We start from the raw sequence: 57,671 nt of genomic DNA, 5'->3' as shown, positions 1-57,671 counted from the left end.
GTTGCCGGATAGGGCTGGTGCCGGCAGACCAGACAGCGTTTGATAAACGCCAGGAGCGGCTCGGGGTTCCGCCGCCCCCGGCGAGCCCGGCCGAGTTCCTTGATGGACGTACGGATGAGCGACTCCAGCCGGTCCTTGACCGTTCCGGCGGGCGCCCGTGGATCATCGGCCATGTCGGCAATCGTCGCCAACAGGTAGCCGGCAGGGGTTTCCAGGACATAGCGGCACAGGCGCTGCTCCGTGAACCCGGCGTCCAGATAGAATTTTCGGGCCCCCACCTCACCGTCCAGGAAGATATGGCGCACGTCGGGGGCAAACGTGTGCCACAGCATCCAGACGCCGGCCAGCATGAATGTGCCGACGCCCCTGGCCGAGGTTTCGGTGTCGTCGTACTGCGGCGCCCGCCGGGCGATATACTTGATTTCAAAACGGTCGTTGATCGCGTGCCGATGGCGTTGGAGCTTGACCAGGCCCAGCAGCTGCCCACCAGCGATACACGCATAAATAAATGGAAAGGAGCCGTCGGCCCAGCTGTCGAGCAGGAAACGGACGCTGAAGAATTCGAAGCGCTGTCCGGCCACTTGCAGAAGCATCTGCCGGGTGAGGGGCAAAGGAACGAATTGGGCCGGCATCCCGGCCACCAGATGGCCGGAAAAATGGGGGCCCGGCGATTGGGCCGCGGGCAAGGCCACGGATGCCTCCAGGTTGGCCGGCCGGTTTTTCAGGCGTTGCAGTTCATAATCCACCTGCAGCTCGGCACCGGCCCGCCGAATATCACCGGCCAGCTGGTGAATATTTCCGGAAATCCAGGTGCCCACCCGAAGCTGCTTTTCGCGAAGTTCACCCCACTTGAAAACCAGGGACTGTTCGAGGGTGGCGATACCGTCGGCCACAAAAGCGGTTTTGGGAACGTCAACGCGTTCCCCCTCGAAATAGTAGAGAAACCCTTTCCCCTCCGAGTCTTCCGTCTGGCCGCCGGAATCGGGGGCGATACGGATGCGCTGGTCGTCGAAAAGGGCCTGGAGCCCGTATCCCGATTCCCGGTCAACGTGATGAATGGCATCGAGGGCCAGTTGGATATGCTCGCGTTTGATCATGTTTCAGCGTTCGCATCCGTTGCGCCGGCCACCACCGGTGACGCGCCCAGATCACAGGGCAGGAAAAGCCTGAAGGCGGTGCCGGCAGATGTGGTTTGCAGCAAAATTAGCGAACCGCCCAGGGCCTGGATGACATCCCGGGCAACAGGCAATCCCAGACCGGTGCCGTCGGACTTGGTGGTATAAAGCGGCTCGAAGATCTTCTCCCGCTCCGCCTCCGGAATTCCGGGACCGTTGTCGGCAATGGTCATGGCCACGCCCTTGTTCTCACGGGTCAAGGTAATTTGAATCACGCCATGTTGATTCACTGCATGGATCGCATTGATCAGCAGGTTCTGAATGGCATGCCGCAATTTTACCTCGTCGGACCGGATTTCGGGAAGATCGTTTTCCACCTCCCATTCCACACGGATACATCGAAGGGTCAGTTCCTGTTGTAACCAGGTGAGCAGTGTTTTGACAACGCTTTCAAGATTCACGGCGGTGATCATGGACGTCTGCTGGTCAAAAATGGAGAGAAACTGGTTGAGACGCTCCCGGCCCACGGTTGCCGATTCGCTGATCTGCCGGATGTCCTCGTTCACCGGCGGTGTCAGGTTGTCCGCCAGATGGGTTTCCAGCCACTGGGCCGCCACCGTGATGCTGGACAGTCGATCGATGATTTCCCGAAGCAGTCCGGTTCCCAGTTCCATGGCCGAGGTCATGAAGCTGCTCCGGCGAAGCTGCCGGTTCAGATGCCCGATCCGCTGTCGGGTGGCCTCCAGTCGGCTGACCAGGGCGTCGGCCGTGAGCAGAACGAAGCAGACAATCAAAAAGCCGCCGATCAAGAGCGCCCAAAGCGACAGAAGCCGCATTTCGACGGCCGGCGCATACACGGCGTCCTTTTCATAGTGCACCGCCAGTATCCACGGTGCCGCCTGAAGCCAGGTGGTCATGAGGATCGTGTCGCCGTCCGTGCGCGTCCGGATCCCGTCAAACCGATCCTGGGCACCGATGTCCGAAGGCCCCATGATCTGTCCACCGGACGGCGGAGGAATCTGGTACCGGCCATTCTGATTGACCAAAAAAACATTCGCTGAGAAAAAGGCCTTTTGCTCCGGATTCATTTGCCGGTGGATCTGCTTTGAATCGACGCTGGCCCGGATGATCAGGTCCTGGAGACGTCCCTGGCCGCGGACGGCAATACTGATGTGCGGAAGCTGCCGATTCCCCAGTTCCATGTCACTGATGCAGCTTCCTGCGTCCCGCGCCTTGCGGAACCACTCGCGCCCGCTGTAGTTGCCGGTCTGCCGGGCATAATGGCCCGTATAGGCCAGCTGGTTGCCATCCAGGTCGAAAATGGCCAGATCGTTCATCCAGGGCCGCTCGCGGATCAGGTCCCGGGCGTAGGCATCGAAACGCTCCTGGTCGGTGAGAATGGCGGAAGGGACGCGGGCCACCCATCCAAGTTCCAGAATGCGGTCTTGCAGGAACCGGTCAAGATGCCACTGTCTCAGGGTGGCATCCCGAACCAGCATTTCAAGGGTTCTGGTTTTGAAGATGGAGACCGCATAAATGGAGAAAATACCGCCAATGGTCACCAGCGGAATGAATGCCGCCCCCAGGAGTGCGGCCAGGACCCGATACCACAAGGTCCGAAAATGCGGATCGTCGTTTTTCATTTAATCGCTTTCCTCAATGGGTTCATCGCCCTGGGCATCGGCATTTTCCAGGTACACCAGAACATCCTTGAACCGGATCACGCCGAGCACCCGCCGATCGTTGTCAATCACCGGCAAGGTCTGATAGGTATTGTCGATCATGATCTGGGCCACTGTTTTCAGCGGCACATGAGGATCGACGGCGACCGTATCCCGTTTCATCACCTCGCCGACCGAGCGGTCCGGCAGCCACTGGGGATTGGCCGACAACTGCTCCCATGTCGTTGCCGGCGGTGCGGCCCCACCGGTGACACAGCCAAGAATTTCCTGTTTGCTCAAATGGCCGACAAGACGATCGCCATGATCGACGATAAACAGGGTTTCACCGGCCATCCGGGGCAAACGGTGATTGAGAATCGAAAAGGCCTCCAGCAGGGGATCGCTATCCATGATGCGCCGGAACGCTTCCAGAATCAGTTCGCCGGCCAGGGAGCGGGGCCAGAGGATGGGCCGGCGCCGAATTTGTTCCACCCGGCAGGCCACATCCAATTTGGCCACCAGGTCCTCGATGCCACAGGGTTTCATCAGGTAATCGAAGGCGCCCCGGCGGAGCGCTTCGATTCCCGTGTCCAACGATGCGTGACCGGTCAGCATGATCACCGCCGGTGACGGTGTTTTTGCCTTGATTTTCTCCAGCGCCGCCATCCCGTCCATCACCGGCATGCGAATATCCAGCACCACCGCGTCAAAGGGGTGGGTCTCGATGAGGGCAAGGGCGTCGCGCCCGTTACCGGCCGTCATCACCTGGAAATTGCGCGCTTCAAGCAGCCGGGCCATCTGGGTGACAAACCGCGCTTCATCGTCCGCCAGCAATATCCGCCGCTGGCGGGGAGGATTCTTCATCGGAGCCTTTTCCATGGCCTTGGCCTCCTTTGCAAACCGCCTCTTTTAAAAACGATTGTCTACTGGCATTGGACACCGGCGGGCAAAAGCGGAACCTGCCGACGACACAACGCCTCGCAAAAGGTCTCCGGGAACCGGTGACGTCCTGCCGGCCGGTCGTTCCCGAGGGTTGTTTTTGGTCGCCCGGGTAACGGATACGGCACCTGAATGCCCCCCGGACAACACCCGGTCACGGCAACCATTTTAAATGGCATCAGGATTGCTAATTATAGCTTCAAAGCCGTCGACCTTGTTACAACACTGCAAGCCGATGCACGAGGTGCCACATCGTCATCCAGTGAGGCAGATGCCATGCATACCCACCCACCCAACAGCATTCGCCAGATTCTGCTTCCTTTCACCAAGGATCTGTCCACCACCCCCTCGGTGATGCTCACCGATCCGATTACCACGGCCATCGAGGTCATGATCAAACACAACCGCAACACCATTGCGGTACTCTGGAACCATCGGCCAATCGGACGGATCCGGCTCAGGGACGCATGTACCAGTATTGGGATTGAAATCCCGTAAGGATCGCGGCAAAAAAGCTCTGCATCTCACTCTTGATCCCCCTGCCTCTATTCCAACTCATTGGGCCCCTTGTAATCATCCGTCACAATACCCGACTCCTTCATGAGGCGGTGCAGGTACTGCCGCTGGATACCCGCCTTCTGCGCGGCCCGGCTCACGTTGCCGTTGTTATCCCGCAACAGGGCGTCGATATACTGCCGGTGAAAGCTGGCGATCATCTGGTCCTTGGCCTCCTTGAAAGGCAGATGACGCCATGACCGGGAATCGTTCCCAGGCACATCGGGGGGTTCATTGTCGAGGAACAGGTCTTGGGTCGCCAGCGTTTCCGTTTGGCAGAAAATCACCCCCCGTTCAATGATGTTTTCCAGCTCACGGACATTGCCCGGATAATCCAGGGCCATGAGCCGTTGCATGGCCAGCGGGCAAATGGAAGTAATCGTTTTGCCGTTCACCGTGGCGTATTTTTTCAGGAAATGATGACTGAGCAGGGGGATATCCCCACGCCGTTCCGACAGGGGCGGAAGCTCGAAATTGATCACATTGAGGCGGTAATACAGATCTTCGCGGAAACGCCCGCGGGCAATTTCCTCCTTGAGCAGGCGGTTGGTGGCCGCGATGAACCGCAGGTCGGCCTTGCGGGTCGTGTTGCCGCCCACAGGCCGGTACTCGCCCTCCTGAAGCAAACGAAGCAGCTTGGTCTGCAGGATGGGGGGCAAATCGCCGATTTCGTCAAGGAAAAGGGTGCCCTCGTGGGCGTCTTCCACCAGCCCGCGCTTGTCCTTCCAGGCACCGGTAAACGCCCCTTTCACATGGCCGAACAGCTCGCTTTCCAGCACATTTTCGGGAATGGCGGTGCAGTTGAGGGTGACGAAGCGGCTTTTCTTCCGGCGGCTGTGGGTGTGCAGCGCCTTGGCGACCAGCTCCTTTCCCGTACCGCTGGGGCCGGTAATCAAAACGGTGCCCTGGGTCGGGGCCACCTGGCGAATGCGGTCGAAAATACCGCGCATCACCGGCGTGGTCCCCAGCAGTTGGGCAAACCCATTGGATTTGCCCAGCGCCTCCCGCAGGGCGTTGTTCTCCCGCGTGATGGACTGGAAGTTCATCACGTTTTCGATGGTCACCAGGATCCGTTCCCGCCGAAACGGTTTGGTGATGAAGTCGCAGGCCCCCTTGCGGGTCGCCTCCACCGCCGTTTCAATGGTGCCGAAGGCGGTGATCACCACCAACGAAACGGACGGGTCCACTGACTGGATTTTTTCCAGAAGGCTGATGCCGTCCATTTTCGGCATCTTCAGATCGGTAATCACCAGGTCGACACCACCCAATTGTACCCGTTCCAACGCCTTCTGAGGATCGTCGAACGTCTCCACCCGGTAGTCGGATTCTTCCGAAATGATGCGATCGAGCAGCAGCAGCATGTCCCGTTCATCGTCCACCACCACTATGCAACCACTCATATCCACCCCCCTATGACCGTTGCGGCAGCTTCACGATGAACGTGGTGCCGCTTCTCTCACCGGACTTTTCGGCAACCCGGCTTTGGCATTGAAGGCTGCCGCCAAAACTACTGATAATCCCATAACTCACAAACAATCCCAATCCCTACAGGGTCAGAATGCAGTTGGGTTTTTTAACCCACTGAAATGTAAGCAAATATATCGTTATATTCATTCATAATTGTATCGCTGTTCGATGATTATGACGGCACTAAAAAATGTAACCATTTGATATTATTAAACCCGAGGATTGACATGGGAGGGCTAAATTGATACGATTGTTTGAATAATTTACATTCAAACAAATAATTGTATCATGAGGCCATATGCTCTCACCTGAAGAATCCAAGACAGTACTTTGGAACTTTTTCAATAAGAAGTATATCGCAGATATTGGCCAGTTATATCATTTACTTCAAACGACGTCGCGAATGAGTGTTTTTCGAAGACTCAAACGCATGGGATATTTAACGAGTTTTACGGATGCCGGTCGTTATTATACGCTTCAGGATGTACCGATTTTTGATGAGTGGGGATTGTGGTTTCATAAGGGGATTGGTTTTTCACAATATGGCACGCTGAAAAACACCATCATCAAAATCGTCCATTCTTCAGATGCCGGCATGATGCCCAAAGAAATGCTGAATTTGTTGAAAATAAGAATTCCCAACACGTTGCATAATGCACTGCATGGGCTGGTTAAAAACAATCAGATCGGTCGCCGTCGGCTGGAACGTTTCTTTCTATATACAGATGCAAATCCTGAAAAAGCACAACTGCAGTTAAATACGCGCCGTTTTCTTTTGCAAAAGACAGCACCGGTTGTTGAACCACCATCAGCAGAATTAACCATCGCCGTGCTGATTGAAGCGTTTAAAACCGTAAAGATCAGGGTGTCTCCAACGTTGGTTGCTGAGCGCCTGGACGTACGAGGGATGTCGGTTACAGTCGAGCAAGTCAAACAGATTTTTACTCGACACGGGATCCCGACAGAAAAAAAAACGGCAAGCCTCCCTTAAACGTCCTGAGCGATTTGAGAGATGAGGCGCGTCGTTTGAATGACCGTTGTTGTAAACAGGCTTTCGGACTGACCGATGTTGTTGTTTCGGCCAAAGAGGAGCGTGGACGCTGTGAAATCTGTCATGGCCCAATGAAAGTTCAGAAAACATACCGCCATGAAGGCAGGACCCTTCGACATGGAGTATTCGAAGTATGTGAAACAGTGTATGTTTGTGCCGGCCGATGCCATCATCCCGTCGGCACCTTGGTGACCCAAAGATCTTTATCCGTGTCGCAAACTATTATGCCAAACTGCAATGCCGGCTATGATTTGATGGTTTTTGTCGGACGCCAGCGGTTGCTTGAACATCGGCAGCGAGAAGAGATCATGGCAGCGCTCAATGACGACTATGGCATTCGTATCTCAGCTGGTGAAGTCAGTGACTTGGCCATGCGGTTTTCACAATATTTTCTACGGCTTCATTATGCAAAAGCCGACCGCATAAGAAAAATATTGGAAAATGACGGTGGATGGCCGATGCACATCGATGCAAGCGGAGAAAACGGCCGAGGCACGCTTTTTGTTGTGATGGCCGGTTGGCGAAAATGGGTGCTTGGCGCATGGAAGATAGCCACTGAGAAAGCTGAACTTATTTTGCCATGTCTGCGCGACACCGTTGAAAGATTCGGCCCGCCTTGTGCGGGGATGCGAGATTTAGGGCGAGCGGTCACACCGGCGCTGAACGATTTGGTTTCCGAATTGGGATTGGAGATCCCTGTTTTGGCCTGCCATCAGCATTTTCTGGCGGATATCGGCAAAGATCTTTTAAATTCTGACCATTGTGCCCTTCGCGACCTTTTTCGCAGAACCAAGGTTCAGGCCGACATTAAGCGCCTGATTCGCGAGTTCGGCGGAAAGATTGGTTTACAGATCGATGATGCTCGGCAAACGGTTATTGCATGGCAAGAGATGGAAGACCATACATATCAATTGCCGCCGGGAAAAAATGGGATAGCGGTTGTCCGTGCGCTAAGCCAATGGGTGATCGACTATCATGCCGACGCCTCCGGGCTGGATTTTCCATTTGACCGACCCTATTTCGATTTTTTTAACCGCTGCATGATCGGATCAAAAGCGATTGATGCGTTTCTTCGTATCCCATCCGATGATCGAAAAGTAACGGGTGCACTCAAACGGCTTGGCCGGATTTTGACCAAAGTTGCATGTGAAGTTCCTTTTCGTCACATCATCAAGCGTCTTCAACGCCGTGCTGAGCTATTCGATGAATTGCGGGATCAACTGCGGACCGCGAAAAAACTGCCCGAAAATGAAACAGTGGCAGACATTGATTTGATGCGGAAACGATTTTACGATTGGACGGCATCGCTCAAAGAACGTCGTCCCAAAAGAGGCCCGGCCCAAGATATGCGTGATGCCATTGATATCATCTTGAAACATATCGATGTTCATGGCGAACACCTTTGGGGCCACGTTATTACGTTACCGGAGAACGCCCCTTCTCGAATGCGACTTGTGAGTCGTACAAACGAAATTATAGAAAATTTTTTCGGCACCATAAAACATGGCGAACGACGCAGGAGTGGGCGGAAAAACCTCACACATGATTTTGAACGATTACCGGCTGAGGCAGCGCTGGTGTATAATCTGAACCAACCCGATTATGTCAGTGCCGTTTGCGGATCCATTGATCGTCTTCCTCTTGCTTTTGCACAACTCGATAAAGAAGAAGCGCGGAGAAAAGAAAAAGGGTTACCGTCCCAAAAGATGTCAAATCTGGATAAAATACTTCAACTTTCCACTTCATCTTTATCTTCCGCTGATCGCCATGTTGTAAGAACGGAAAATATGAATCAACGCATCATCAAGGCAGCCAGAAGCCGCGCTCCGCACGTCGCGTGTTGAAAATAATGGAAAATCCAACCGCAAAATGACGCTTAAGCCCAATCCGGTTCCCTGGCCCTCGGGTTTGGTCGTGAAAAAAGGCTCGTAAATCCGATCCATGTCCGCCTCGGGGATGCCACAGCCGGTGTCCGACACCTTCACCGCGGCATGCCGGGATGGTTTTTCGAAAAATGCATCAATGGCCAGTTCGCCCCCATCGGGCATGGCACCCACGGCGTTATTCATCAAATTGAGAAAAACCTGCTGAAGCTGGCGACAGTCCCCACACACCGGAGGCATGCCCCTGGCAATGCTGACGGTGACGGTAACGCCCTGCCGTTCGATGCTGTGCCGGGCGACCTTGATGATCTCTTCCAGGCATTGGTTGAGGTCCGTTGACTCTTCGGATATCTTGCGGTCCCTGGCAAAACTGAGCAGATTGTCCACGATCTCCTTGCAGTGCAGCCCCTGGCGCTCGATTATTTTCAGGTCCTGATAGGCCTGGCTTTCTGGCGGTTGCTTGCGTACCAGCAGGTCGCAAAATCCCAAAATGACACCCAGGGGGTTGTTGATCTCATGGGCCACGCCGGCGGCCAGCGTTCCCAGCGCGGCCAGCTTTTCGGTGGTCACCAGGCGGTGCTGAAGGGTTTTGCTTTCCGTAATATCCCGGGCGATACAAAGCACCGTGGTAATTTCTCCCGCCTCATTCTTCAACGGCATGTAATTGGCGTTAAGCCACACCGCCGGATCCACCGAACGGATTTCGATCTCTTCCCGGACACTGCGCCGGGTGGCGTAAACCTGTTTGACGGCCTTGATGTTGCGCCGGGCCACATCCTCGGACAGAAGATCGGCCAGCGAACGGCCAATGAGATCATCGGCATCGCTCCCGAAAAAATGGGCCGTATAGCTGTTCACGGCGTTGAGACGCGCTTTGTCGTCAAGGGTGAAAATAAAATCTTCGGCGCTTTCGATGAGCAGGCGATACTTCTCCTCCGATCGTTTCAGTGCCTGGGTGCGGGCCGCGACCAGTTTCTCCAGCCGTCTGGAAAAACGGAGTTGGATTCCGATCAAGGCGGCCGCAGCAACCACCACCACCAGAAGCATCAGGCCCAGCGACACCAGTTCCCAGCGATGAATCTGCCCCACGGCACCGGCGATCTCCTGGGTGGGCGCAACCACGGCGACGCTCCAGAACCGGCGGGGGGTCGTCGATATGTAAATGGGGCAGAAAGCGATCAGTTTGTCCACCGGGCCGGTAATGCCCCGATGCCAGCCCGATTGATAGGATCCCGTACCTTCCCGTCCGGCCAGCATCTCCTCTTTCTGGATGCGATCGATCTGGACGAAATTCAGTTCGGGATAGGTTGCCTTGCGGACGTCGAACGCACTACGACCGATGAAATCGGTGTAGGGATGATATAAAAATCGTCCCTGATCGTCGATGATCCACACATAACCACTGATGCCGGAGCGGATGTCATTGACCAGAGGCGCCAGCAGCCAGGCCAGATTGACACGGAAGAAAATAAACCGCTGCTTCCCCGGGCCCAACGGCGTCATCATCACCATATCGAGCAGAGTGCCGCCCGATGGGGGGCGGGCCATCCGGATCTCTCCGGTCTCGGGCAAGGCGTCGGCATTGGCATGAAGGGGTACCGGTGATGATTCTTCGACGTAGCCGCCACGGGAAAAGACCCATGCCCGGCCGGCCATGCGGTCCCATACCCGGATTTGGGCAATACCGGAAGTGGTCATTCGTTCCAGTTCATGCTGCAAGCGGGCCTGCAGGCGTTCCGGTTCAACGATCGGTGTTGCGTTCTGCTCAGCGATCTGGAGCAATTCCTTCTCCAGGGCGTTAAGTGAATTTTCCACCAGTTTGCGGACACTGCGGGCGATGGCAATCTGCTCTTGGTTGAACTGATCACTCACCAGGGCAATCATACGCCGTGTGAACCGATGGTGGATGACGATGGCCGCCAGCAGAATCAGTATGGCAACACCGGCAATGGTCAATCGATGGGTAAAATGGCGATTGTTTCTTGAAACCGAGTCCATACTTCAGGAAACGTGAGCAAATCATATGCCATGCAAAAGGGATCGAAAAAACGGCGGCCCGCCGCTTCTTCGGATTGCCGGCAGCGGACTGGCCGCACCACCGTCTGTCAGTTTTTTTTACCCGTTGTAAAGGGGCGCACGGGACGGCGGGAAGAGGGGTGGCGGTTTCAAACGCAAAACAGGGCGATGAGAACGAAAGACCCACAGGCCAGACAGACGGTATAACTCACAGCACCTTTTTTGAGTGGATGAAAATGCGCGCTGGACTGGCGGTGGCCATGGGCACAGAGGTATTCGACCACGGTTTTTCCAGACCGTTTGGAAACCCGGCGAATGCGTTTTACCGATCCACCGCAAACATCGGTGGTGCCTTTTCCGCTCGCCGTGCAGGTCAGGCGGCTGCCAATGGCGAGGCTGGTCAGGTTGAATATCCAATTCCAGGACAGGGCGCCGATAAGAACCGAGAGCAACGTGATGATCACGTGGCGCTGGGTCACCCCCCACGTCGACAGGGCCATGCCGATTTTATCCGGGGTCAACGGACCCTCCACCGAACCGAAAAGTCCCAGGTAGTAAAGCATGAAGCTGGCGCCCATGACGATCATGGTCAGTCCGAAGCTGCGCAGCCGGTTTTGCGGCAATCCGGATCGGGATTGTCCGTGGGCATGGGGTATGGCGGGGTCGTTATATGCTTGATTCATTTTTCGGCATCTCCTGTGGGTTGTCGCTGACGTTGCCGAGGCCTTTAAATCCCGGACCCCGCCACGGGGGTCCGGGAAAGCGAATTTACGTCATTATCACCATCATCATCCGCCGGACAGTTTGGCAATGACGCCCGGGGCGATCTTCCAGAAACAGATGGCGGCAACCACCAGGCAGTAGGCGGGAACCACGATCTTCCACAACTTTTCCGGAAACACCCGGGTCATGTAGGGCGCTGCGATGGCCGAGAACATGGTGGCGATCATGAACGACGGCAGCAACAGATAGTCGATCTGCACGCCACTGGTCAAAAGGGCCAGCCAGACAATGATCGAGAAGGTGCTCACCGTGCCTTCGCAGATGGCCGTCACGGCCAGCATGCTTTTCACCGGAACGCCTGCCAGCAGGCCGCCGATGGTCACCACCGGTCCATAGCCGCCACCACCCACGCCTTTGTTGAATCCGGCCAGGGCGGCGAACCCGATCATGCGTTTGGGCCGGTAGGGTCTCTCCTTGCGGCCCTGAAAGAGAGAAGCCCCCCCCATGACCAGCAGCAGGGCGGCCACGTAAAGCTTGATCCAGACCTTGTCGACATGAAGGATCTTATAGATGCCGACAATGGAGACCGTTACAGCAAGGCAGCCCACCACCCCGATAATGAACCATAGCTTGACCGTCTCGGACATGGGTTTGAATTTCCACTCCACATTTTCGAATTCCCGGTGCAAAAAGGCGCCCACCAGGCCCGCGACGCCTTGCTGGATCATGACCACCGGCACGATCTGTTTGGGATCAAATCCCAGCACCAGCAGGATCGGTGTCAGGGCGGTGCCGAACCCCATGCCGGCCGACGCGTCCATGAACTCGAAAAAGGCGGCCAGGAGAACCACACTCCACACGATGTGCCAGGTATTGCCCTGAAGACCGTGGGCAACCGAATAAGGGGACTGAATCCTCACCGTGGGTTCGAATGGATTGCCCGCCAGCCAGCAGCCCAGCAGGAAAACGAGGAAAAAGACACCCACGCCGCCCAGGGCCGCCCTCATCTGACGCCACTCGGGAATCATGCGCTCCCAAACGGTTTTCTTCTTGCCTTCGAGATCTCTTGCGACCTCCCACCCAGCCAACTTTTGGTTGGTTGTATTTTCCATCCAGCCCTCCTTTATGAGTAAAAAGATTAATCCGTCCAGTCGTGCCAACGTCTTTGCAATCTGTTTTTTCTCCTTTCCTTGGGTTGACATGAACCAACCGACAAATCGATTCCGCGCTTTATGATTCAGTGTTTTCAATCACCATGCCAATCGAAGAAAAATGATATAACCATTATATCTCTTTGTTTTTTCAATGTTTTTTATTTATCGTGGAATGGCCGTTGATCGGAATGCATGGTTGCTGAACACTCCCGGTGGACAATGGCCGGAAGAACTGTCTTTTCCCTGTAGACATGAGAATTTTAGGGAGATCATTCAGGCAAGTGGTATGGGTCTAGCGGTGCAACGCCGTGGCGGGGACCATGGAAAAACAAAATGGGGCAAGGGGCCCGGATGAGGATGAATCGAACAACACAGACTGTCACCCCCATGAAGACGTCACTGAAAACAGGCAGGTGACAAACAGCTAAGGACCTGGGCGTGGGAAACCCGGTAACCGGAGGGCAGGCTCCCTGCCTTCCATTAGATCAGGAGCACCGCCACCCCTATTTTGCGGGTTTTGTCTCATGCCTTCATGGCCCGCTGCCGTTGCGCGATTATAATTCTTTTGATTGGCATATGGCTTGCTTTTTTCTACCGTCGAGTCGGGCAAATGCAATTGCGTTTTTTCGGCAAGTTCCAGGGCAGATGACAAAATGCTCCCTCCCCCAACTTCCTGAAAGGAGATTGAACCATGCTAATTCATTATATCCTGTTAGTCGTCGGGTTCGTGTTGCTTTATTATGGTGCGGAATGGCTCGTTAAGGGATCCTCGAATTTTGCCCGGAGTCTGGGGGTTACCCCGCTTGTCATCGGATTGACCGTGGTTGCCTTTGGGACTTCCGCCCCGGAGTTGGTGGTAAGTTTGGTTGCCTCCATCCAGAACAAAAGCATGATCGCCGTGGGGAATGTCGTGGGAAGCAATATCTGCAATATCGCCCTTGTGCTTGGCCTGGCCGCATTCCTGATGCCGATCACAAGCAACCAATCCGTTGTACGGCGCGACATTCCGCTGATGCTCGCCATATCGCTATTCCTGCTATTGATCTCCTGGAATTCGACCATCAGCCGATTCGAGGGGGTTATCCTTTTTTCAGGCGTAATTCTTTATACAATATACAACTATATGATATCAAAGAAAGAGAGTGCCCTCCTTGCCGAAGGATGCTTTTCAGACGCGGAAGCGGAACTGGAAGACATCGGATTTATCGAGTCAAGGACCAAGCAGATTACTCTGATCATTGTCGGAATTGCCGGCGTGGTCATCGGCGCCCAGGTACTCATCGATTCGGCGGTGATTGTCATGCGGCAATTCGGCGTCGGTGAAAAATTCATCGGGCTGACGATCGTGGCATTCGGCACCTCGTTGCCGGAATTGGCCACATCCGTTGTTGCGGCATTGAGAAAAGAGATGGACATCAGTATCGGGAACCTGATCGGAAGTAATGTCTTCAACATCCTGAGCGTCATCGGAGCGGCATCCATGGTGCGTCCGATCCCGATTCCCGGTGGATTTTTCGAAAGCGGCCTGATCATCGACTATTGCATGATGCTCGGCGTATCGATTCTGACGTGGGTGATGATGCGGAAAAGCTTCACGGTTTCCAGAACAGGCGGGTTTATCCTTTTATGCTCCTATATCGGATATCTTGCTTATCTGATTCCCAACGCATAATACGCCACCAAGGGCAGGCGCGGGGCCTGCCCTTGGTCTTTGATTGCGGGTTGATGATGCCCGGGTACCATTTATCATATTGGCCATTAAATGGTCCGCATGGTTAATGAGCACAAACCAGGTCGGCTTTTTCTTTTGGTTTGCCTATATGCTCCCACATTTCATATGGTATTGCTGTCTTTACTTCCTTTCCAAAAGATCCTCAAAGGGCCAACCTTCTTGCCCCTTTTCCAGAATCGACAGCCGTTCTTTCCGGTAACCTAAGGATCGGGGATGAAATTAATTAAAATTAATTTCATCCCCGATCCTAAGCTGTTCTATGAATTTCCCATGCTGAAGAAACGCTATTGGGGTCAACATTGAGCCCCTCGGGTAACCGCATGGGGTTACGTTCGCTTCGATCACACCGACTCGATGACCTCGTTGCAAAGCAAGTGTTGTCTGGCTATCACACAATAATCATGATAACGAGATTGATGGCTTTCTTGCCATATTTTCAGTTTACCGCCGAAATGATTTATCCTTGTTTATTATCATTTCACGTTGATAACCATCGTTGGATATGTCACAAACTCAACGAGGAAATAACAATGGGCGTTAACGATTCATTAAAATGTCCCGGCCTGGATCGACCACCAACAGTAATTCCCGATAAGCGGCATTGTCCTCAATGCGGTGAAATTGTTGAGATCTGGTCGGATCAAGTGAAACTGCGTTGCGCAAAGTGCGGCATGGTCGTCTACAATCCCGATCCTTTGATTGCGATACCGGATCCAAAAACGGATGAGTCGAATCAGGTTGCATTAAAAAGCCGCTTGGATGAACTCATCGATTTGGCCATACACCTGGGGGGTAGTGCGGCAACGGTTGTCGATGCCCGAGACATTCTGGTTGAAGACTATTTGGCGAATCTCTGCCGTGAAGCCAAATGCCCAAACTACGGGCTCTCTCCGACATGTCCGCCGCATGTGGAAGGGCCGCAATGGTTGCGAAGGTATATCAAAAAAACACCCTTTGCGCTTGTTCTTGAAATCGAGGGTTCTGAGGGGAATATGTATTCCGACCGCCGCAGGGAAATCGGCCAGCTTCTCCATTTCATTGTCGGTCAGCTGGAAATTACGGCAAGGGAAAAGGGCTTTCTCAAGGCCAGGGGCTTTGCGGGCGGCTCATGTAAGAATCTTTTCTGTTACGACCACGCCTATTGCCGGGTTTTGAGTGGAAACGGCACCTGTCGAAATCCGGGATTCTCTCGCCCCTCCGTCTCGGGCTATGGCATCAACATGAATCATCTCTTGAAAATTACCGGGTGGGCGCAAAGGAATAGCAATGCCGTCCATCTCACAAGTTCAAAATACGGGATTGTTTTTTTGGGATAATGGAATACCGCTTTGAGCACGGCCTTCATTTCCGGCAACCGAAGGGGCCCGTTTTACTGAACGCCGTACTTTTTTAATTTAGGCGATTTCTGTCAAAGAATATACCCGCCTGCTTGTCTTTTCATCCGTCTTCTGCGTTGGGCGTTTCTACACATAGCCCCACTATGCGTAAAAAAGCCCGCCTTGAATACGAATGAAAATCCTACGCAGCCTGGTATATTCTTTTCCGCCAATCGCCTTACTTTGCAGGGTGGTCGGCTTCATCCCCAGAATTTCAGCGGCACCGCCTTTCCCGTATATTTTTCCGCCGGTCATGGCCAACGCTTTTTTCAAATGGATGGTGACCATTTGATCGAAACTGATCGGGGACAAAGTGATCGTTCCGCCGCCTCAAAGTCATGAAGAAGCAAAAAACGCTCGGATCAATATGAGTGTTACGATTGGTGGTTTTGTTACCGTGATCTAAAATAGCATCATATAGCATTTAAGATAATATTTTTGGCAAGGCCAGAGGGAGGAAGCCGTATTGTCATACTGCGACGACCGATAACGCAGCCCAAAAACATTATCTTGAATGCTATACTGAAAATAATCAGGCAAACCCAAAACCCTACAACGTCACCGATTCAAGAAGGCCACTGCCAACCATAGCGAGCCTTAAAGAATCAAGCGACGTTGTAGGGTTCCAAACATATGCCACAATTATCCGACGGAAGCGGCAGTCGACTCGACCCAGGTTTCGATTTCTCCTTCGGCGTCGGTTGGGTCGCCATCAATCTTAAGACCGTCGTTTACCATCTTGCCGCCAAGATCGTTCATCTTATCTTCGAGCATATCCACCGATCCGCAAAAATGTTCGTAGGTGCTGTCTCCGGGGGCAAAGACGGCAAAAGGCTTTCCGTTGAGTTGGATACCGTTGAGTTTCTCATAAAACCCGGCGAAATCCTCCTGAAGCTCGATTTCATCGTCACCGTAGGCCGGGCACCCGAGCAGAAGCAGATCATGATCGGCGGTCAGGTCCGCAACAGCCGCCTGGGTCACCTCTTTTACTTCCACTTCGAAATCCGCCTGTTCAAACTCCGCCTTGACCATGCCGGCCATGTCTTCTGTGTTACCGGTGGTCGAGCCATAAATAATCAGTGCCTTTTTCATTGTGGTCTCCTTTTGTCGATAATGGGGCAGCACTAAATTTTCTTAGAGCCTGTTTGATAAATCCGTCTAAGGCCCGCTAACGGCGTTAGAAAGTGTCTCAAAATGCTCACATATTACCTATATGCTCCGCTTTCGACCCACTTTCCGCCTTGTTATCGAGCCTGATCCAGACTTCTCAAACAGGCTCTTACTATCTTGATGCTTTTCTTCGACGTCCCGGGTCGTTCAGCGATGGGTGCGCTTCCTTTGCGGCAGATCAGCACCCGGCTGCCGCTGGGAGCGATTGTAAAACCCTTTTTCCCCTTGAAGTAGAGCCAATCCTGTGGAATCTGCCGGTGGGCCATATGGGTGCGAAACAGATCGACACCATCACCGGCCACATGCCGGATCGCCTGGGTATTGACAAACACCCGCCCTGAGCCACCGTTTTGTTTGAGAATCTTAAGCAATTCCCAGGCACACATCCCGTTGAACTCTCCCCAAAGGTTGACATGCAGGTTTCCGGCACTGTGACGCAAAGCGATTTGGAAATTCGAATTCAATGATCTTCTCCTTGTGTTGATAAAAAAAGGCGCATGGGTGAACCGTTTCATCGGTTTCCACGCGCCTTCACTGCCAATCGCGAGCGATATTGCCCGATCGTCGTAAGACTTTAGCACTCCGTACTTTACGGAGCCTATACTTGATAGATACTTATAACTTTATTATATCTTTCTGTCAATCGTTTTTCTTCAGGCGGGAGAAATCACACCTGATATTGAATGCTGTAGTGGTCATTTGTCCCTGCTGTGCATGTGATCCATGTTGCGGCTGAAGTTATGGTTCCATGGGTTCGACCAGAATACGCTCCGCCTGTCCGGGCCGTAAGTGAAGGTGTAGACCATCATCGGTACTGATTACGACAGCTTCCTGGACGGCCATGTTGAAAATTTGCGCCGGCGCAACCGCTTCGAGGTTAATGGTGTGCCCCACTGCAATTCCCTTTTCTTCGAGGGCCTTTGTCGAACGTAATCCACCAAGGATCTTTTCCACGAAAAAAGGTTGCCCCTTGCCGGCGGAAACAAACTGCAGACGTCGCTCGCCGATGCGTCCCCAAATTTTGGCGGCCATGCCTTCCTGGATGCTTACGGCCCTACCACTCTTGCCGACAGCGACGGTATAATCCATGCTTGGCAGTTGGCGAAGATAGACGACTTCCTCATCTTCATTCAGCCCCAGTACATTCAAAGCCTCGGTCAAATTGGCGGAACAGGTGGTCCCCTCGATATGCCCACGCTGACCGGTACGCATATCCGTCAGCGGCATACGGCGGCCATCGTCCAAATGCACGATCACGCGGGTGGCCATGCCGCCGCCCAGAACAACTTCTCCTTTTTCGCCGCGCAAACGCACCGGGTGCAGAAGCACTTCTTCGTCTTCGCGAACAAACTTGTCACCCCGGAAAAGCCCCAGGCGTGACAGCAATGTCTCCACCCCGGCTTCGGTGATGTCGCTTATAATCAGTTGGCGGTCAAACGGCGCGTGGGTCAAAGAAATCTTCATTCAATTTTTATACATCATGAAAATAGAAGTTTCAAATAATTTTTTATCTATAAAACACATCGGACAACAACCATGTCAGGAGAATTTACGAAAAAGGATTTCCCTTCTTTCCGTCCCCTCGCTTCCGGCCGGCATCTGCTGAGGATCAAGGCCGCTGTCGCGCAGCGCATGAAGCTGCCGTAACATGGAAATATGCAGCACACAGGGGACCAGTACCCGATACGCCGGCCCCAAAACATCGAAAAGGGTCCACAACGCGGTGAGTCCCAAGCCCACGGCGCCGGCAAAGGCGGCGGACCAGCGGGCCAGTGAAGTGCCGGCCACAAAAGCAATCCCCCGTTCAAGGGAGGCCCGGGCCACGGCACCGGCCACGATCAGCGAAAGCCGGTAGGAAACGATACCGCCGCCGGCGATGATGGCGGCTTTCAAAAGCGCTGTGGGGAACTCCTTGGGCAAATCGTCGACACCCGTCTCGGGCATGATGCCCTCGATCAATGTCTTTTTTTCCTTGTCACTCATTTTCTCCCAGGATTTTTCCAGCACCTTCATCAGCAGTTTTTCTTCAATCCGGTCAATGGGCTCGTCCTTGGCGGTCTTGACCTTGAGGCGGGAGGCCACCTTCAAGACGATATCCCGGTAGGTCACCCCTACCCCGCCGCGGGCGATATTGAAAATCGTATTGCCCCCATACTTTTGGATTTCGGCGATAATCTCATCCGCATACTTGCTGTGGTCAGGACACCACTGGCGGTATGCCCTGGTGCTTTTCAATTGCGAGGAAACCCCGCCCTTTTGGGTAAGATAGCCAACCAGGTTATCCAGTTCCTCGCTGCTGCATTTCCTTAGAAGGGGAATAAGATCGGGATCCGGTTCCCTGAGTTTGATTTCCGACATGCGTTCCTCATTTCAATAAGGTTGCTATCCTGGTGGCCAAGGATGCACTGAATTTATCGCCCAATGCATTTTTGGCCGCAAACGATCCGGCAATCAGGGTTAAAAGGCCACGAACGCCCGTCACCAGGGCCTGCCCCACTTCCGGTGAGTCCAGTCCGATTTCGGCGGCCAGGTCAATACTATGATCCGCCCCCTTGACCAGGTTGGCGAATACGTCCCATTGCGCCTTGTTCAGAGATATTCCCTGGCGGCCCAAATCGTAGAAGACTTCATCCGGGTCCTTGATGAGCCCCACCACCAAATAGAGCTGAAAAAAAAATTGTTCCCGGGGATCGACACCAGCTTCCCATCGTTTGACCGAGGTGGCCGGCGCCCCGACCAGAGTGCCGAATTGCGCCAGCGATAGTCCATAGCGTGCTCTGATGTCGGCGATTTCCTTGCTCAGTACAAGTTCCATGCATACCTTTCCGCACAGCACAAAAATCTGACTCGTTCCTTGTTCGCTTTTTTAAACGATCGATCATGCCTTCTCGGTTTTCTTTTCGGTTTCCTTTTGTCCGGATTTTTTACCCGCTTTGTACAGCAGGTAACCGGAAGCGCCTAGGACAACCCACCCCAAAGGGCTAAAAAGCAGTGGTAAATGCATATCATCACCTCCTTTTTGTTTTTGGGTTCGCTCCACTGATATCGTTTTGCAGAGCGACCCGTCATTATATTCGCCGAAACGGTTAGGCGCTTTCCTTTACCTCCTCCTTCTTACTGGAAAACTCCTCACGCACGGCGGCAGCGGCTTTTTGGGTCGCCGACTTCACTTTGACGGCATTTTCACAAGCCGCATCCTTTAGCTTCGAGGCCTTGTCTGCGGCAACTGCCTTGAATTTTTTGGCACTTCCACTGTTGACCACTAATCCGCCAACGACAAAACCGGCCGTAAAACTCAAAATTGCTCTAATCATGGTATCACCTCCTAATCTGGCACTTTGTGCAATTAAAACCATACAGTGTTACGATTCCATGACACTTATATAAATACTTGCCACTTTAGCGTCAAGTATTTTTTTAATGGTCACGTAAAAAAAGTCAAAACTGCGGTTATCCTGTGAGAAAGACGATCGGCGCGTTAGAAATGGAGAATCGAACTTGAGATCAGAAACAGGAATGGGAGACGGGATGAAACAGAGAGGGGAAAATCGGTGAATGGTAAACAGTGATTGATGAACAGAAAAGCAGAAAGGCAAAAGCGCGTAAGTCGGGAGCGCACCCTATCCCCTGGCGGTCGAACGATTGCCCAAGGCGGCATATCCCAAAATGCTTACCGTACTCAGGTTGTGCAATAATGCCGAGGCAACCGGCGGGAGGAGACCCAAGGTCGCCAGCAACAAAACGATGGAGTTGAACCCAACGGCGGACTTGAAACAATTGTCGATTACCATCCGCGTGTGGGTCGCTACCTGACGGGCCTTCAGCAAGCCATCCAGATCGTCTTCCAGAAGGAGCACCATGGCCGCTTCCTTGGCCAGGTTCGATCCACCGGGCATGCAGATTCCCACCTGGGCGGTGATCATGGCCGGCGCGTCGTTGACACCATCACCCACGAAAGCCACCCCTCCGCCCTCATCCTTGAGGTCCTTGACGATCCGGGATTTGTCTTCCGGTTTCATCTCCCAGTGCAGTTCGCTGACATCGTTGAGCTGCCCGATGACCGCCTGGGCCGTGTCCCTGTGATCCCCGGTGATCACGATGATGCGACGAATACCGGTAGCCTTTAAACCACGAAGAACCGCGGGAGCTTCGGGCCGCAGATCGTCCCGGAATGCGATCACCCCCTCCAGAATTCCGGACCGGCTGACATATAACAGGTTACTGCCCTCACGACGCAACCGATCAGCCAGCTCACTGACACCGCTGCAATCCACATGTTCGTCATCCTGCAGAAAATGCAGGCTGCCCGCCAGCACCCGTTCATCGTCGACATAGGCGGATACGCCATGGGCCACGATATAGTCAACGTTGGACATGGCCGGCAGTTTCAGCCCGCGCTCCTCGGCGGCCCGCACCACCGCATGGGCCACCGGATGGGCGTAATGCTGCTCCGCGGCAGCCGTCAGGGCCAATAGTGCATCGGGTGTCAGTTTACCAGTGGGAATGACATCGGTTACATTCAGCACTCCATTGGTCAGGGTACCGGTTTTATCGAGTACGAGGGTGTCGACAGCGGCGAGGGCATCCAGCGCCTGGGCCCCCTTGACCAGCACCCCGCCACGGGCGGCATCATACATAGCCGTCTTCACGGCCACGGGATTGGCCAGCTTGATTGCGCATGAGTAATCGACGGTCAATACGGCGGTGGCCCGGGTCATATCCCCGGTGAGAAGAAAGATCGCCATACCCAGGGCCAGGGTGACCGGCACCAGGCGGTCGGCCAGCTCGGCGCTATGGGTCTGGGATGCGGATTTCATGCGCAGGGAATTTTCCATATAGCGCGTGATACGGGCCATGCTCGTCTCCGCCCCCACCCGCTCGGCCCTGATAATCATCCGTCCCTCTTCCACCACGGAACCGGAGAGGACCTCTTTTCCGGGATAAAGGTGCACGGAAACCGATTCGCCGGTTATGGAACTCTGGTTTACCGAGGCTTCGCCATCAGCGACCGTACCGTCCACCGGTATGATGTCACCAGGACCGCAGATGACCCGGTCGCCGACGACCACCTGGGTGATGGGCACGCGCACCTCTTCCCCGCCACGTTCCATCCAGACATGCTCAACCTGCGGTCGCAGCAGGCTTTTGAGTAGTTCTGTCGAACGGTTTTCCGAGCTGGCCTCCAGGTGTTCACCCAGGGTCAGCAAGGTAACGATGGAATTCGCGGTAAAGAAATCGCAGCGGGCCAGGGACAAACCGACGGCGGCGGCATCAAGGGTTTCCACCTTGATGCCTTGACTGAACAACGTGTCCAACCCTTTAAGAAGGATTGGCAACCCTAAAAGCAGGCTTAGTGGTGCCGATACTTCCAACGGCGTTTTCAGGCTCGCCAGGGTCAGGGCTCCCTTGAGGAATACATCGGCCAGCTCGGGTGCCATCGAACCATTGAGATCGGCATGGGCATAGGTTTCAGCGGGCAGATCACGCAGGGTGTCGAGAAGTTTATTGCGGCTTTCCGGAGAGCCATCATACTCGACGACAATGCTGCCACCCCGACGGTTGATCCTCGCCCGCACGATCCCCGGCAGGTTCTCGATCATCGCCTGAAGGTAGGCGGTGTCCAACAACGGGTCGAAAAGACGAGGGTAATGAATGCGTATTCTACGCGGCAACTCGTGGGCAATCCGCAGCGGTCGGTGGTTTTGGATTGATTCCGTCACAGCTCAGGGTCATCTCGACGGCGTTTTGGGTTGATAAAGCCGGTAGTGCCAATAGGAGAAACCGATCAATGCCAGGCCGGCTCCGATATGCAGGCGGCTGGCCTCCCGCCCCATGAACCCGGTAACCAGCAAGGCTCCCATGGACGTCACCATGCCGACCTTGGCCAATTCACGCTGGTCTTTGATCGGCAGGAAAGCTTCCGACTCAGGCGTATTCCGCTTGGGCATAGGTTAGTCCTTTTCGATAGAAAAATGGAGTGTCGGGCTATCAGGATTCGGCCATGCTTTTCTCAGCCTTAGCATCCCTGACCCGTTCCTTGACTTCCTCGATTCCTCCGACGACCGCCGACCAGGCCGCCACAGTGCCTTTGATCACGGCATTTTGGACCGGCGGGCTGGTGACCAGCAGGGTAACGCCGACACCCAGCAAAAGCCCCTTGATATAGCTGGAATTGGTGTAATCGAACCAGGACCCCAGGGCGGATGTCGGCGCCGCCGGTACCAGGCTCCGTTCCCGGATGGCCGCATCCGGCGTCCTGACGTAAGGCGCCTGGCCATCGTAGGCCGTCTGGTAATAGGCGTAATTGACCGGTTGCTGGGCCGTCGGATAAATCGGGGTTGGCTGGGTATAATATGCGCTAGACATCAGTCCTCCTTTTTCTCAGCGGTTTTGGTTTTTTCTGTCGGTTTGGCCTTGGATGCCGGCTTGGCAGCTTTTTTGAATGCCGGCGCTTTCTTCACCGCAGGCTCAGGCACGGCAACCATCGGTGCGGTCTGAGGTTCAAAGGCCGTGTCGTACAAATATTTGGTGGCCGTCGCCACGGTCAGGAGGCCGGCCACATTAAACAGGCCACCCAGCCTCAGTGCGCCGACCACCGCCGTGGCCGCCGCCGTGGCCGCGCCGGCACCGACGGAATCACGCACCACGTTTTTCAAGGCTTGCCCGCGTTCGATGTCACCGTTATTCAACCGCCGGATGTTGGCGGCCGCCGATCCGGCCGCACCGACGATCATGCCCAAACCGCCCATCTTCAGGGCCGATGACGTGGCCGGCACCTGTCGGGGCGGATTTATGGCGGTGGGATAAATGTATCGTGTGTTGTCCATTATTCTCTCCTTGAGATAAATCGTCTGGTATTCGCGAGGCTCAGGTTGCATCACCGGCCGGCTGATCACTCTTTTTGAACGCTCCCATGATGCCGCCCATGGTACCGGCGACCGCGGTTCTGACGGTTTCGCTGGTTAACAGAACCGAGAGCACCGCGCCGATCAGCGCCCCTTTCCAAAACTGGGCATCGAATCCGCTATACACGGCCGCGAGTTTATTTACGTCCGGCGGTTCACCGTTGGCCATGTCCTTGACCACTTCGGCGATGCGGCCGTATTGCTCAATCCCGCCGCCCGCACCGGACTGACCCGGCGGGGGTTGGATGCCGGGCTGCTCCGTGGGGCCGTAGCCGGGTATCGCCGGACCGTAGGCCGCGTCCATACCCCCGTAACCCATGCCCTGGGGCGGCGGCTGGACACCCGGTTGACCCGTGGGGGCGTAGCCGGGCATCGCCGGACCGTAGGCCGCGTCCATACCTCCGTAACCCATCCCCTGGGGCGGCGGCTGGACGCCCGGCTGACCCGTGGGAGCATAGCCGGACATCGCCGGACCGTAGGCCGCGTCCATACCTCCGTAACCCATCCCCTGGGGTGGCGGCTGGACGCCCGGCTGACCCGTGGGGCCGTAGCCGGGCATCGCCGGACCGTAGGCCATATTCATCGTGCCGGCCCCCATGGTCCCCGGCTCCGGTTGCCCATGGGAAAAATAAGCCGGGCCGGCAGAACCATCGCCCATGGACCGGCCGGCATCCCCGGCCGGCGCGCCCTGGATCCCGCCTGCCGAGGTGGGATCGTTGGGCGTTCCGGGACGTCCCTGAACATATCCTTGGGTATTGTAGCGGGGAATATCATAGGCGTTCATGGCTCCCGGCCCCTCGCCTGTCATGCCTGGAAATCCTGCCGGCGCCCCCTGCCGACCCGTTTCTTCCGTTCCCGGCGACACGGCTTCCTGACAGCCGCCTTCCTTATGGTCGCTCATGCTTACCTCCTGGAGTTAAAATAGGTCTCGATAAAAGCGGTTATAGCATTCAAGATAATGTTTTTGGGCGGCGTTATCGGTCGTCGCGGTATGGCTTATACAGCTTCCTCCCTTAAGGCCTTGCCAAAAACATTATCTTAAATACTATCGACAATCAGTTTCTTGGCAAACGGTCGACGAACGTCTCAGCCATGCGTCCCAAAATTGATCGCACGCGCCCGGCATCCCCGGTATGCATCAGCTCATCCAGCCATGCGGGCTGCCAGACGGCAGCATCGTATTCAACAACGACTGTCCGCCCCGGCAAATTCAGCCGCACATGCTTCAGGCCGGGCATCATTGTTGGATTCTCGAGGATGGCGCGGTGATCAATTTGCGGCCATGAATCGATACCGAAAAGCGTTGTCAGCCAATTCTCGGGATTTTTTTTCAGATCCTGTAAAACCGGATCATTGACAATTTTCGTGTCGAAGCGAAGGCGAATCCGTCCCGGGATGTGGTGCGCCACCTGAATGCAGCGCCGTAATTCCAGCATATGTTCCAGCTTCATTTGCAGCTCTCGTTTGGTTTATGGGTTTATGTTTGGTATCTGCCGGTAACCGCCGCGGCGGTTCGTAAAAAAGCAGGCGACCCGAATTGGCCAGAATCCCCAGGGTATGCGTGATATGCACCAGGCCGGCCATCACCGGAGAAAGCAATCCCAGAGCACCCAGCACCACCCCGGCAATGTTGGAGCCCGTGGCGATCCAGAAATTCTGGTGCACCACGCGCATGGTTTCACGGGAAAGATCGCGCACGTAAATCACGCCGTCGAGGTCATCCATGACCAGGGCGATATCGGCGGCTTCAATGGCCACCTCGCTGCCTCCGGCCCCCATGGCCACGCCGATGTCCGCCTCGGCCAGCGCCAGGGCATCGTTGATGCCGTCGCCCACCATCAGCACCCGATGGCCCTCTGCCTTCAGGGCTGCAACGATGACGGCTTTCTCCTCGGGCAACACCGAATAGCGACACTCGTCGAAATTCAGCCGGCAGGCCATCTCCAGGGCGGTATATTTGGAATCGCCGGTAATCATGGCCGTTCGCCGGATGCCTCGCTCTTTCAAACGGGCAATCAGGGGCTGCAGGTCGGGACGCTCCCGGTTGGCAAATCCGATCACGCCCAATACTTCCCCATTCCTGGCCAAGAAGACCTGGGTCAGTCCCTGCTGTTTGTTCTTCTCCAGAAAATCGTCAACCACCGGGTGCGCAATCTCGAAATGCTCCAGCAATTTGTGGCTGCCCACGAGGACTTCGTCGCCGTGAATCACCGACCGGACCCCTTTGCCGAGAATATATTCGCAGACATCGTGTTGAATGGCCGTGATTCCTCTTCGCCGGGCTTCTTCACGGATGGCCAGGGCTACGGGGTGGCTGTTGTGGATCTCCGTAGAATAGGCCAGTTCGATCAGTTGATCCTCGGACAATCCGTTCAGGTTAATCAGTTGCCGGATTTCGGGCTGATTGGTGGTCAGGGTACCGGTTTTATCGAAGCAGATCGTATCGACCTTGTCGACTTCTTCCAGGTAGCGGCCGCCCTTGATGAGAATATGGCGGCGCGCCGCCGCGCTGATGGCGGCGCTGATGGCCGTGGAGGCGGCCAGGATGGTGGCACAGGGACAGGCCATGACCAGCATCACGGCAAAGGCCCGCCACAGGCTGCCGGTGATGGCCAGAGTGGCCAGGGTAACGGCGAAACCGGTTTTAACCAGGTTCCGGGCCAGCCGGTCGGCAACCCCCTCGATCGGCGCACGAGTCTCCAGTGAATCCTCCACCATGCGCAGGATGCGTGAGAGATAGGTCCGGTCGCCCACCGCGTCTGCAGATACATAGATGACCCCCTGCCGGACGAACGTTCCGGCAAATACCGTGTCACCGTCGGTTTTGGCCACCGGCTCGCTCATCCCGGTGATAGAGGCTTCGTCCACCAGGGCCCCGCCCCGTACCACCCGGCCGTCCACGGCGATCTTCTCACCGGTATGCAGGACCACGGTATCGCCGGGCTGCACCCGGTCCACGGCCACGCTGACCTCCACTCCGTCAACGAGAATGTAGGTGTCCTTTTCGGTGACGTCCAGGATATCGCGGATGGCGCGGCGGGATCGTTCGGTAATCCAGGCCTTGAGCAGGTTGCCGGCGCTGGTGATCCACAAAATCTCGAAGGCCGCCAGCGCCTCGCCGGCGGCCACGGCAGCGATAATGCTTCCACCCAGAAAACTCTCCAGGGAAATGCTCCGCTCACGAAGATCGCTCAAACCTGAACGCACCAAGGGCAAAGCTGCCAGGGCGATGATCGCACCGAGCGGACTGAGCAGGGTCTGGGCCACCGGCAGGCCCAACAGCACCGTACGCACGAACACGCCGGCCCCGAGGATCGACAGCCCTATAAAGCGCCGTTTGGTGGTCGTCAGTTCCGACCGGCGGGAATCGTCCGACCGAGCCGGTACCTGTTTCGCCGTGGAGACGACAGACGGCACTCGGGTGCGCCAGAAGTCTTCCAGCATGCGGGTCAGCGCCTGTTGGGTCAGGGTTTGCGGATCGAATCGAACGATCACCGCATCGCATTTCGGATTGACCCGCGCCCGAAGCACGCCTTCGGTAGTGTTCAGCATCTCGGAAAGCGGCGCCGCCATCCCCCGATGCCGGCGAAGCCGCGGCAGGCAATAACGGGCACGCCCGGAAATGGTATGTCTAATGATTATCGGCCGATCGATTTTTCTCATCTAAAAAGCCTTGCTCCAAAAGGGTTTCAGGTTTTGCGCAGCAGCCATTGCAACCGCTGCAGTTACAGGTCCCCTGGTTGGGATCGACGATGCTTTTAAAGCGCCGGAACAGGTACCAGACGGCGATGCCAAAAAAGAGGATAACGGCGATAATTTTTATGCAATGCTCCGGAATTGGTTTGTTGTTTGTGGCTTGTGGTTCGTTGAAATTGCTCAGCCCGTTCCGCCCTTCTGCTCTTCGACGCTTCCGCTTTTCTGCTCACTGATTACCGATTACCGACAACCGGCACTCTGACCAGTCGGGCCGAATTGGCCACGACAAGCACCGAACTCACATGGTGGCACAACGCCGCCAGCCAGGGGCTCAACATCCCTGTTGTCGCCAACGCGATTCCCGCCAGATTGAAACCGATGGCCCAGGAATAATTCTGCCGGATCACGCGAATCAATGTCCTGCCCGTCCGGACTGCGGTCACCAGGCTCATTGCGTCTTCCCGCATCATGACAATATCGGATGATTTGATGGTTAAATCGGCCTTGGCGCCTCCGATAGAAATACCGACATCCGCCACAGCCAACGCCGTGGCGTCATTGACACCATCCCCGACCATCACCGTGGGGCCCTGGCCGCCGAAGGATTTTACAAGGGAGACCTTGCCCTCGGGCTTCAGCCCCCAATGGCATTGATCCATGCCGGTGAGTTTCGCTACCCGTTGTGCCTCGGCCTCCGTATTGTCTCCGGTCGCCAACACAACCCGTTTGGCGCCCAGTCCACGCAGGATCCCGGCCAAACCGTGGGCCGACTCCATCATTACGTCCTGAATAACGACAACACCGGCGATTTTTTCATCGACGCCGATCCAGACCGCCCGGCCGCCGATTTTTATATCTGCAGGGATGTCCATCCCCAGTGCGATCATGGTTTCACTGCTTCCCAATGTGACCTGGCGCCCCTGCACCATGGATTTTACGCCGATACCCGGAAGATATTCTGTATTTTCGGCCGTCGACGGAAAAATACCTTTGCCCGCAGCATATGCCAGGATGGCGTTGCCCACCGGATGATTGAAGCCGGACTCGACCGAAGCGGCAAGGCGAAGCAGTTCTGTTTTCGGCAGACCGAAGGCTTCGACATTCACCACGTCTGGTCGACCCAAGGTAACCGTGCCGGTCTTGTCAAGAATGAAAGTGGCGGCGCGTCCCAGCGTTTCCAGAGGGGTCCCTCCCCGAACCAGAATGCCGCGTGCCCCCAGCCCACCGATGGCAGCGGCAAAGGCGGTAGGGACCGACAAGGCCCATGCACAGGGGCAGGCCACGGCCGTTACGGCGGCCATACGGACCAGTCCTGTAGCCGTATCGCCCGCCAGAGCGCCACAGACGAGAAAGACGCCAATGGCATACAAAACCACGCCGCAGATGAAGAACTGAACGATCATATCGGCCCGCCGGTGAACCACCGGCTTTTCTTTCAGCGATGCGTCGATCTCCTTCGCCATCACATGCAGGAAGCCCTTGTCACCGGCCTTGGTGGCCCGCACTTTTAACTGAGCGGTGAGACTGATGGCACCCGATGTGACCCGATCACCAATCCGTTTGAAAACCGGCAACGGTTCTCCGGTAATCACTGATTCGTCAATTGAAGACGCACCGCCCACGATCTCACCGTCCACCGGTATCATTTCACCCGCAGGAACAATGGCCACATCACCCGACGATATCTGCTCGACGGGCACTTCCAGAAACCGGTCTTCTCTCACGATGCGGACCGGCTTTTCCCCTTGTTTGGTTAGGGCGTCGATCCGGCGTCTTGTCTCTTCGATAATACCAAAGGATATAGCCAGTCCCATACTGATAAACCCCGCCACCAGCGCACCGCTGAGCATTGTTTTGGCGAAAACGGAGACAACCATTACCGTAATAACCAACAGATCCGCCGTCACCCGTCGGGTTGCCCTGAGCGCGTTGAACAGGGACCGCGTGTACATCGCCAGGCAGAGACAATAAAACACGCTGCCCAGCCACATGAAAAAGACGATACCCGACCACCGGTGGAGGAGAAAACCCAAAACGGAGATCATTGCCGTCGCCATTCTCAAGATGAATAGTTTTGCTGACACGCTGCGGCCTTTTTCCTTCTGTGTATCTCCAGACAGTGCCGGGTTGATGGAACGTCCATATCAACTTTGAATCAAAAAAATGGGGGGCACCGGACGGCTCAGGAAGAGGAGGCGGAGGTGCTCCGTCCGGTGCCCCCCCGGTCGCACGGAGGGGCGACGAGGAGGTGTTATTTCATATCCCTGGCCTGGACCCAGATCACCGCATCCTGGGATAATTCCTTGCCCTGGTATTCCTTTGCCGGCCCCGCACCCAGGGCGCAGAAGCCCCACCAACCGGCTTTGGGAATACCAAAGGAGAACTCACCGTTGACATTGGCCTTGATCGTCATGGTGACGAAGGCATCCTGAGGCGCTTCTACCGCAGCGCTTTTCGCAAAAGCGTTTTTTCCCATCTCCGGCCGGTGGTTCAGGTACTCCACCTCGATCTCGGCAAAGGGAACCGGCTTGCCGCCGCCCTTGACGATGCCCCGGAAGACGTTGCCCGTCCACAGGGCGTAAGGTTTGTCCAGGGGAACGATCTCGGCCGGAAGGCCGATCTCGGCATCCCAATCCGTGGGAAACCCGCCGGTATTGACCACCGCCTTGGTGACCTGCTGAATGTAGCAGTCCTCCTCTTTTTCCAGATACGGCGACGGCACCAGGCAGAAAACGTTGTCACCCATACCCCGCAGCTTGTATGACGTCTCGTAGGCCGCACCGCTGTTGGTCAAACTGGTCCAGGTGATTGGCTTCAAGGTCTTCAGAAGATCTTTTTTCTTCTCCTTGCGTACAACGAAAAACTGTTCGGGCTGCCCCATATCCATGGTATGACCCGCTTCGAAAGGATGGGTGAAGACCAGTTTCAGGTCGATGGCCTCCGCTTTGCCAAGGGCCGACTCCTGGGTATAGATCATCTGAAAATGGGCCATGGCCGGCAGGGCCAAAGCCAGCGTCAACACACCGGCCAGTAGAGCAACTGTTTTTTTCATCGGGAATTACTCCTTTCTTATAATTTGATATTGCTTTTACTCGACAATCTCGCCGCCATCGATTTCGATCTGATGGCCTTCGCCGGCATCGAACACAACATTATAGGCGTTGGCGGGCTTGTCGAAGCTGAACTCGCTGTCTTGATCCATCTTGCCCTCGATCAAGACACCGCCATCCTTTTTCTCGACCCGCATCCGCACCCCGGAAGCCGACGAGCCATCGGAAAACCCGCCTTCACAGGTGATCGTCCCATCCCCGTTATCGTAACAGGAGCAAAGGGGCGTGTGGGCCAGGGCCTGGCCGGCGAACAGGAGCAGGACCGATGCCAGTGTAAAAACAAGCCGAACACTTCGATTGAACATGAAACTTCCTCCTTTTTTCAATTCCGTGATTATGGGTTTGCGCCAATCTTGGAAGATTGGCCGTCGTTCTTAAAAAAACCCATGCCAACCGTGATGATCAACGCCAGACAATAAAAAGCGATCATGGCCTGCAGCCCGGAAAGCCCCAAGACGCTGCCCAATGAAAAGACCAGCGTGGCGACAACGAGCCCCAATAACATGGGATAGCCGATCGAAAAGAGCATCCACTTGACCGAACCGGCCTGGATTTTAACGGCAATGGATGTGGCCATACAGGGTGGATAAAGCACCATGAAAAGCATCAGTGCCAGGGCATGCAGGGCGGTAAAACCGACTTCTCCCCGGGCCATGCGGTTTTCCAGGGCTTCGCCCTCTTCTTCCTGTTCGTATAGGGCGCCCAGGGTGGCCACACTGCTCTCCTTGGCCGCCAGGGCGCTGAGCAGGGCCACATTGACCCGCCAGTTGAACCCCGCCCAGCGGGTGACGGGTTCCAGCCAGCGGCCCGCAGTTCCCAGGAAGCTTTGGTCAATCCGTTCTTTGCGCATTTCCCGAAGCAGCCCCTTGCGTGCCTTGACCAGTTTTTTGAATTCCCGCCCCGCTTTTTTGGCGGTCTTATCTTTTCCCGGCTGGACGATTTTAAAGAAAAGCGCATCGCGGGCTTTAAAATCGGCGTTCAATGCCGCCACGGCATCTTCTCCGCGGACTTTCATTTTGGCATTCTTATAGGCCTCCTGGTAAAGCACCAATTCCATCAGCCGTTCTCCTTGAAGTCCGTCGTGAAAGGGCGTCCCGTCTATTTTTTTATAGAAGGCGGCCACGGCCTTCTCCTTCCGGTCGCGGTAGTCATCCATGCGCTCCTTGCCGATACCCGGGAATTGCAGCAATACGAAAATGACCACCGCCACGGCCACCACAATGGTGGAAATTTTGCGCACAAAGAGCCAGACCCGCTCCACGGCACGGCCCAGCACACCGCGCCAGGTAGGCAGGTGATAGGGTGGCATTTCCATGACGAAAGGCGCCGTCTCCCTGTCCTTGAGCACGGTCAGGGTGAGAATTTTAGAGACCGACAGCACCATCAGAAAACTGATGGTGGAAATGAAAAACATGGCCCAGGCCTTGTGGGCGGCAAAGTAGATATTGATCAGGAGGACATACAACGGCACCTTGGCCAGGCAGTTGAGCAGCGGAATGATCAGGATCGTGGCCATGCGCGATCGCTCGTCGGGAATGCCCTTGCAGGACATCACCCCCGGCACCGCGCAACCGCCCACGTAAATGCCGCCCAGCACCATGGGCAATGTGGACTGGCCGTGAAGTCCGTAACGGCTGAAGAGCCGGTCCATGATGAAGGCCATGCGCGGCATGTAGCCGCTGTCCTCCAAAATGGCGATCAGCGCGAAGAGGATGAAGAAAATGGGGATGTAGTTGAGCAGGGCATTGACGCTGTCGACGATCCAAAGCGAAAATTCACGAATCAGCGGAATATCGATGAATCCGGGCGACGGCATGACCGCTTCGGTCAGACTGCGCAGCTTGGCCAAGAGCGGCCAGGTGTAGTTGGTGATGGTGTATCCCTGGACGATCGCCAAATAATAAAGCAGCCAGATCACGCCGACCAAGATGACCGGTCCCAGCAGACGATGGCAGACGACGGCGTCGATCTTGTCCGAAAGTGGGCGGCTGGCACCTTGGGGCCGTGTCAGGCACGCACGGGCAATCTCACCCGCCGCCTTGTAGCGACAGTTGGCGATATGCACTTCAGGGGCTTCTTCAAAACGATCCTCGAAGGCCGTCCGCGATTGATCGACCATGGCAATGAACGGGTCGGCATCGGGATTGCGCTCCTGAATCAATCGCCGAACCTCGCTGTCACCCTCCATCAGCTTGATGGCCAGCCATCTCAGGGCGTAGCTCCCGGCCAGATTGGTCTCCGATGCCACCCGATCGACGATCTCCCGGATGAAAGGTTCCATTTCCCCGTAGTCGATGCGCAGCGGCGGTACTGCCGGCCTCGCCGCGGCCATGGCATCGATAACATGACGCAACTCCTTTTTTCCGCGACCACTTTTCATGGCCGTGGGAACCACGGGAATGCCCAATTGCTGGGACAACTTCTCCATGTCGATGTCTATGCCCTGATTTTCGACCACATCCATCATATTGAGGTTCAAAACAACTGGGATTTCCATTTCCAACAACTGAAAGGTCAGATAGAGGCAACGCTTGAGGTTGGCGGCATCCATGACGTTTACCGTCACCAACGGCTTTTCATGGAGGATGAAATCCCGCGACACCCGCTCCTCAGGAGAAAAGGAAGTCAGGCTGTAGGTGCCGGGAAGGTCCACCACCTCCACCCGATAACCGTTGTGCCGGTACCATCCGGTCATCTTGTCCACGGTCACACCCGGGTAGTTGGCCACGTGCTGACTGGCCCCGGTCAGGGCATTGAACACCGTCGATTTACCGCAATTGGGCTGGCCTGCCAGGGCAACGAGAAAGGTGTCGGCGTTCACGTCACTCCACCTCCACAAAACGGGCTTCGTCGTGCCGCAGACTGACGAAATAGCCGTCCAGCTCCAGTTCCATGGGGTCTTCCAGGGGGGCATTGCGAATCACTTTTAATTTCAACCCCGGGTAAACGCCCATGTCCATCAACCGTTGTCCCAGCTTGTCACGCACGGACAATTTTTTAATGCGGCCTTCGCTTCCCGGTTTCAATTGATCCAGCGTCATCGCCACTCTCCTTCACAATGGGGTAAAAAAACAAAAAGGCGTAACCGGATACACAAACGTGTATCACCTGTTACGCCTTCACTTCCTCCGCACCGATGCGAACCGGTCGGAGGCCGTAAGACATCCCTTGTCGAAATAGATGTTTCTATCTTAACAAGGATGTCTAAATTTCATATTACCGCAGGGATGTCAAGGTCTTTTTTTTCTTCACCATGGGAGTAAAAAGTCATTGCAAGTGCTACGGCAATGGGCACACGAAGTAACCTCATCTTAAACACCATGAGAATTACCGGCACGTTTCGGCATCAACAGACCGATGGCCAGGCAGATCAACGCCGCCACCAGGCCCAGCCAAAAAACATCGATAACACAATTGCCGATGGCCTGGTGCAGGACATTACGGGCGGTCACCGACAGCTGCTGCTGAACGTCCGGACGGAAAAAATTCTCGAAATTCTTCTGGATCTGAGCCATCACCGCCGGAGGAACGGCCCCTTGAAGATCCGATGCATTCAGCGAATCCGCCACGCGGGCGAAGCGGGCGGTGACAATACTGCCGCAAACGCCGATTCCCACCGTTCCGCCAAGGGTACGGGTGAATTGATGCGACGAGGTGGCCACGCCCAGGTCCTGCTTGTCGACACTGTTCTGGACCACCAGCAGGGTGGCGATGGAGGTGAAGCCCATGCCCACACCAGCCAGGCTCAGGGCGAGGCAGCAGGCCCACAGGCTGGTGGCGGCAGAAAACCGCACGGCCATGAGACAACCGACGATCAGGACCAGTCCACCGGCAAGAGAAAAGTTTTTCTGCCCCCAACGGTTGGCCTGCCGACCGCAATAGAGGGCGCCGGCGGACCAGCCAAGGCTGAGAAACATCATCACCATCCCCAGCTGGGCAGGCGTGCGGCCCAGTGCTCCCTGAATGAAGATCGGACTGAAGGCGGAAAGCGAAAAAATGGCCATACTGGCGAAAAAAACCAACCCGTTGCCGGTGGAAAACCCCCGCAGTTTGAAAAAATCAAAGCGCAGAATCGGTTCGGTCGACCGTTTTTCCGCCGTGTAGAAACCGACGGCGGAAAGAAGAAACAGGGAAAACAGGCCCAATATAGGTGGCGACGTCCATGCATACTCGCGTCCGCCCAGCAGAAAGGCGGTGAGAAAAACAAGGATCGCCGTCACCAGGGTGACGATGCCGGCGTAATCGATCTCGATAACGTTGCGTTTTTCGCGAGTCTCGGTGAGAAAAAGCCAGATGCCGACCAGTGAAATCAAACCGATGGGAATGTTGATATAAAAAATCCAGCGCCAGGAGACCCAGCCGACGATGAATCCACCCATGGAGGGCCCCAGCACACTGGCCAGCCCCCATACGAAACTGGCATAGGACATCATGCGTCCGCGGTCCTCCGGCTCGGAGATATCCGACAGGACGATATAGACCAGGGCAAAATTACCGCCGGCGCCGATGCCCTGAATCGCCCGGAAGATTGTCAGCGCCATCATGCTGTGCGCGGCACCGGCCAGCACGGAACCCACCAGGAAAATCAGAATTGAAATCAGGTAAAGGGTGCGGTTGGGAAAAAGATCGGCCAGCTTGCCGAAGACCGGCAGGGCCACGGCCCGGCTGAGCATGTAGGTGGAAAAGACCCAGCTGTAAAGATGCAAACCGCCCAGCTCGGACACGATGGTCGGCATGGCGGCGCTCATGATCAGGGTGTCCAAGGCTGCCAGAAAAAGCGCCAGCAGGGTCGCCAGAATCAAAAGCAGACGGCGATGGGGGGTGAGATCTCGCGGTGGCGCCATTGTTGTCCTTTCATGGATGCAGGGATGTAAATGAGGGCTTGATAATAGGTCTGCATGATGGCGGTTGCAAGCACGCGGCGCTTTTTAAGGCTGTCGCTTTCCATCAAACTTTGGTAGGAGAACACGACCATTCACGGATCGGCCGAACAAACCAAAATCATGTCGAAAGCCATGCAAAAGCCCAATATCATTCTGACCGGTTTCATGGGGACGGGGAAAACCACGATCGGTAAACGCTTGGCCAAAGAGCTGAGCTACAATTTCATCGATACCGACGTCATGATCGAGAAACGGGCGGGAAGAACCATTCAAAAAATTTTCGAGGAACTGGGCGAGTCGGCGTTCCGGAAAATGGAGTCCGCCGTCGTCAGTGAAATCGCCGGCATGCAGGGCCAGGTCATCGCCACCGGCGGGCGGTTGATGCTCGACCCCGGCAATGCCGCCGCCCTCAGCCAAACCGGCATGGTGTTCTGCCTGGTCGCAACGGCGGAAGAGATATTTGAACGGGTTTCCAAGGACAACCAAAACGTACGGCCGCTATTGGCCGGCGAGGACCCCATGGCACGCATCGTCAACTTGTTGGAACAGCGCAAGGACGGTTATGGCCGTTTTTCACAGATCGAAACCTCCCTGAAAACACCCGACGAGATAGTAAATATTTTACTGGCACGGTTCCAGATCAAATTCAGATCGACAATTGCCCATAAGCGCCAATGAATCCATTGAATCCGTCAAGCATACAAAAAGGACATGGCCTGCCTCAGATCGCCGATGGCAATCTGGCCCGGAGCTGACGACGCCTGCCCGATGGCGAAGGTGATGTCCGAGCCGAAAAGCCCGCCGGCCATGCGAGTGATGACCCCCCCGCGGGCCATGGAGATGGTGACCAGGGGAATCGTCAAGGCTTCCGTGCGGGCTCTTAAGGTGGCCTGGAGCAAAGTCAGGACATCCGGGTAACCGGTCGGCATCACGGCCACCTTGGCGATATCGGCCCCCAGGGTCTGGGCCTGTTTGAGTTTATCGACAATGATGTCTTCGGCAGGAGTCTTCTTGAAATCGTGGTAGGAAAGGATCAGTTTCACCCCATAATTCCCGGCAGCGCTGCGTACCGCGTCGATAAACGCGTCATCGTTGATCAACTCGATGTCGACGATGTCGATCTCTCCGGACCGGATCGCCGCCTCAATGAGTGCCAGGCGGGTCTTCTGGGACAAGGCCTGCATACCGCCCTCATCCTCGATGCGGCAGGTGAAAATCAGCGGGATATCACCGATGACCGAGCGCAGCGCATCGATTGCCGCCAGGCAGTCCGCGATCTCCCCGATCCCTTTGTAGCCATCCACCCGCCACTCGATGATATCCGGCGACAGTGGCCGCAGTACTTTCGCCTGATCGATCAATTCCTTTTTATCCACGGCCACCAGCGGAATGCAGATCCGCGGGTCTGGTCCGCCGATGACAACATTGCGGACGCTAACCTGGGTTTTGCTTTGAAGTCTCACGCACGTCTCCCTGTTCTTGAGAATGGACGAAAACGCGCCGCATGCGTCCGGGCAACGGGCGCACCAGGGTGGTTTCGAGATAGTCGACCGCCTCACACAGAGCTGCCAAATCGATCCCGGTTGCAATCCCCATGGATTCAAACAGGTTCACGGCATCCTCGGTGGGCACGTTGCCGGCCGCGCCTTTGACGAAAGGGCACCCACCAAGGCCGGCCGTGCAGGTGTCGAAACTGCGCACACCGGCTTCATAGCCGGCAAACATATTGGCCAGCCCCAAACCACGGGTGTCATGCAAATGCAGGGAGATCCGGATGCCGGGAAAGGCGTCCTGCACATGGGTGACCATCTTCCGAATCGCCAGGGGGGAGGCCATGCCGGTGGTGTCGGCCAAATTGATCTCCTTCACGCCCGTGGCAACCATTTTTTCGGTGGCCCGCAAAACGGCATCTTCCGAGATTCGCCCCTCGTAAATGCATCCAAAAACGCATTGCAGCCCGGCACGCACGTCCAATCCCGATTTCAGGGCGTCGCCGATCAGCCGGGTCATCGACGCCAGGGCTTCGGCGGCGGGTTTACGGGCGTTTTTACGGCTGTGGGTATCGCTCATCGAAACGGACATGCTCAGGTGGGAAACACCGCAATCAAGAGCCCGTTCCAGGCCCTTATCGTTCAGTATCAGTGCAGAAACCACGGTCGCATCCTGTTTGCCGATGGTGCGGACCAATTCGTCCGTGTCCGCCATCTGGGGAATGATCCTTGAATGCACGAAGGCCCCCACCTGGATCCGTTTGACTCCGGCGTTGCGCATCAGCCGGAAGAGGTGCAGTTTCTCCTCCAGGCTGAAAATTCTTGCTTCCACCTGAAGCCCGTCTCTCAGGGCCTCGTCCTCCAGCAGCAGTTCAGGCGGGGTTGCCTTAGGATGCATTGCCAAATTCCTTTTCCTGATGCCGGTTTCAACCCAGTAGCGATCCAGACCAATTTAACAGCCATACACGCTTTTTCAACCATGATTCCAATCTTCGCCGTGCGCAATATGAACCGGGCCTTAGCGGGGAAAGAGATTCAACGGCCGCCTTGCCGGAATGAGCATAAAAAACAGGCGCAGCCTTTGGCTGCGCCTTTGTCCTGACCTGATGCCGAATCGGATCCGTGGGCCGGCCCTATTTTACCGCCACGGCAATCCGGTAACACCGCAAGCAGCGCTCCGATTCTTTAATCGCCTGGCTGAGGCTCAGGCAACCTTCCACCTCACTGAAATCGTTGATCCGCGTACCCGGCGGCAGCACCGCCGGTTCGGCGCGCTGGGTGATCCCGTCAAAAACAAAATCCTCGTCCGGCTCAAACACGCCGCAACTGTTGACCAGGGTCTGCAGGATTTCCGGAATTGTTGGCTGGCATTCCCCCTGTTCGATGTACTGGGCAATGTGCCGGGCCGCCTTTTTACCAGCTGCCAGGGCGGCGATCAGGGTGGCCGGACCGGTGATGCAGTCACCGCCGCCAAAGACCGACGGCGTGCGCGACTGGAAGGTCATCTGGTCGACAATCAGGGTCTTCCAGCGGGTCAGCGAATCCTCCTCGGGAAGCACGCAGTCCACCACGCAGATCTGTCCCACGGCCGGGATGATGGCATCGCAGTCGATGACGAAATTGGAGCCTTCCACCGGCACCGGCCGCCGCCGGCCGGAAGCGTCGGGTTCGCCCAGTTCCATGCGCTGGCATTCCAGCCCGGAAACCTTGCCCTCGGTGTGCACAATGCTGACCGGGGCCACCAGATAGTGAAATTTAACGCCCTCCTCCTTGGCCTCCTCGATTTCCTGGGGATCGGCCGGCATCTCGGCCTCGGTGCGGCGGTAGAGCAGGTTCACATCGGTAAAGCCCGTGCGCAGGGCCGAGCGGACGCAATCCATGGCCACGTTGCCGCCGCCCACGACGACCAGTTTTTTGCCCTCCACCGGCCGCCGGCCACGGGAGACTTCAGCCAGGAAATGGATCCCGGTCATGAAACACTCGTATCCGGCGTCTTCTCCCTCACAGCGCATTTTGGAAGATTCCGGGGCACCCACGGCGAGAAAGATAGCCCGGTAGCCTTCTTTGCCCAGTGCATCCAGGGTGATGTCCTCCCCCACATTGACGCCATAACGGATTTCAGCCCCCATTCGTTCCACATCGGCAACCTCGTAATCCATGATGTTGCGGGGCAACCGGTATGAGGGAATGCCGTAAGTGGCCATGCCCCCGGCGGTCTCCTGGGCTTCGAAGATGGTGGTGTGGTAGCCCATGGTTCCCAGGTAATAGGCGCACGACAGCCCGGCCGGACCGGCGCCCACGATGGCCACCCGTTCCGGTTTGTACACTTCGGGCGGTTGCTGGAGTGATGGGGTGCCGGTCCGCATTTCGTTATCGGCCAGGAAGCGCTTCAGGGCGCGGATGGCAATCGGCTCATCCAGGCGCCCGCGACGGCAACTGGCCTCGCAGGGACGCACGCAAACCCGGCCGATGGTCCCGGGCATGGGGCAGTCCTGCCGGGCACGGGCCAGGGCCTGCGCGAAATTTCCCATGCGGATGCCTTCCACATAGGCCGGGATATCCACATTGGAGGGACAGGCGCTGATGCATGGCGCCGTTACCGTCGTTTCGCAGGGCTGCTGCGGAACCTGGCGTTTTTCCTTGACCGTGGCGACAAATTGATCCGCAAAGCGATCCAAGATTTCCAGGGTGGGCGGGGCGAGGCAGCGTCCCACGTCGCAACGGGCCGCTTCGGAAACAAATATCGCCATGCGGCGGATTTCGTCTATATCAGCAAGCTCTCCCTGCCCGCCGCAAATTCGATTGATGATCGAAACCAGCCGCTGGGTTCCTTCACGGCAGGGGGTGCATTGGCCGCACGACTCATTGGCCACTTTCTCCAGGTAGACACGCAGAAGGTCCACGGCATCGGCGGTTTCATCCCACACCACCATTCCTTTCCAGCCCAGCAGGGCCTTGAACGGCATGGAGCCGTTGGAATCGTCGGCTGCGGTTGCAAACAGACCGGCCGCCTGATCGGACCACCCTTCCCAAGTGCATAGCAACGGCGCTTTCATGAGACACCACCTTTCGTATTTATGTGGGAGAGATAGGATCGAAAAAGATTCTCATACTACAAAGAATGCTACCGGGTCAATCCATGACAACCAATTCCATCAGGGTAAATTTGTTCTATTTGTAACCCATTGATTTTACATGTCTGTGAAATATAAAGCGACTTTATCATTTCAGTGGGTTAGCATTAGAACAGATTCACCCTGACCAATTCCATCGACCGGCATTGCCACCGTTTGGAACGGTATTATAGTCACCCCAGTGGAATGATTGTCCTCCTATACGCAAAGACAAGGAGTTTGCCATGGCACAAAAAACGGATCGGGAAGCAGGCCAGGTTCAGATCTGGGACTTACCGACGCGTATCTTCCACTGGGCCCTGGTTGCATTCGTGGGGGGGTGTTTCGTGACCGCAAAGCTGGGTGGCAACCTGATGGTTTACCATATATACAGTGGCCTGATGGTTCTCGGGTTGCTCCTCTTTCGAATGGTCTGGGGCGTTGTCGGAAGCCGCACGGCACGCTTTTCGCATTTTGTCCGCGGCCCACGAGCCGCCTGGCAATATGCCCGCTCCCTGACGGGATCGCACCCTCAGCACGTTCTGGGTCACAACCCCTTGGGCGGGTGGTCCATCGTTGCCATGCTGCTGGCGCTGGTGATACAGGCCACCACCGGTTTGTTCGCCAATGATGAGATTTTTACCTATGGTCCGCTCTATTCCATGGTCAGTGAGGCAACCAGCATCAGGCTGACAGAAATCCACCGTCTCAATCAGGGCGTCATCGCTGGTCTTGTGGGCCTGCATCTTTTGGCCGTGCTGTTCTATCTCGGGGTGAAGCGTGAAAATCTCATCATGCCCATGATTAACGGCCGCAAGCCAGGCTCACCATCCCCGAAAACCGAATTAAAAACGCCACCCTTGTGGGTGGCGTTGCTGGTGCTGGCCTTTGCCGCCGCCTCGGTTTACTTCATAGGCTGGTAATTGCGCCACAGGCCCCTTAATGTGAAAATGATCGGCTGGCTACCTTGACCGGTACTCGCCATGGCACGCCTTACAGGTTTTCGCCACGGCACCAAACTGGGCTTTGATCGCACCCATGTCTCCTTCAGAAGCCACGGTGCCGAGCTTTGCGGCCGCTGTCTCAAACGCGCCGGCCGCTGTGGTAAATCCATGCCTGTCCTTCAACACCTTGGACGCCATGGTGGTGTCGCCTTTGTCCGTACCGGGCACCATGCATGCCTCCCAGGCCAAGGGCGCCAGGGTTGCCACCAGGCCGGCATTCTTCGCCACGGTGTTGCGATCCGTTGCACTGCCAAGTGACGCTCCGATCTGCCCGAAATGATGCCCCAACAGAACCATTACCGCTTTGCGGTAGGCGATGGCTTTGCCAGGTTTGGCAAACTGAGCGTAGGCCACTCCGGCCACGGCGACAACCAGCACACAGCAAACGGCATAAAAAAACCCTTTTCGCATCATAACTGCTCCTTTCGTTTTTTTTGAAAATGTATCGTTTCAGCGAACCATTCAAGCGATGACCCGATGGGTGGCCAAAGTTACCAGAAGCGATCAGGCAAGGTCTTCATGGACTTGAATCCCCTGAACCAGCGGGGAGGGGGCGGCGACGACCTTTCTAATGCTATAGTCAAAGAAGAGATAGGTGGTTGATCCGGTTGCGCAAATTTCCCCGTCCCGGTTGATCTGAAAGTCCATGACGACGGCTTTGGATTTGATTTTACTGACGCGGCATTCAACCTTGATGGAATCTCCCAGTTGGAGCTCTTTCTTGTAGGCGCACCGGGTTTCGGCGGCGATCAGATCAATGCCGGATGTGTCGCTTCCCACCTTGTGGTCGAGCATGGCGAAATAACCGTCGCAGGCCAGTTGGAAAAAAGAGAAATATTTTTCATAGGCCACATGGAACTCGTTGAGATCCGCCTTCCGGACGGTAAGGTCCAAACAAAATCGAAAGCCTGACATCGGTTCAACTCCTTCAGGGAAAATGAGATTGTAAAAAACGTTGTCCTTGTTATGAAACCACGATTCGATGATTTCCTGCTTCGGAAAACAACTGCTGGCTTTCAAAAACGCGATGCCATGACGGTCCGGCCATTCATCAGCATGGCAACGCCGGATAATCCGTATATCCCTTCGATCCGCCGCCATACATCGTTTCAACATCCAAAGCGTTGAGCGGTGCATTTTGGCGGAAACGGGCCACCAGATCCGGGTTGGCGATGTAGGCCTTGCCAAAGGCCGCGGCATCGGCGATCCCTTTTTCCAGAAGCTGCGTGGCACTCGCCTGGGTGAGCTGTTCATTGGCGATCAGGGCGCCGCCAAAGGCTTTTTTCAAGGCCGGTGCCAGCGTCGGCGCATTAAGGTGTTCCCGGGTAAAGATAAAGGCGATGTTGCGTTTGCCCAATGCTTCGGCCACATAACCGAAAGTTGCCGCCGGATCGGCGTCGCCCATGTCATGGGCATCCCCCCGGGGTGCCAGGTGAACCCCGACGCGACCGGCTCCCCAAACGGAGATGGCCGCGTCGGTCACATCCAGCAACAGCCGCGCCCGATTTTCGATACCGCCGCCATATGGATCGGTTCTGTGGTTGGTCGTGCTCTGCAGAAACTGGTCCAACAGATAGCCATTGGCACCGTGCACCTCAACGCCGTCAAAACCAGCTTTTTTCGCATTCTCGGCTCCTTTGCGAAATGCGTCGACAATACTGGGGATTTCATCGGTTTCCAGGGCTCGAGGCACCACAAAATCCTTCTTTGGACGTAACAGACTGACGTGCCCCTTGGCTGCAATCGCACTGGGAGCGACCGGAAGCTCGCCATCGAGATAATAGGGGTCTGAAATACGACCGACATGCCATAATTGAAGGATCATCCGGCCGCCGGCCTGATGCACGGCGTCAGTCACCGTTCGCCAGCCGTCAACCTGATTGTCTGACCAGATTCCGGGCGTATCGGGATATCCAACCCCCATTGGGGTGACCGAGGTTGCCTCGGAGATGATCAGACCGGCCGAAGCCCGCTGGGTGTAATATTCCGCCATCCGCGCGTTGGGCACCCGGCCTTCACCAGCACGACAGCGAGTCAATGGTGACATAACCATGCGGTTGGGAAGGGCAAGCTCACCCAACCGAACCGGATCGAATAAAGATGCCATAGTTAACCCTTCCTCAGAGTGATGGCGCCCGGCCACGATTGTGCCGGGGCACCATTTGGGGACGTTTGGATGGACACAAGATAGGACTGTTTTAAAGATACGCCAGTCCCAATATGAAGTTCAGTAAAGTTCACAAAAAAATCAGTTTGCCGATGTGGGCGATCAGGCGCTCTTTCGGCAAGGCGTGAAAACGGCGGACATATCGGGAATATGTCCGACGTTTTCACAACGCGGTCAGGTGGGGCAGGGCTATCGCATGTCACTCAGGTTTTCTTTTCGATTTCGATAGCGATCCCGATTTCGATCTGGATCATAGTAACGATCCGTACGCGATTGCCCTGTCAGGTGGGGTGCATCGACTTGCAACATGTAGAAATTATTTTCCGCGGCCCTTGCGGCGCCGTTGACGTTCACGGACGATGATGTCCAGCTCTTTGCTCATCTGACCGGCAATGGCTGTATTTTCCTCGGCCCGGCGGGTCAGATAGGGCAGCGTCGACTCGACCGGGCCGTAGGGCAAATACTTGGTAACGTTGTAGCCGGCTTTGGCCAGGTTGAAGCTGATGTTGTCACTCATGCCGTAAAGCTGGGCAAACCAGATGTGGGGATGGTTGTGGGGCACGCCTTTTTCATTCATGCGGTGCATCAGCAACCGGCAACTGTACTCGTTGTGGGTGCCCAGACACAGTTCGACCACATCGATGTTGTCGACAAACAGGTTGATCGCGCGGTTGTATTCGTCGTCCGTATCCGCCTTGGACGGGTTGACCGGTGAGGGGTAGCCCATGTTGAGGGCGCGCTCGCGCTCTTTTTCCAGATAGGCGCCGCGCACGATTTTGACGCCCAGTCGGTAGCCGGCCGCGCGGGCCTTTTGGATCAGGCCTTCGAAATAATCGATGCGGTCCCAGCGATAAAGCTGCAGGGTGGTATAGACCACGGCCCTCTTTGTGTTGTAACGGGCCATCGCGGTTTCGGCCAGCCGGTCCATGGCGTCCTGGACCCAGCTCTCTTCGGCATCGATATAGATCGGTTTTTGCGATTTTTTCGCAGCGGCGCAGATGGTGTTCAGGCGGGTTTCGATCCTCTGCCAGGCCTGCTGCTCGGCGGTTGTCAGACGCTTTCCGGCGGAGACCGCTTCAAAGAGGTCAAAGGCGCCGATGGCGGAGAGTTTCATGCAGGTGCAGGGGATGTTCGGATTGGTCGCGGCCTCCTGGATCACCGCCAACAGTTCCCGGGTGGTACTTTCAAAACCGGCCTCATCCTGATTGCCCTCCACCGAGTAGTCCAGAATGGCGCCGATGGTCGAGCGGCCCAAAGTGGCGATGACCTGGCGGTATTCCCGGCTGGATTCACCACCGCAGAACTGTTTGAACACCGTGCTTTTGATGAGCCGCTTGACCGGAAGCCCTGCTGCCAGACAGATTTTGGCGGCCTGGGAGAGAACGTTGACCATCAACGGATTTTTGGTGAGCGAGAAGATCAGGTACGACAGAAACAGCTCCCCGTTGGATTTGTTCTGGAAGGCCACCTGCGTATCGTCGAAGGAGACGGGCAGATCGAACTCATTGGTTTGATTGTGGATTGTCATAAAAGCGCCCTTCCCCTATTCGGCCTGCATGAACGGATAGTCGAACGGCCCGGCCGCATCAAAGCTCTCTTTGATCGTGCGCGGCGAAACCCAGCGCATCAGGTTGCTGGCCGCGCCAGCTTTGTCATTGGTGCCGGAGGCGCGGGCACCGCCGAAGGGCTGCTGGCCGACCACCGCACCGGTGGGTTTGTCGTTGATGTAAAAATTGCCGGCGGCGTTTTCCAGGGCGGCCATGGCCTGGCTGATGGCCTGGCGGTCGTTGGCGAAAATCGCACCGGTGAGCCCATAGACAGACGTCTCATCGCAGGTTTTCAGGGTTTCCGGATAATCCTCGTCCGGATAGACGTAGACCGTTAGCACCGGCCCGAAAATCTCTTCCTGCATGGTTTTGAACTTCGGATTGGTGGTCAGGATGATGGTGGGTTCGATAAAGTAGCCCTGGCTGTCGTCGCAACCACCGCCGGTGACAATCTTGGCCTCCTCCGCCGTTTTTGCATACTCGATGGCGCTGCGGATGGTGTCGAAGGCGCCTTTGTCGATGACCGCATTGACGAAATTCCTGAAATCGGTCACCGGGCCCATTTTGATGCGGCCCACCTCCGTTTCCAGAATGCCGCGAACCCGCGGCCACAGCGACTCGGGAATGTAGGCCCGCGAGGCGGCCGAGCACTTCTGTCCCTGGAATTCGAAGGCGCCGCGCACGCAGGCGGTGGCCAGCGAGTCCACGTCGGCGGAGGCATGGGCGAAGATGAAATCCTTGCCTCCGGTTTCGCCGACGATGCGCGGGTAGGCGCGGTAGCTGGTGATGTTCTTGCCGATGGTTTTCCAGATGTGCTGGAAAACGGCGGTCGAACCGGTGAAATGGACCCCTCCCAGATGGGGCGATGCCAGACAGACATCGCCCACAACCGATCCGGGGCCGGGCAGGAAGTTGATCACGCCGTCGGGCAGGCCGGCCTCTTTGAAAATCTGCATCAGCAGCCAGGGGGTATAGACGCTGCTGGAGGCCGGTTTGAGGATGACGGTGTTGCCCATGATGGCTGGTGCAGCGGCCAGGTTGCCGGCGATGGCAGTAAAATTGAACGGGGTCACGGCCAGCACGAAGCCTTCCAGGGGGCGGTACTGGGTGTAGTTCCAGGTCCCCTTGGATGAGCGCAACGGCTGTTCGGCATAGATGGTCTGGGCAAAATAGACATTGAACCGCAGAAAATCGATCAGCTCGCAGGCGGCGTCGATTTCAGCCTGAAAGGCGTTTTTGCTGGTGGAGAGCATGGATGCGGCGTTGATTTGAAAGCGGTATTTGCCGGATATCAGTTCGGCGGCTTTCAAAAAGATCGCCGCCCGTTCCTCCCAGCGCAGGCGCTGCCATCCGGTTTTGGCGTCCATGGCCGCCTGGATGGCCATGCGGGCCTCTTCTTCCCCGGCCTGGTGGTAATCGGCAAGTTTGTGCGCATGCTGGTGGGGCATGACCACCTGACCTCGGTTGCCGGTGTTGACTTCCCGGCCACCGATGATCAACGGGATTTCGATGGTTTTTGCGGCCAGTTCGGACAGGGCGCGCTTCAATTGGCTGCGTGCCGCGGAGTTGACCGCATAGTCGAACTGCGGCTCATTGACCGGCTCGGGGACACGAATGATGCTGTTATTTAATAGATTCATACTGATCTCCTTGAAAAATGGATGGTACGGCCATACGGCTTTCCCAAAAGATAAGCAATGGGAGTGCCATGTTAAGGGGCCGGCACCGATTCGTTCGTACGGATTCCTGGAAAACGCCGGTGGGGTAAGGTTTCGGGAAGAACGGTGCACGGTTCGGCAACCATCAACAGACAACGGCGGTATCCAATGACCCACCGTTGCCCGCAAAATTTATTCAGGACTGAATAATAACGGATTATCGTTCACGAATCGTCAGGGAGGCCATCAGCCCATATTTTTTCATGCGTCGTGCCACGGTCGGCTGGCTGATGCCCAGGGCAGCGGCGATCTGTGACTGGTTGCGATATTTTTGCGTGGCCTCCAGCAAAAGCGCCCGTTCAACGCTTTGCAAAATCTGCTCGAGGGTCATCTGGGGAGGCCATTGAACCGATGGCGTGGCGCCGGCGTCTCCGGCATGAGAGACCACGTCCCGGGGCAGGTCTTCCAGAGCGATCACCTCCAGTTCCGACATGACCACGGCCCGTTCACAGATGTTCATCAACTCGCGGACATTGCCAGGGAACGGGTAGGCCATGAGTGACTCGACGGCGGCATGGCTCAGCCGTTTGGGGCTTCCCAGTTTTCGGGCGAAGTAATCCACATAGTAACGCAAAAGGGGCAGCAGGCACTCCTTGCGCTCGCGGACCGGCGGGACGACGAGGGGAATGACATTCAACCGGTAGTAAAGATCGTGCCGGAAGGTGCCTTCGCCCACCATCTGCTTCAGATCGCGGTGGGTAGCCGCCAGGATGCGGGCATTCACCTGCCGGGCCTGGGTGCCGCCCAGACGGTTCACGCGGCCGTCCTCCAGAAATCGCAGGAGTTTGACCTGGGCGGACAGCGGCAGTTCGGCAATTTCATCCAGAAACAGGGTGCCCCCATCGGCCAGTTCCAGGTGACCGGGCTTGCCGCCGGCCCGCGCGCCGGTAAAGGCGCCTTTTTCATAGCCGAAGAGTTCGGACTCGATCAGGGATTCGGGGATCGCCCCGCAGTTGATGCGGATCAACGGCTTTTCGGCCCGGTGGGAGTTTTTATGGATCAGGTTGGCGACCAGTCCCTTGCCGACGCCGGACTCACCGGTAATCAACACCGATGAATCCGCCTTGCTGACCTTGAGCGCCTGTTTCAACAGTTTCACCACATTGGGACTGCGGGCGATGATTTTCTGCGTTTGGATGAGACGTTGCTGCATTTCCGCCAGTTGGGTCTGCAGCTGGTCCTTGATGGCCTGCTCTTCCTCCAGGCAGCGTTGCAGCGTATCGATTTCGGTGATGTCCCGTTCACTGACCACGACGCGGATCAACTCGCCCGAATCATCGAAAACCGGTGTTCCCGTAGAAATCAGTTTTCGGTGATCCTTTTTCTGGAGCAGGCTGACCGTGGCCCGTTTCTGGATCGCCTCCAGGGCGGCCGAGCGGTCGATAAATCCCTGTTCGATCAGATCAACCATGTTCCTGCCAACAATGGCATCGGCCTTTATCTTGTGAATCCGCTCCGACGCCGGGTTGATACGAATCACGGTGGCATGGTTGTCGCAGACAAACAGGCCGTCCGAGGAAGAGTCGATAATGGCATCCCTTTCCCGTGCCATCGCCTGTAAACAGCGCATCTGTTCGGCCACGGCCGCCGGTTCGCCGGCATCGTCCGGATCGGTGATCTTGGCAGCGGCCCGGTTGTCTCGCTCTATCGGGTCGTTGGAATGGGAATCAAACGGGTCGGAATTGTTGGACATAACCAGTTTACTTTTTGTCATCTGTCGTAAGAAGTCCACATAAGACTATTTTATTCAAAAGTGAATCGTTTATTCAAGAATTGATTGATAATACCCTGCGATCAGACGACTGTAAATGATATCCACCATCCGTTTTCTTCCTGAAACCAGACGCTAAAACGTATCCGACCCCCGGCTCTTCCGGTCAACCGGACGCGTAATCTCGGCACAAGGATTCCTCTGTCGGTGTGGTCCTGGCGCTGGTGAACATGGGGGCGGAGCGGTGGACAATAACGAGAAGATCGATCTGCTGTCCGACCAGACGTTCTGCCACGTGGCCTACGAAGGCGGGTACTGTCCCCAGGGATTGTCGTTTGCCGAGCGCGCCGAAATGCTTAGGAATGGAAAGGAAATCTGCAAAAACGGCAAGGTGATCCAGCCCAACGTGCTGGTCTGCCTGACCCAGACGGAGGGGCTGCCTGGCAGGCTAAACGCGCAACCCATCCGGCTTTTTCTTCAATGTGCATGCGTACAGGGTAACCGTATTTGGATTGATTTTTCCATGGCTTACTGGTAAAGAAAAAAATGACATGGCCAATGTGTCAGGCGACACGACGCGGTCTCCGATGTTCCCTTTGCGCCTGCTGCTACCGGATTTTCTCCTCACTTGTATCGCTAATTTTTCCTGAACGTCGGCCCTGTTCATTATGATCCGAAAACACTTTTTTTCTCGCTTGCACCGTTACGGCAATCCCGTGCCATCCATCCCGCTTATCAACAGGGGTTGCCCGTCAGTAGTTCCGTTTCCGTATCTATTCATCGGGAAAGGGGAGACATTTTTTATCCAACACGCTCGTCTTCAGGGGGGAAACCAACATGCTAAAACGGGTCACCGGTCTGTTTGTCTTTTTTGTCTTCATCGTCTGCCAGGTCGAACCGCTTCAGGCCGCCGAAGAGAGCGGTATTTTTATGGGCATTATCACCGGTGGAGAAAAGGGCACCTACTATCAATTCGGGTTGAACGTCAGCGCATTGGTCAACGCCTATGGAATTGACATGGATGTCTACAACTCCAACGGCTCGGTGGAAAACATCTACGCGGTCTACAAGCGACCGCGTACCCAGTTGGGGATTGTGCAGTCCGATGTGCTGGCATTTGTTTCCAAGGTCCAGACCGACGAGACGCTCAAACGCATTGCCAAAAAAATAAAGATGGTCTTTCCGCTTTATAACGAAGAAATTCATCTGCTCGGGGTGCCGGCCATCGCCGAGTTTGACGATCTTGCCGGAAAACGGGTGGCCATTGGAACGGAAGGCAGCGGCACCTATCTCACCGCTCGCCTGCTCTTTGAAGTTTCCGGAATCACGCCGGGCCAAACGCTCACCATCGGTCTGAATCAGGCCCTGGAAGGGCTGAAATCGGGAAGCGTCGATGCCATGTTCTATGTGGCCGGCTATCCGGTGAAGCTTTTTGCGGAAGGGGTGACGGCCGACGACGGGCTCCACCTGATTCCAATTACCAACAAAAGCATTACCGAATTTTATCCCCAGGCACAGATTCCGGCGGCGACCTACAGTTGGCAGAACGACCCCGTCGATACGGCGGCAGTCAAAGCCGTACTGGTGTCCTTCGATTTTCGTAACTATCACTGCACCACAGTGGGCCGGGTGGGCCGGGTGATTTACGACAATCTGGAATGGTTGCAAGCCAACGGACATCCCAAATGGCGGGCCGTGAACCTGGACTACAAGCTCAAGGGATGGGAGCAGTACGATTGTGTCCGGCAGCAACTGGCCGCCATTCCAACACCTCCGTCACCCCCCAAGCGCGACCAGTCCATGAATCCGGTGCTGAATGCCATCAAAGAGGCACTTCAGCCGTGAGGGACCGCAGGCCATGTACACCGATTTTTATCAATTGCAGCGCAAACCGTTTCAGATCACCACCGATCCGGCGTTTCTCTGGCTTGGCGCAACGCACCGCGAAGCCCTGACCACACTGAAATACGGTGTGCTGGACCAGAAGGGGTTTCTACTTCTCACCGGTGATGTGGGCACCGGTAAAACCACCCTGATCAATGCCCTTTTAAAATCGTTGCACGAAAACGTGCTGGCGGCGATGATTTCGGACCCCAGTCTGAGCCGATTGGATTTTTACCGGTTGATCTGCATCGCCTTCGGCGTTCCCGGCGAGATCCACAACAAGAGCGACTTTCTCAAGCATTTCAGCTGTTTTCTCTACCAGGCGCACGCCGAAAAACGAACGGTGCTGTTGATTATCGACGAAACCCAGCGCTTGAAGCACGATCTGTTGGAAGAGATCCGTATGCTTTCCAATATCGAAAAGGCCGATGCCAAACTGCTCAACATTTTTTTTGTGGGCCAGGGCGAAGTCAATGCCCTGCTGTTGCGGCCGGAAAACCGCGCCCTGAGAAAACGAATCACCATTACCTACCACCTGAACCCGTTGACTCGATTGGAAACCTGCAGTTACATCGCCCATCGCCTGAAAACGGCCGGGGCGGCCGGCAACATTCTTTCGTCGGACGCCATGGCATGCATTTACGATTTTTCAAACGGCTTTCCGCGACAGATCAACATCCTCTGCGATCTGGCCCTGTTGTGCGGCTTTGAGGCATCCCGAAAGACTATTGACAAAGCCATCGTAAAAAAGTGCCGGGAACGGATCTCTTTTCCCCTAAAGAAACAGCCGGCGGCCGTGGCCACCCAACGCAAACCCGCATCACCCAGGTTGTCGGTGGCATCCGGAGCGAGTACGAACCGCTTTCTGCCATGGGCCGTGGGGTTGGCCACGATTCTGGTGGTGGGGACCGCAGGGCTGCTCGTATCCGTCCGTATCGGTGGGCAACAGGCCCCTGACTCCAGAGCTGGCCGGATTGACGCACCCGTCGAAAACGCGTTGCCGGAAAACCAGAACCGCACAAAAGTGACCGCCACCTTGATGGCGCCGTCCCGCTCCGATCCCCGCCCGGTTCCGTCCAGCCGCTTGCCCGAACCCAAAATCCTGCCCGTTGAAACCAAGTCGGCCGGTCCGTCCGGTTTGGACCGGAACCCTGAGGCGTCGACGTCGCAGAAGGCGCTTGTCGCGTCTCCGGTACTGCCGGCGGAACCGAGTGCCACTATCGAAAAACCGCCAGAGAGCATTGACCGTGAACCGGAACCCCCTTTTGCCCCACCTGAAATCGATCAACCGGATGACCCCGATCCCCTGGTAAACCGCCGGACACCGACGGCCGTGCGCTTCCCGGTTCCCGAAACGCCGACGGAACCATCCTCCCCGCCGGAAATGACTGCCCCCCACGAACCCGACCCATCCGATGTCGTCGATTGGTTGCTGCACAAAAAGCAAGACCGCACGCCTTCCGCATCAACCCCCTGATGGCAGTATCGATTTCAGGAGGCCTGCGGTGGCGCACCGACGCCGCGAGTCGTTGTCAGCTGGTGGTCAATTTCGGGTTATTCCGGTGACGTCGATGGTCCCGTGAGGTTTTCTTTTGCAGGTTCGTTGAAAGGGCGGCTTCCAGGTCCACACCGGTTTGGTTGGCAATACAGACCAGCACGAACAGCACATCGGCAATTTCATCGGCCAGGGCGCTGTGTTCCGCATCGTTTTTAAAGCTCTGATCGCCATAGGTCCGGGCCATGAGCCGGGCCAGCTCACCGACCTCTTCCATCAGCACGGCGAGATTGGTCAACTCCGAGAAGTACCGCACCCCATAGGTGCGGATCCATCGATCCACCTTTGCCTGAAGCGCCCTGATGGTCAGGTCGCCGGACTCGGAGGCGTTGGCGCGGGTCGGGATCATTGGCAGCACCGATTCTTCTGCCGACGCGGGCCGCCGACAACGGCAGGATCAGCGGGCATGGGCGACGACATGGCCCAGGTCCGGAAAAATCAGCGCCTTGCAGGCCAACTGGCAGGCTTTTTTGCTGCCCGGCATGCAGAAGACCACGGTTTGGCCGACAATACCGGCGGCGGCCCGGGAAAGAATCGCCGCGGCGTCGATCTCCTCGTAGCTGAGCTGGGCGAAAATGGCGCCAAAGGCGGTCATCTCTTTGACAAAAAGCGGTTTGATGGCATCGATGGTGACATCTTTGGGGGTGATGCCGGTCCCGCCGGTGATCAGCAGGGCCTGCAGTTCGTGCTCCCGGATGGCTTTCAGGGTCGACTCCCGGATGGCGGAGACATCATCGGTGACCACCTGGTGAAACCGGACCACATGCCCCTCTTTTTCTGCCTGCCTGGCGATCCAGAGACCGCTTTCGTCGTCTGCCAGGGATCGGGTAGAAGAGACCGAGAGGATTCCCACACCGACCGATGCCGGTGCCGATTTTCGATGTTCGTGTACACCCATACGGTTTTTCCTCGTTTAACGGGTTAGGATCGGGGATGAAATTAATTGAGCGTAATTGCGCCGGGCTTGTGTTCGTCTTCAAGGCGCATCAAGGGTTGCATACCGGGAGTATGTGGCCGTTGATGCAACGCGGAAGACGGGCGCAAGAACAAGCAATTTCGTTTAATTAATAAAATTCCCGATCCTTAGGGGCCTGCACCGATCCGCGCAAGCAGTGGCGACGGCCTGGAACCATTGCCTACCGATATCCCATGCAACGGATCAAGGCAAGCCCAGAATCTCCAATCTCCTTGCTTTTATAGGGGCTTTTTTTTATGGTGGCCGAAACGGGCTGATCACGATTCATCGCATCATTTTTTCAACCCTTCGTTTCCGGGAGCTGACAATGGCATGGCCATGCACCGGCGTCATTCTTGCCGGCGGAGAGAGCAAGCGTTTCGCCGGCAAGAACAAGGCCTTTATCCGTATCGGCGGACAGCGTAATATTGACCGCCTGATGGCGGTCTATTCCAGCCTGTTCGACCAGATCGTGCTGGTGACCAATGATCCCGCCGCCTACATGGATGTGGATGCCCTGATCGTCACGGACCATTATTCACAGCGCAGTTCACTCAACGGCATTTACGCCGGCCTTTTTGCCGCCAGGCATGAATACGCCTTTTTTGCCGCCTGTGATGCGCCTTTTGTCAAACCCGGAATGATTGCCTGTGTTCTCGATCACATCGATTCCAAGGCGGATCTGATCATCCCGTCAACCGATGCCGGCTATGAACCCATGTTTGCCGTATACCGAAAAACCTGCCTGCCGGCCATGGCCTGGCAACTGGAGCGGGACCTGCTGAAAATCAAGGGTCTTTTCCGTAAAGTGCGCATCAAACCGGTCGCCGAAAGCGAGTTGCGCGCCATCGATCCGGAACTCGTCTCTTTTTTCAACATGAACACCCCGGAGGACCTGGTCCGGGCCGAATCCCTCTACCGGGACAACCATTGAGGAGTTGTGAACCATGAATGCAGATACTCTGATTTCGAAAATTAAGGCCCATCCGGATTACGCCCAGGTGGGAATGATCTTGTGCCACAATGGGGTGGTCCGGGGAACGTCCCGCGATGGACGCCCGGTTTCCGGCCTGCGTGTGGCCGTGGATATCGAACGGTTGGCCCAGGTGCTCGCCGAGCATCGCGGCCTGCCGGGAATCGTGGACATCCAGGTTGAGATTGCCGGCGACCGGGACCTTACGGTCGGCGATGACGTGATGATGCTGGTGGTGGCCGGAGACGTCCGCGAAAATGTCATTGATGTCCTGACCCGCACGCTGAACGCCATTAAAACGACGGTAACCGCCAAAACCGAGTTTTTCGTCTGATTGGCGAACTGCCCAATGGGAGAACGTATGTCCGATTTGACCCATATCGATGATCAAGGTCGCGTGCGCATGGTGGACGTGACCGAGAAAAAACCCACCAGCCGGACGGCCCTGGCCCAGGCCGTGGTCCACATGTCGGCGGAGACCTTTCAGCGGATTGCCGACGGTACCGTCTCCAAGGGCAACGTGATCGAAACGGCGCGCATTGCCGGCGTCATGGCGGCCAAGAAAACCGCCGATCTGATCCCCATGTGCCATCCCCTGAACCTGACCCATGTCCAGGTCGATTTTTTTCCCATTGCGGCAGAAAATGCCTTCCGGATCGAAGGTACCGCCCGGATCGTCGACCAGACCGGCGTCGAAATGGAAGCCTTGACCGCCGTTTCCGTGGCCGCCCTGACCCTTTACGATATGTGCAAGGCCATCGACAAGGCCATGACCATCACCGACATCTGCCTGTTGAAAAAGAGCGGCGGGAAAAGCGGTACCTTTATCCGCCACCCGTCTTCGCCATGAGCCCCGCGCGCGGTTCTTTGCTTCTCAAACGTGCCTTTTTGGGTCTCTGTTGCTTGCTGGCAGCGGGCTGTGCGCTTCTGCAACCGCCGGTCCCGCCGTCCGGTCCGGCGGTGGTGCGCCTGGCGGCAGCGGATTATCCGGTTTTCTCCGACGACCTGTTTCTGGACAACCTCGTCTACGGCATCGGCAAAAGCCTTGAATATCTGCACCGCCTGCCCGCCGAGCGCACCTTCCGTTTCGGTGACGACCGTTACATGCTCCACCACCTGGTCCGATCGCTGGTGGTCCTGCGGGAATTTGCCGCCACCCGTCCCGGTCCGGCGGCCCTGAACCGCTTTATCGCCGAGCATTACCGAGTTTACCGTTCCGTCGGGGGACCCGAAAGCGGAAAGGTCCTTTTCACCGGTTATTATGAACCCCATCTCAAGGGCAGCCTGACGCCGGACCGCCGCTACCTTTATCCGGTGTATGCCCTGCCCGCCGACCTGATGGTCATCGATCTTTCGCCCTTTGGCGAAAGCTTTAAAACAAAACGCATTGTCGGTCGTCTGGCCGGCAAGACCGTGGTGCCCTACCCCGACCGACAGGCCATCGAGGCCGATCGCGAATTTTCCCGCAACGCCCGTCCGATCGCCTGGGTGGATGACCGTATCGACCTTTTTTTTCTGCAGATCCAGGGGTCCGGCAGAATCTACCTGACCAACGGGGATGTCATCCGCGTCCATTACCACGGCACCAACGGCCGCCCCTACCACAGCATCGGCCGCCTGCTCATCGATCAGGGTAAGATTCCGGCGTCGGAAATGTCCATGCAGCGGATCAAGGCGTACCTGACGGCACATCCCGCCGAGGTGGACGCCATTTTGAACCACAACCCCAGCTATGTGTTTTTTAAAACCGAAACGTCGGGTCCCCTCGGTGCCATCGGTGTAAACCTGACGCCGGGACGATCCGTGGCCGTGGATCGCCGGGTGTTTCCCATGGCGGCGCCGGCCTACCTGAAAACCCGGGTTCCGCTGATTGACGGCAACGGCCGTATCGACCGCTGGATGGATTTTTCCGCCTTTGCGCTGAACCAGGACACCGGTGGTGCCATTCGGGGGCCGGGACGGGTGGATATTTTCTGGGGTGATGGGCCGTACGCACAGATTGCCGCCGGTCATATGCAGGAACGCGGAGAATTCTTCCTGCTGGTTCTGGATCCTGACAGGCCCTGACAGCAGACGGTTCCACTGCCGGGGACGTCCCAACCGGTACCCGGGCATTCTCCTTTGGAGATTCAGAGTCTACCTGCCATTTGCATTTTTTCGCAACACAAACTTATCAATAACTTACAACTTATTGAAAAAATTAAACATATTGAGAGTCTGTCAGTTTACCTTCCTTTCACCGAAGAATTGCTGCCAGCAATTGTAATTTTGAAATGGCTCTTTTTGCTACCCACGCGGACATTTTTTCCAATCAGGGTTTGATGTATTTATTTTCTTTATTATTTCAAAATGTTCTGAACATAGAAGCTTGTAATGGATAGGTTTGATCATAACCTGAACTAAATTTTTCGAAGAACTGATCGAATTGCCATGCCGGTACGAACCTGAACCGCATAATTACAATTGCTGAATTGCTGCCAGCACTGACGCATAACTATTTAAACCCACTGATACCAGCGAGATAGACAGACATCAAAAAAAGTTTGTCTCAAAATAGCTATAGACAAGCGATCGGGCTTTTGGTAGAGGTAGCATAGGATGTTTGTAAGCACGCATCCTAGTCGTGACGCTACACTTGAAAAGGAGGTCGCTTTGATAGTCCAGTGTGGACGGCAGATTGAGAGTGAGGAGCTTGCGCAAATTCGCGAAACCGTTGAGACATTTTGGCGGTTGAGTCAGTGGGAGTTGGCCCAAACGGTATGTGAGCATTTGGGCTGGCACACCGCTTCCGGCGGCAATAAAGTGGACGCCTGCCTGAAGTTGCTCAAGCGTTTGGAAGCGCAAGGGCGCATACGATTGCCCGCTAAACGCGATAGCGGCCGCAAAAGCGGCAAGCAGCCGATAGCATCCCATCGGATCCAGCCTCAAGAGCCAGTCGTGGGCAAGCTTTCGGATATCGGGCCGATCCGGCTCAGGGTCGTACAAGGCAAAGCAGATAAGGCGCTTTTTAATGAATACCTGAGCCGTTACCACTACTTGGGGGACAAGAAGCCATTTGGATGTTATTTGCGCTATTTTGTCGAAGGCGCAGGCACGCTATTGGGGTGTATGCTGTTTTCAGGAGCGGCCAAAGCGCTAATCAAGAGAGATCAATGGATCGGCTGGAGCACCAACGAGCGACTGCGGAACCTGGGATTTGTTGTCAACAATGGGCGGTATTTGATTTTTCCGTGGGTAAAGGTCAGGTACTTGGCAAGCTGCGCATTGGGCAAGGCGATCAGGGAGTTGGGGCGGCACTGGCAGGAGCGCTGGGGCTATCGGCCGGTTTTGCTGGAAACCTTTGTCGATCCGCACTATTTCGATGGGACGTGCTACCGGGCGGCCAATTTTAGGTATCTTGGCATGACCCGCGGAATGGGGCTTATTCGACAGGGTCAAAGCTACGCCACCAGTCCGAAAAAGATCTTTGTTTATCCGCTGGCGGATAATTTTCGGCAAGTGTTATGTTCAGGGGAGGGCTGACGGATGAAAAAAACCAGCCGCAGACCCAGTCGTGAGCAGATCAAAGCCCAAATCAAACAGCGCAAACATGCACAGAAAAAATTGCGTCAGGATGAAAAGGCCAAGGGCTTTAAGGCGCCATCACATGCCACGATTTCAAACGGCAAGTGTAAATACGAAAGCATTGAGCAGGAGTACACTGCCCGCAATGAGGCGGTTGCCGAGAAAATAGGGATCTTTCGGGCCAAGATGCCTGTGCTGCTTAAGCAACTGTCCAAAATCGAGGACCCGAGAAATCCTAAAAAGATCAAGCACAATCTGTCGACCCTGATGATCTATGGGATACTGATGTTTGTTTTTCAGATGAGCTCTAGTCGCGAGGCCAACCGGGAGATGTCCCGGCCGCTGTTTTGGCAGAATCTGCAGTTTTTCTTCCCAGAGCTTGAAAGTTTGCCCCATCATGACACGCTCAAACGGTTACTGGCGGTGATCGACGTCAATCAAATCGAACAGTTGCATCTTGAGTTGATCCGGCAATTGATCCGGAAAAAGAAATTTCGGCGCTATTTGATTGACGAGTGCTATCCGATCGCGATCGATGGCACCGGCAAATTTAA

The 57,671-nt window shown here is 55.9% G+C and carries 54 protein-coding genes (2 of these 54 cut by a window edge); 16 read left to right on the top strand and 38 right to left on the bottom strand.

The window, feature by feature from the left end:
- The 3 genes in view from GN112_RS18635 to GN112_RS18625 are tightly spaced (each overlapping or abutting the next) and all read right to left on the bottom strand, a layout consistent with a single transcriptional unit that may run on beyond the window.
- Positions 1-1,097 carry the 5' portion of a histone deacetylase family protein gene (locus GN112_RS18635; RefSeq protein ID WP_155311599.1) on the bottom strand. The gene continues 1,168 nt to the left of window position 1, outside the view, so only the first 1,097 of its 2,265 coding nucleotides appear in the window; the start codon lies at positions 1,095-1,097; its stop codon lies beyond the left edge, outside the window.
- Positions 1,094-2,758 (bottom strand): ATP-binding protein, encoded by a 1,665-nt coding sequence (locus GN112_RS18630; RefSeq protein ID WP_155311598.1) that lies wholly within the window; start codon positions 2,756-2,758, stop codon positions 1,094-1,096. The genes GN112_RS18635 and GN112_RS18630 overlap by 4 nt, the downstream gene beginning before the upstream one ends.
- On the bottom strand, positions 2,759-3,655 hold the full coding sequence (locus GN112_RS18625; RefSeq protein WP_155311597.1) for a CBS domain-containing protein: 897 nt from the start codon (positions 3,653-3,655) through the stop codon (positions 2,759-2,761).
- Positions 3,656-3,847: 192 nt separating this feature from the next.
- Between GN112_RS18625 and GN112_RS18620 the strand changes: the two genes are divergently transcribed.
- Positions 3,848-4,213 (top strand): DUF294 nucleotidyltransferase-like/CBS domain-containing protein, encoded by a 366-nt coding sequence (locus GN112_RS18620; RefSeq protein ID WP_155311596.1) that lies wholly within the window; start codon positions 3,848-3,850, stop codon positions 4,211-4,213.
- Positions 4,214-4,260: 47 nt separating this feature from the next.
- Here GN112_RS18620 and GN112_RS18615 read toward each other — a convergent pair whose 3' ends face one another.
- Entirely contained in the window at positions 4,261-5,670 is a 1,410-nt protein-coding gene (locus GN112_RS18615) for a sigma-54-dependent transcriptional regulator (protein WP_155311595.1), read from the bottom strand.
- Between the two features lie 365 nt (positions 5,671-6,035).
- Between GN112_RS18615 and GN112_RS18610 the strand changes: the two genes are divergently transcribed.
- Both GN112_RS18610 and GN112_RS18605 read left to right on the top strand, forming a co-directional pair.
- Entirely contained in the window at positions 6,036-6,728 is a 693-nt protein-coding gene (locus GN112_RS18610) for a hypothetical protein (RefSeq protein ID WP_155310761.1), read from the top strand.
- A 35-nt stretch (positions 6,729-6,763) separates the two neighbouring features.
- On the top strand, positions 6,764-8,632 hold the full coding sequence (locus GN112_RS18605; RefSeq protein WP_155310760.1) for a hypothetical protein: 1,869 nt from the start codon (positions 6,764-6,766) through the stop codon (positions 8,630-8,632).
- Here the strand turns inward: GN112_RS18605 and GN112_RS18600 are convergent.
- The 3 genes from GN112_RS18600 to GN112_RS18590 form a co-directional block, all read right to left on the bottom strand.
- Positions 8,537-10,669 (bottom strand): sensor histidine kinase, encoded by a 2,133-nt coding sequence (locus GN112_RS18600; RefSeq protein ID WP_155311594.1) that lies wholly within the window; start codon positions 10,667-10,669, stop codon positions 8,537-8,539. The two genes, GN112_RS18605 and GN112_RS18600, sit on opposite strands and share 96 nt — an antisense overlap.
- 167 nt (positions 10,670-10,836) lie before the next feature.
- The gene (locus GN112_RS18595; RefSeq protein ID WP_155311593.1) at positions 10,837-11,370 is read right to left on the bottom strand and encodes a hypothetical protein; all 534 of its coding nucleotides are present in this window, start codon (positions 11,368-11,370) and stop codon (positions 10,837-10,839) included.
- Positions 11,371-11,475: 105 nt separating this feature from the next.
- Complete coding sequence (locus GN112_RS18590; protein WP_162458999.1) at positions 11,476-12,522, bottom strand: sulfite exporter TauE/SafE family protein; 1,047 nt, start codon at positions 12,520-12,522, stop codon at positions 11,476-11,478.
- Positions 12,523-13,255: 733 nt separating this feature from the next.
- On the opposite strand from GN112_RS18590, the gene GN112_RS18585 reads away from it, so the two are divergent.
- Positions 13,256-14,236, top strand: coding sequence for a calcium/sodium antiporter (locus GN112_RS18585; protein WP_155311591.1), 981 nt, complete (start codon positions 13,256-13,258; stop codon positions 14,234-14,236).
- 590 nt (positions 14,237-14,826) lie between these two features.
- Positions 14,827-15,612, top strand: coding sequence for a DUF2284 domain-containing protein (locus GN112_RS18580; RefSeq protein ID WP_162458998.1), 786 nt, complete (start codon positions 14,827-14,829; stop codon positions 15,610-15,612).
- Between the two features lie 162 nt (positions 15,613-15,774).
- Here GN112_RS18580 and GN112_RS18575 read toward each other — a convergent pair whose 3' ends face one another.
- The 20 genes from GN112_RS18575 to GN112_RS18475 all read right to left on the bottom strand — a co-directional run bounded on the left by GN112_RS18575 (position 15,775) and on the right by GN112_RS18475 (position 35,397).
- The gene (locus GN112_RS18575) at positions 15,775-15,984 is read right to left on the bottom strand and encodes a hypothetical protein (protein WP_155311589.1); all 210 of its coding nucleotides are present in this window, start codon (positions 15,982-15,984) and stop codon (positions 15,775-15,777) included.
- A 330-nt stretch (positions 15,985-16,314) separates the two neighbouring features.
- Positions 16,315-16,764, bottom strand: a complete 450-nt coding sequence (locus tag GN112_RS18565; RefSeq protein ID WP_155311588.1) for a flavodoxin — start codon at positions 16,762-16,764, stop codon at positions 16,315-16,317.
- A gap of 152 nt (positions 16,765-16,916) precedes the next feature.
- The gene (locus tag GN112_RS18560; RefSeq protein WP_155311587.1) at positions 16,917-17,306 is read right to left on the bottom strand and encodes a hypothetical protein; all 390 of its coding nucleotides are present in this window, start codon (positions 17,304-17,306) and stop codon (positions 16,917-16,919) included.
- A 274-nt stretch (positions 17,307-17,580) separates the two neighbouring features.
- Positions 17,581-18,306 carry a FeoA family protein gene (locus GN112_RS18555; RefSeq protein ID WP_155311586.1) on the bottom strand — a complete coding sequence of 242 codons (726 nt, stop codon included), beginning with the start codon at positions 18,304-18,306 and terminating at the stop codon, positions 17,581-17,583.
- Between the two features lie 75 nt (positions 18,307-18,381).
- The gene (locus tag GN112_RS18550; RefSeq protein WP_155311585.1) at positions 18,382-19,200 is read right to left on the bottom strand and encodes a YaaW family protein; all 819 of its coding nucleotides are present in this window, start codon (positions 19,198-19,200) and stop codon (positions 18,382-18,384) included.
- Between the two features lie 7 nt (positions 19,201-19,207).
- Positions 19,208-19,657 (bottom strand): hypothetical protein, encoded by a 450-nt coding sequence (locus GN112_RS18545; protein ID WP_155311584.1) that lies wholly within the window; start codon positions 19,655-19,657, stop codon positions 19,208-19,210.
- Positions 19,658-19,928: 271 nt separating this feature from the next.
- Entirely contained in the window at positions 19,929-20,156 is a 228-nt protein-coding gene (locus GN112_RS18540; protein ID WP_155311583.1) for a hypothetical protein, read from the bottom strand.
- Positions 20,157-20,462: 306 nt separating this feature from the next.
- Positions 20,463-22,562, bottom strand: coding sequence for a heavy metal translocating P-type ATPase (locus tag GN112_RS18535; protein WP_231717060.1), 2,100 nt, complete (start codon positions 22,560-22,562; stop codon positions 20,463-20,465).
- A gap of 9 nt (positions 22,563-22,571) precedes the next feature.
- On the bottom strand, positions 22,572-22,790 hold the full coding sequence (locus GN112_RS18530; RefSeq protein ID WP_155311582.1) for a hypothetical protein: 219 nt from the start codon (positions 22,788-22,790) through the stop codon (positions 22,572-22,574).
- 40 nt (positions 22,791-22,830) lie between these two features.
- A complete protein-coding gene (locus tag GN112_RS18525; protein ID WP_155311581.1) occupies positions 22,831-23,208 on the bottom strand; it encodes a YtxH domain-containing protein in 378 nt (125 codons plus the stop codon).
- Positions 23,208-23,669 (bottom strand): magnetosome protein MamC family protein, encoded by a 462-nt coding sequence (locus GN112_RS18520; protein WP_155311580.1) that lies wholly within the window; start codon positions 23,667-23,669, stop codon positions 23,208-23,210. The genes GN112_RS18525 and GN112_RS18520 overlap by 1 nt, the downstream gene beginning before the upstream one ends.
- A gap of 40 nt (positions 23,670-23,709) precedes the next feature.
- A complete protein-coding gene (locus GN112_RS18515) occupies positions 23,710-24,648 on the bottom strand; it encodes a hypothetical protein (RefSeq protein ID WP_155311579.1) in 939 nt (312 codons plus the stop codon).
- 154 nt (positions 24,649-24,802) lie between these two features.
- Complete coding sequence (locus GN112_RS18510) at positions 24,803-25,183, bottom strand: hypothetical protein (RefSeq protein WP_155311578.1); 381 nt, start codon at positions 25,181-25,183, stop codon at positions 24,803-24,805.
- Entirely contained in the window at positions 25,098-27,410 is a 2,313-nt protein-coding gene (locus GN112_RS18505) for a heavy metal translocating P-type ATPase (RefSeq protein ID WP_197743347.1), read from the bottom strand. Before GN112_RS18505 ends, GN112_RS18510 begins: the two co-directional genes overlap by 86 nt.
- A 266-nt stretch (positions 27,411-27,676) precedes the next feature.
- Positions 27,677-29,527 (bottom strand): heavy metal translocating P-type ATPase, encoded by a 1,851-nt coding sequence (locus GN112_RS18500; RefSeq protein ID WP_155311577.1) that lies wholly within the window; start codon positions 29,525-29,527, stop codon positions 27,677-27,679.
- Positions 29,528-29,694: 167 nt separating this feature from the next.
- Positions 29,695-30,495, bottom strand: a complete 801-nt coding sequence (locus GN112_RS18495) for a DUF4198 domain-containing protein (protein ID WP_155311576.1) — start codon at positions 30,493-30,495, stop codon at positions 29,695-29,697.
- A gap of 36 nt (positions 30,496-30,531) precedes the next feature.
- A complete protein-coding gene (locus GN112_RS18490; RefSeq protein ID WP_155311575.1) occupies positions 30,532-30,858 on the bottom strand; it encodes a hypothetical protein in 327 nt (108 codons plus the stop codon).
- 29 nt (positions 30,859-30,887) lie between these two features.
- Positions 30,888-33,374, bottom strand: a complete 2,487-nt coding sequence (gene feoB / locus GN112_RS18485; protein WP_231717059.1) for a ferrous iron transport protein B — start codon at positions 33,372-33,374, stop codon at positions 30,888-30,890.
- Between the two features lies 1 nt (position 33,375).
- Positions 33,376-33,594: a FeoA family protein gene (locus tag GN112_RS18480; RefSeq protein ID WP_155311573.1), complete on the bottom strand. Its 219-nt coding sequence runs from the start codon at positions 33,592-33,594 to the stop codon at positions 33,376-33,378.
- A 270-nt stretch (positions 33,595-33,864) separates the two neighbouring features.
- Positions 33,865-35,397, bottom strand: a complete 1,533-nt coding sequence (locus GN112_RS18475) for an MFS transporter (RefSeq protein ID WP_155311572.1) — start codon at positions 35,395-35,397, stop codon at positions 33,865-33,867.
- A 171-nt stretch (positions 35,398-35,568) separates the two neighbouring features.
- On the opposite strand from GN112_RS18475, the gene GN112_RS18470 reads away from it, so the two are divergent.
- On the top strand, positions 35,569-36,114 hold the full coding sequence (locus tag GN112_RS18470; RefSeq protein ID WP_162458997.1) for a shikimate kinase: 546 nt from the start codon (positions 35,569-35,571) through the stop codon (positions 36,112-36,114).
- 14 nt (positions 36,115-36,128) lie between these two features.
- On the opposite strand, the gene aroD is transcribed toward GN112_RS18470, so the two are convergent.
- The 3 genes from aroD to GN112_RS18455 all read right to left on the bottom strand — a co-directional run bounded on the left by aroD (position 36,129) and on the right by GN112_RS18455 (position 39,982).
- A complete protein-coding gene (gene aroD / locus GN112_RS18465) occupies positions 36,129-36,899 on the bottom strand; it encodes a type I 3-dehydroquinate dehydratase (protein WP_162458996.1) in 771 nt (256 codons plus the stop codon).
- Positions 36,871-37,824 (bottom strand): hydroxymethylglutaryl-CoA lyase, encoded by a 954-nt coding sequence (locus GN112_RS18460; RefSeq protein WP_155311569.1) that lies wholly within the window; start codon positions 37,822-37,824, stop codon positions 36,871-36,873. The genes aroD and GN112_RS18460 overlap by 29 nt, the downstream gene beginning before the upstream one ends.
- A 235-nt stretch (positions 37,825-38,059) precedes the next feature.
- Entirely contained in the window at positions 38,060-39,982 is a 1,923-nt protein-coding gene (locus tag GN112_RS18455; protein ID WP_155311568.1) for an FAD-dependent oxidoreductase, read from the bottom strand.
- Between the two features lie 302 nt (positions 39,983-40,284).
- Between GN112_RS18455 and GN112_RS18450 the strand changes: the two genes are divergently transcribed.
- Positions 40,285-40,962, top strand: coding sequence for a cytochrome b/b6 domain-containing protein (locus tag GN112_RS18450; protein WP_155311567.1), 678 nt, complete (start codon positions 40,285-40,287; stop codon positions 40,960-40,962).
- A gap of 39 nt (positions 40,963-41,001) precedes the next feature.
- Here GN112_RS18450 and GN112_RS18445 read toward each other — a convergent pair whose 3' ends face one another.
- The 6 genes from GN112_RS18445 to GN112_RS18420 all read right to left on the bottom strand — a co-directional run bounded on the left by GN112_RS18445 (position 41,002) and on the right by GN112_RS18420 (position 48,189).
- Complete coding sequence (locus GN112_RS18445; RefSeq protein WP_155311566.1) at positions 41,002-41,457, bottom strand: c-type cytochrome; 456 nt, start codon at positions 41,455-41,457, stop codon at positions 41,002-41,004.
- Between the two features lie 90 nt (positions 41,458-41,547).
- Entirely contained in the window at positions 41,548-41,958 is a 411-nt protein-coding gene (locus GN112_RS33635; RefSeq protein ID WP_162458995.1) for an acyl-CoA thioesterase, read from the bottom strand.
- Positions 41,959-42,094: 136 nt separating this feature from the next.
- Positions 42,095-43,150: an alkene reductase gene (locus GN112_RS18435; protein ID WP_155311564.1), complete on the bottom strand. Its 1,056-nt coding sequence runs from the start codon at positions 43,148-43,150 to the stop codon at positions 42,095-42,097.
- Between the two features lie 376 nt (positions 43,151-43,526).
- Complete coding sequence (locus GN112_RS18430; RefSeq protein WP_155311563.1) at positions 43,527-44,738, bottom strand: proline dehydrogenase family protein; 1,212 nt, start codon at positions 44,736-44,738, stop codon at positions 43,527-43,529.
- A gap of 15 nt (positions 44,739-44,753) precedes the next feature.
- Entirely contained in the window at positions 44,754-46,397 is a 1,644-nt protein-coding gene (gene pruA / locus GN112_RS18425) for an L-glutamate gamma-semialdehyde dehydrogenase (RefSeq protein ID WP_155311562.1), read from the bottom strand.
- A gap of 235 nt (positions 46,398-46,632) precedes the next feature.
- Positions 46,633-48,189, bottom strand: coding sequence for a sigma-54 interaction domain-containing protein (locus GN112_RS18420; protein WP_231717058.1), 1,557 nt, complete (start codon positions 48,187-48,189; stop codon positions 46,633-46,635).
- Between the two features lie 241 nt (positions 48,190-48,430).
- Here GN112_RS18420 and GN112_RS18415 point away from each other — a divergent pair, with 241 nt between their 5' ends.
- The 3 genes from GN112_RS18415 (at position 48,431) to GN112_RS18405 (ending at position 51,547) form a co-directional block, all read left to right on the top strand.
- The gene (locus GN112_RS18415) at positions 48,431-48,724 is read left to right on the top strand and encodes a hypothetical protein (RefSeq protein WP_197743346.1); all 294 of its coding nucleotides are present in this window, start codon (positions 48,431-48,433) and stop codon (positions 48,722-48,724) included.
- Between the two features lie 299 nt (positions 48,725-49,023).
- Positions 49,024-50,031: a TAXI family TRAP transporter solute-binding subunit gene (locus GN112_RS18410; protein WP_155311560.1), complete on the top strand. Its 1,008-nt coding sequence runs from the start codon at positions 49,024-49,026 to the stop codon at positions 50,029-50,031.
- A 13-nt stretch (positions 50,032-50,044) separates the two neighbouring features.
- Complete coding sequence (locus tag GN112_RS18405; RefSeq protein WP_162458994.1) at positions 50,045-51,547, top strand: ExeA family protein; 1,503 nt, start codon at positions 50,045-50,047, stop codon at positions 51,545-51,547.
- A gap of 55 nt (positions 51,548-51,602) precedes the next feature.
- Here GN112_RS18405 and GN112_RS18400 read toward each other — a convergent pair whose 3' ends face one another.
- Both GN112_RS18400 and GN112_RS18395 read right to left on the bottom strand, forming a co-directional pair.
- Positions 51,603-51,974 carry a nucleotide pyrophosphohydrolase gene (locus GN112_RS18400; RefSeq protein ID WP_155311558.1) on the bottom strand — a complete coding sequence of 124 codons (372 nt, stop codon included), beginning with the start codon at positions 51,972-51,974 and terminating at the stop codon, positions 51,603-51,605.
- A 48-nt stretch (positions 51,975-52,022) separates the two neighbouring features.
- Positions 52,023-52,523 (bottom strand): MogA/MoaB family molybdenum cofactor biosynthesis protein, encoded by a 501-nt coding sequence (locus tag GN112_RS18395; protein ID WP_155311557.1) that lies wholly within the window; start codon positions 52,521-52,523, stop codon positions 52,023-52,025.
- A 385-nt stretch (positions 52,524-52,908) separates the two neighbouring features.
- Here GN112_RS18395 and mobA point away from each other — a divergent pair, with 385 nt between their 5' ends.
- The 6 genes from mobA to GN112_RS18365 all read left to right on the top strand — a co-directional run.
- Positions 52,909-53,514 carry a molybdenum cofactor guanylyltransferase gene (gene mobA / locus GN112_RS18390; RefSeq protein ID WP_155311556.1) on the top strand — a complete coding sequence of 202 codons (606 nt, stop codon included), beginning with the start codon at positions 52,909-52,911 and terminating at the stop codon, positions 53,512-53,514.
- 13 nt (positions 53,515-53,527) lie between these two features.
- Entirely contained in the window at positions 53,528-53,887 is a 360-nt protein-coding gene (locus tag GN112_RS18385; protein WP_155311555.1) for a molybdenum cofactor biosynthesis protein MoaE, read from the top strand.
- A 27-nt stretch (positions 53,888-53,914) separates the two neighbouring features.
- Complete coding sequence (gene moaC, locus GN112_RS18380) at positions 53,915-54,403, top strand: cyclic pyranopterin monophosphate synthase MoaC (protein ID WP_155311554.1); 489 nt, start codon at positions 53,915-53,917, stop codon at positions 54,401-54,403.
- 53 nt (positions 54,404-54,456) lie between these two features.
- The gene (gene mltA, locus GN112_RS18375) at positions 54,457-55,620 is read left to right on the top strand and encodes a murein transglycosylase A (protein WP_162458993.1); all 1,164 of its coding nucleotides are present in this window, start codon (positions 54,457-54,459) and stop codon (positions 55,618-55,620) included.
- Between the two features lie 585 nt (positions 55,621-56,205).
- Positions 56,206-57,075 (top strand): Druantia anti-phage system protein DruA, encoded by an 870-nt coding sequence (locus tag GN112_RS18370; protein WP_162458872.1) that lies wholly within the window; start codon positions 56,206-56,208, stop codon positions 57,073-57,075.
- Positions 57,076-57,078: 3 nt separating this feature from the next.
- On the top strand, positions 57,079-57,671 hold the beginning of the coding sequence (locus tag GN112_RS18365; protein WP_155311552.1) for a transposase family protein. 934 nt of this gene lie beyond the right edge of the window; only the first 593 of its 1,527 coding nucleotides appear in the window; it begins with the start codon at positions 57,079-57,081; its stop codon lies off the right edge, out of view.

Source organism: Desulfosarcina ovata subsp. ovata (assembly GCF_009689005.1).
GTDB classification, from domain to species: domain Bacteria; phylum Desulfobacterota; class Desulfobacteria; order Desulfobacterales; family Desulfosarcinaceae; genus Desulfosarcina; species Desulfosarcina ovata.
This window is presented reverse-complemented; position numbering and strand designations above follow the sequence as displayed.

What these genes read in the sequence shown, in the direction of transcription:
- GN112_RS18630 (WP_155311598.1), bottom strand. Translation starts at nt 2,758, where the DNA reads ATGAAAAACGACGATCCGCATTTTCGGACCTTGTGGTATCGGGTCCTG.
- GN112_RS18625 (WP_155311597.1), bottom strand. Translation starts at nt 3,655, where the DNA reads ATGGAAAAGGCTCCGATGAAGAATCCTCCCCGCCAGCGGCGGATATTG.
- GN112_RS18620 (WP_155311596.1), top strand. Translation starts at nt 3,848, where the DNA reads ATGCCCCCCGGACAACACCCGGTCACGGCAACCATTTTAAATGGCATC.
- GN112_RS18615 (WP_155311595.1), bottom strand. Translation starts at nt 5,670, where the DNA reads ATGAGTGGTTGCATAGTGGTGGTGGACGATGAACGGGACATGCTGCTG.
- GN112_RS18610 (WP_155310761.1), top strand. Translation starts at nt 6,036, where the DNA reads ATGCTCTCACCTGAAGAATCCAAGACAGTACTTTGGAACTTTTTCAAT.
- GN112_RS18600 (WP_155311594.1), bottom strand. Translation starts at nt 10,669, where the DNA reads ATGGACTCGGTTTCAAGAAACAATCGCCATTTTACCCATCGATTGACC.
- GN112_RS18595 (WP_155311593.1), bottom strand. Translation starts at nt 11,370, where the DNA reads ATGAATCAAGCATATAACGACCCCGCCATACCCCATGCCCACGGACAA.
- GN112_RS18590 (WP_162458999.1), bottom strand. Translation starts at nt 12,522, where the DNA reads ATGGAAAATACAACCAACCAAAAGTTGGCTGGGTGGGAGGTCGCAAGA.
- GN112_RS18585 (WP_155311591.1), top strand. Translation starts at nt 13,256, where the DNA reads ATGCTAATTCATTATATCCTGTTAGTCGTCGGGTTCGTGTTGCTTTAT.
- GN112_RS18580 (WP_162458998.1), top strand. Translation starts at nt 14,827, where the DNA reads ATGGGCGTTAACGATTCATTAAAATGTCCCGGCCTGGATCGACCACCA.
- GN112_RS18565 (WP_155311588.1), bottom strand. Translation starts at nt 16,764, where the DNA reads ATGAAAAAGGCACTGATTATTTATGGCTCGACCACCGGTAACACAGAA.
- GN112_RS18555 (WP_155311586.1), bottom strand. Translation starts at nt 18,306, where the DNA reads ATGAAGATTTCTTTGACCCACGCGCCGTTTGACCGCCAACTGATTATA.
- GN112_RS18550 (WP_155311585.1), bottom strand. Translation starts at nt 19,200, where the DNA reads ATGTCGGAAATCAAACTCAGGGAACCGGATCCCGATCTTATTCCCCTT.
- GN112_RS18545 (WP_155311584.1), bottom strand. Translation starts at nt 19,657, where the DNA reads ATGGAACTTGTACTGAGCAAGGAAATCGCCGACATCAGAGCACGCTAT.
- GN112_RS18540 (WP_155311583.1), bottom strand. Translation starts at nt 20,156, where the DNA reads ATGATTAGAGCAATTTTGAGTTTTACGGCCGGTTTTGTCGTTGGCGGA.
- GN112_RS18530 (WP_155311582.1), bottom strand. Translation starts at nt 22,790, where the DNA reads ATGCCCAAGCGGAATACGCCTGAGTCGGAAGCTTTCCTGCCGATCAAA.
- GN112_RS18525 (WP_155311581.1), bottom strand. Translation starts at nt 23,208, where the DNA reads ATGTCTAGCGCATATTATACCCAGCCAACCCCGATTTATCCGACGGCC.
- GN112_RS18520 (WP_155311580.1), bottom strand. Translation starts at nt 23,669, where the DNA reads ATGGACAACACACGATACATTTATCCCACCGCCATAAATCCGCCCCGA.
- GN112_RS18515 (WP_155311579.1), bottom strand. Translation starts at nt 24,648, where the DNA reads ATGAGCGACCATAAGGAAGGCGGCTGTCAGGAAGCCGTGTCGCCGGGA.
- GN112_RS18510 (WP_155311578.1), bottom strand. Translation starts at nt 25,183, where the DNA reads ATGCTGGAATTACGGCGCTGCATTCAGGTGGCGCACCACATCCCGGGA.
- GN112_RS18505 (WP_197743347.1), bottom strand. Translation starts at nt 27,410, where the DNA reads ATGAGAAAAATCGATCGGCCGATAATCATTAGACATACCATTTCCGGG.
- GN112_RS18495 (WP_155311576.1), bottom strand. Translation starts at nt 30,495, where the DNA reads ATGAAAAAAACAGTTGCTCTACTGGCCGGTGTGTTGACGCTGGCTTTG.
- GN112_RS18490 (WP_155311575.1), bottom strand. Translation starts at nt 30,858, where the DNA reads ATGTTCAATCGAAGTGTTCGGCTTGTTTTTACACTGGCATCGGTCCTG.
- GN112_RS18480 (WP_155311573.1), bottom strand. Translation starts at nt 33,594, where the DNA reads ATGACGCTGGATCAATTGAAACCGGGAAGCGAAGGCCGCATTAAAAAA.
- GN112_RS18475 (WP_155311572.1), bottom strand. Translation starts at nt 35,397, where the DNA reads ATGGCGCCACCGCGAGATCTCACCCCCCATCGCCGTCTGCTTTTGATT.
- GN112_RS18470 (WP_162458997.1), top strand. Translation starts at nt 35,569, where the DNA reads ATGCAAAAGCCCAATATCATTCTGACCGGTTTCATGGGGACGGGGAAA.
- GN112_RS18460 (WP_155311569.1), bottom strand. Translation starts at nt 37,824, where the DNA reads ATGCATCCTAAGGCAACCCCGCCTGAACTGCTGCTGGAGGACGAGGCC.
- GN112_RS18455 (WP_155311568.1), bottom strand. Translation starts at nt 39,982, where the DNA reads ATGAAAGCGCCGTTGCTATGCACTTGGGAAGGGTGGTCCGATCAGGCG.
- GN112_RS18450 (WP_155311567.1), top strand. Translation starts at nt 40,285, where the DNA reads ATGGCACAAAAAACGGATCGGGAAGCAGGCCAGGTTCAGATCTGGGAC.
- GN112_RS18445 (WP_155311566.1), bottom strand. Translation starts at nt 41,457, where the DNA reads ATGATGCGAAAAGGGTTTTTTTATGCCGTTTGCTGTGTGCTGGTTGTC.
- GN112_RS33635 (WP_162458995.1), bottom strand. Translation starts at nt 41,958, where the DNA reads ATGTCAGGCTTTCGATTTTGTTTGGACCTTACCGTCCGGAAGGCGGAT.
- GN112_RS18435 (WP_155311564.1), bottom strand. Translation starts at nt 43,150, where the DNA reads ATGGCATCTTTATTCGATCCGGTTCGGTTGGGTGAGCTTGCCCTTCCC.
- GN112_RS18430 (WP_155311563.1), bottom strand. Translation starts at nt 44,738, where the DNA reads ATGACAATCCACAATCAAACCAATGAGTTCGATCTGCCCGTCTCCTTC.
- pruA (WP_155311562.1), bottom strand. Translation starts at nt 46,397, where the DNA reads ATGAATCTATTAAATAACAGCATCATTCGTGTCCCCGAGCCGGTCAAT.
- GN112_RS18420 (WP_231717058.1), bottom strand. Translation starts at nt 48,189, where the DNA reads ATGACAAAAAGTAAACTGGTTATGTCCAACAATTCCGACCCGTTTGAT.
- GN112_RS18410 (WP_155311560.1), top strand. Translation starts at nt 49,024, where the DNA reads ATGCTAAAACGGGTCACCGGTCTGTTTGTCTTTTTTGTCTTCATCGTC.
- GN112_RS18405 (WP_162458994.1), top strand. Translation starts at nt 50,045, where the DNA reads ATGTACACCGATTTTTATCAATTGCAGCGCAAACCGTTTCAGATCACC.
- GN112_RS18400 (WP_155311558.1), bottom strand. Translation starts at nt 51,974, where the DNA reads ATGATCCCGACCCGCGCCAACGCCTCCGAGTCCGGCGACCTGACCATC.
- GN112_RS18395 (WP_155311557.1), bottom strand. Translation starts at nt 52,523, where the DNA reads ATGGGTGTACACGAACATCGAAAATCGGCACCGGCATCGGTCGGTGTG.
- mobA (WP_155311556.1), top strand. Translation starts at nt 52,909, where the DNA reads ATGGCATGGCCATGCACCGGCGTCATTCTTGCCGGCGGAGAGAGCAAG.
- GN112_RS18385 (WP_155311555.1), top strand. Translation starts at nt 53,528, where the DNA reads ATGAATGCAGATACTCTGATTTCGAAAATTAAGGCCCATCCGGATTAC.
- moaC (WP_155311554.1), top strand. Translation starts at nt 53,915, where the DNA reads ATGTCCGATTTGACCCATATCGATGATCAAGGTCGCGTGCGCATGGTG.